The 43050-nt window shown below is 65.4% G+C and carries 42 protein-coding genes (1 of these 42 running past the window's edge); 27 read left to right on the top strand and 15 right to left on the bottom strand.

Annotated elements, in window-relative coordinates:
- Positions 1 to 258, top strand: a 258-nt coding sequence (locus tag VRZ08_RS10025) for a (2Fe-2S) ferredoxin domain-containing protein (protein WP_414532446.1), incomplete at its 5' end; no start/stop codon positions are given.
- Between the two features lie 107 nt (positions 259 to 365).
- Here the strand turns inward: VRZ08_RS10025 and VRZ08_RS10020 are convergent.
- Genes VRZ08_RS10020 through uvrB form a run of 3 tightly spaced genes read right to left on the bottom strand, consistent with a single transcriptional unit; the run spans position 366 to position 4085 of the window.
- On the bottom strand, positions 366 to 671 hold the full coding sequence (locus tag VRZ08_RS10020) for a HigA family addiction module antitoxin (RefSeq protein ID WP_012497553.1): 306 nt from the start codon (positions 669 to 671) through the stop codon (positions 366 to 368).
- Between the two features lie 11 nt (positions 672 to 682).
- On the bottom strand, positions 683 to 961 hold the full coding sequence (locus VRZ08_RS10015) for a type II toxin-antitoxin system RelE/ParE family toxin (RefSeq protein WP_414532445.1): 279 nt from the start codon (positions 959 to 961) through the stop codon (positions 683 to 685).
- 58 nt (positions 962 to 1019) lie between these two features.
- Complete coding sequence (gene uvrB, locus VRZ08_RS10010) at positions 1020 to 4085, bottom strand: excinuclease ABC subunit UvrB (RefSeq protein WP_414532444.1); 3066 nt, start codon at positions 4083 to 4085, stop codon at positions 1020 to 1022.
- A 117-nt stretch (positions 4086 to 4202) separates the two neighbouring features.
- Between uvrB and VRZ08_RS10005 the strand changes: the two genes are divergently transcribed.
- Together VRZ08_RS10005 and VRZ08_RS10000 are read left to right on the top strand one after the other, a co-directional pair.
- Positions 4203 to 4559: a hypothetical protein gene (locus tag VRZ08_RS10005; RefSeq protein ID WP_414532443.1), complete on the top strand. Its 357-nt coding sequence runs from the start codon at positions 4203 to 4205 to the stop codon at positions 4557 to 4559.
- 62 nt (positions 4560 to 4621) lie between these two features.
- On the top strand, positions 4622 to 6178 hold the full coding sequence (locus VRZ08_RS10000; RefSeq protein WP_414532442.1) for a hypothetical protein: 1557 nt from the start codon (positions 4622 to 4624) through the stop codon (positions 6176 to 6178).
- A gap of 98 nt (positions 6179 to 6276) precedes the next feature.
- Here the strand turns inward: VRZ08_RS10000 and VRZ08_RS09995 are convergent, their stop codons facing one another.
- Entirely contained in the window at positions 6277 to 7329 is a 1053-nt protein-coding gene (locus tag VRZ08_RS09995) for a hypothetical protein (protein ID WP_414532441.1), read from the bottom strand.
- Positions 7330 to 7558: 229 nt separating this feature from the next.
- Between VRZ08_RS09995 and VRZ08_RS09990 the strand changes: the two genes are divergently transcribed.
- Positions 7559 to 9544, top strand: coding sequence for an alkyl/aryl-sulfatase (locus VRZ08_RS09990; RefSeq protein ID WP_414532440.1), 1986 nt, complete (start codon positions 7559 to 7561; stop codon positions 9542 to 9544).
- Positions 9545 to 9858: 314 nt separating this feature from the next.
- Positions 9859 to 10554, top strand: a complete 696-nt coding sequence (locus VRZ08_RS09985; protein WP_414532439.1) for a glutathione S-transferase family protein — start codon at positions 9859 to 9861, stop codon at positions 10552 to 10554.
- On the opposite strand, the gene VRZ08_RS09980 is transcribed toward VRZ08_RS09985, so the two are convergent.
- Positions 10542 to 11333, bottom strand: a complete 792-nt coding sequence (locus VRZ08_RS09980; protein WP_414532438.1) for a crotonase/enoyl-CoA hydratase family protein — start codon at positions 11331 to 11333, stop codon at positions 10542 to 10544. The genes VRZ08_RS09985 and VRZ08_RS09980 overlap by 13 nt on opposite strands.
- Before the next feature lie 93 nt (positions 11334 to 11426).
- On the opposite strand from VRZ08_RS09980, the gene VRZ08_RS09975 reads away from it, so the two are divergent.
- The 3 genes from VRZ08_RS09975 to VRZ08_RS09965 all read left to right on the top strand — a co-directional run bounded on the left by VRZ08_RS09975 (position 11427) and on the right by VRZ08_RS09965 (position 13766).
- A complete protein-coding gene (locus VRZ08_RS09975; protein ID WP_414532437.1) occupies positions 11427 to 12077 on the top strand; it encodes a TetR/AcrR family transcriptional regulator in 651 nt (216 codons plus the stop codon).
- Between the two features lie 66 nt (positions 12078 to 12143).
- Complete coding sequence (locus VRZ08_RS09970; RefSeq protein ID WP_414532436.1) at positions 12144 to 12701, top strand: DUF4142 domain-containing protein; 558 nt, start codon at positions 12144 to 12146, stop codon at positions 12699 to 12701.
- Between the two features lie 66 nt (positions 12702 to 12767).
- Complete coding sequence (locus VRZ08_RS09965; protein WP_414532435.1) at positions 12768 to 13766, top strand: SDR family oxidoreductase; 999 nt, start codon at positions 12768 to 12770, stop codon at positions 13764 to 13766.
- Between the two features lie 170 nt (positions 13767 to 13936).
- On the opposite strand, the gene VRZ08_RS09960 is transcribed toward VRZ08_RS09965, so the two are convergent.
- The 7 genes from VRZ08_RS09960 to VRZ08_RS09930 form a co-directional block, all read right to left on the bottom strand.
- Positions 13937 to 14629, bottom strand: coding sequence for an HAD family hydrolase (locus VRZ08_RS09960; RefSeq protein WP_414532434.1), 693 nt, complete (start codon positions 14627 to 14629; stop codon positions 13937 to 13939).
- The gene (locus tag VRZ08_RS09955; protein ID WP_107356877.1) at positions 14626 to 14835 is read right to left on the bottom strand and encodes a cysteine-rich CWC family protein; all 210 of its coding nucleotides are present in this window, start codon (positions 14833 to 14835) and stop codon (positions 14626 to 14628) included. Before VRZ08_RS09955 ends, VRZ08_RS09960 begins: the two co-directional genes overlap by 4 nt.
- A 281-nt stretch (positions 14836 to 15116) precedes the next feature.
- Positions 15117 to 16058 carry an aldo/keto reductase gene (locus VRZ08_RS09950; protein WP_414532433.1) on the bottom strand — a complete coding sequence of 314 codons (942 nt, stop codon included), beginning with the start codon at positions 16056 to 16058 and terminating at the stop codon, positions 15117 to 15119.
- A 369-nt stretch (positions 16059 to 16427) separates the two neighbouring features.
- Positions 16428 to 17264 carry a lysophospholipid acyltransferase family protein gene (locus VRZ08_RS09945; protein ID WP_414532432.1) on the bottom strand — a complete coding sequence of 279 codons (837 nt, stop codon included), beginning with the start codon at positions 17262 to 17264 and terminating at the stop codon, positions 16428 to 16430.
- A 213-nt stretch (positions 17265 to 17477) separates the two neighbouring features.
- Positions 17478 to 18641, bottom strand: a complete 1164-nt coding sequence (locus VRZ08_RS09940) for a PQQ-dependent sugar dehydrogenase (protein WP_414532431.1) — start codon at positions 18639 to 18641, stop codon at positions 17478 to 17480.
- 90 nt (positions 18642 to 18731) lie between these two features.
- Positions 18732 to 18923, bottom strand: coding sequence for an HtrA2 peptidase (locus tag VRZ08_RS09935; RefSeq protein ID WP_263989624.1), 192 nt, complete (start codon positions 18921 to 18923; stop codon positions 18732 to 18734).
- Positions 18924 to 19059: 136 nt separating this feature from the next.
- Positions 19060 to 19713: a glutathione S-transferase family protein gene (locus tag VRZ08_RS09930; protein ID WP_011159866.1), complete on the bottom strand. Its 654-nt coding sequence runs from the start codon at positions 19711 to 19713 to the stop codon at positions 19060 to 19062.
- A 413-nt stretch (positions 19714 to 20126) separates the two neighbouring features.
- Between VRZ08_RS09930 and VRZ08_RS09925 the strand changes: the two genes are divergently transcribed.
- The 7 genes from VRZ08_RS09925 (at position 20127) to VRZ08_RS09895 (ending at position 28116) form a co-directional block, all read left to right on the top strand.
- Complete coding sequence (locus VRZ08_RS09925; protein ID WP_012497537.1) at positions 20127 to 21329, top strand: pyridoxal phosphate-dependent aminotransferase; 1203 nt, start codon at positions 20127 to 20129, stop codon at positions 21327 to 21329.
- A gap of 124 nt (positions 21330 to 21453) precedes the next feature.
- Positions 21454 to 21969: a DUF992 domain-containing protein gene (locus VRZ08_RS09920; protein WP_012497536.1), complete on the top strand. Its 516-nt coding sequence runs from the start codon at positions 21454 to 21456 to the stop codon at positions 21967 to 21969.
- Between the two features lie 239 nt (positions 21970 to 22208).
- Positions 22209 to 22682 (top strand): DUF992 domain-containing protein, encoded by a 474-nt coding sequence (locus VRZ08_RS09915; protein WP_414532430.1) that lies wholly within the window; start codon positions 22209 to 22211, stop codon positions 22680 to 22682.
- A gap of 211 nt (positions 22683 to 22893) precedes the next feature.
- Positions 22894 to 24945 (top strand): elongation factor G, encoded by a 2052-nt coding sequence (locus VRZ08_RS09910; protein ID WP_414532429.1) that lies wholly within the window; start codon positions 22894 to 22896, stop codon positions 24943 to 24945.
- A gap of 170 nt (positions 24946 to 25115) precedes the next feature.
- Positions 25116 to 25385, top strand: a complete 270-nt coding sequence (locus VRZ08_RS09905; protein WP_011159861.1) for a helix-turn-helix domain-containing protein — start codon at positions 25116 to 25118, stop codon at positions 25383 to 25385.
- Between the two features lie 41 nt (positions 25386 to 25426).
- Positions 25427 to 27178 carry a SulP family inorganic anion transporter gene (locus VRZ08_RS09900; protein WP_414532428.1) on the top strand — a complete coding sequence of 584 codons (1752 nt, stop codon included), beginning with the start codon at positions 25427 to 25429 and terminating at the stop codon, positions 27176 to 27178.
- Positions 27179 to 27279: 101 nt separating this feature from the next.
- Positions 27280 to 28116 (top strand): shikimate dehydrogenase, encoded by an 837-nt coding sequence (locus tag VRZ08_RS09895; RefSeq protein ID WP_414532427.1) that lies wholly within the window; start codon positions 27280 to 27282, stop codon positions 28114 to 28116.
- An 11-nt stretch (positions 28117 to 28127) separates the two neighbouring features.
- Here the strand turns inward: VRZ08_RS09895 and VRZ08_RS09890 are convergent, their stop codons facing one another.
- The 3 genes from VRZ08_RS09890 to VRZ08_RS09880 form a co-directional block, all read right to left on the bottom strand.
- On the bottom strand, positions 28128 to 28580 hold the full coding sequence (locus tag VRZ08_RS09890) for a response regulator (RefSeq protein WP_107356871.1): 453 nt from the start codon (positions 28578 to 28580) through the stop codon (positions 28128 to 28130).
- A 165-nt stretch (positions 28581 to 28745) separates the two neighbouring features.
- Positions 28746 to 29561 (bottom strand): enoyl-CoA hydratase/isomerase family protein, encoded by an 816-nt coding sequence (locus VRZ08_RS09885; protein ID WP_414532426.1) that lies wholly within the window; start codon positions 29559 to 29561, stop codon positions 28746 to 28748.
- A gap of 143 nt (positions 29562 to 29704) precedes the next feature.
- Positions 29705 to 30844, bottom strand: coding sequence for an L-lactate dehydrogenase (locus VRZ08_RS09880; RefSeq protein WP_414532425.1), 1140 nt, complete (start codon positions 30842 to 30844; stop codon positions 29705 to 29707).
- Positions 30845 to 31007: 163 nt separating this feature from the next.
- Here VRZ08_RS09880 and VRZ08_RS09875 point away from each other — a divergent pair, with 163 nt between their 5' ends.
- The 12 genes from VRZ08_RS09875 to serA form a co-directional block, all read left to right on the top strand.
- Positions 31008 to 31169 (top strand): hypothetical protein, encoded by a 162-nt coding sequence (locus VRZ08_RS09875; protein WP_205523335.1) that lies wholly within the window; start codon positions 31008 to 31010, stop codon positions 31167 to 31169.
- Between the two features lie 201 nt (positions 31170 to 31370).
- Positions 31371 to 32723 carry a phosphoglucosamine mutase gene (gene glmM / locus VRZ08_RS09870; RefSeq protein ID WP_414532424.1) on the top strand — a complete coding sequence of 451 codons (1353 nt, stop codon included), beginning with the start codon at positions 31371 to 31373 and terminating at the stop codon, positions 32721 to 32723.
- Positions 32724 to 32894: 171 nt separating this feature from the next.
- On the top strand, positions 32895 to 34160 hold the full coding sequence (locus VRZ08_RS09865; RefSeq protein WP_263989617.1) for an MFS transporter: 1266 nt from the start codon (positions 32895 to 32897) through the stop codon (positions 34158 to 34160).
- 309 nt (positions 34161 to 34469) lie between these two features.
- Complete coding sequence (locus VRZ08_RS09860) at positions 34470 to 35345, top strand: outer membrane protein (RefSeq protein ID WP_264074573.1); 876 nt, start codon at positions 34470 to 34472, stop codon at positions 35343 to 35345.
- Between the two features lie 145 nt (positions 35346 to 35490).
- Positions 35491 to 36282, top strand: coding sequence for an outer membrane protein (locus VRZ08_RS09855; RefSeq protein ID WP_414532452.1), 792 nt, complete (start codon positions 35491 to 35493; stop codon positions 36280 to 36282).
- Positions 36283 to 36345: 63 nt separating this feature from the next.
- Positions 36346 to 36939, top strand: coding sequence for a glutathione S-transferase family protein (locus tag VRZ08_RS09850; protein WP_414532423.1), 594 nt, complete (start codon positions 36346 to 36348; stop codon positions 36937 to 36939).
- Between the two features lie 11 nt (positions 36940 to 36950).
- Positions 36951 to 37421, top strand: coding sequence for a GNAT family N-acetyltransferase (locus VRZ08_RS09845; protein ID WP_414532422.1), 471 nt, complete (start codon positions 36951 to 36953; stop codon positions 37419 to 37421).
- A 173-nt stretch (positions 37422 to 37594) separates the two neighbouring features.
- The gene (locus tag VRZ08_RS09840; protein WP_264074569.1) at positions 37595 to 38119 is read left to right on the top strand and encodes a PAS domain-containing protein; all 525 of its coding nucleotides are present in this window, start codon (positions 37595 to 37597) and stop codon (positions 38117 to 38119) included.
- Positions 38094 to 39398, top strand: coding sequence for a methyl-accepting chemotaxis protein (locus VRZ08_RS09835; protein ID WP_414532421.1), 1305 nt, complete (start codon positions 38094 to 38096; stop codon positions 39396 to 39398). The genes VRZ08_RS09840 and VRZ08_RS09835 overlap by 26 nt, the downstream gene beginning before the upstream one ends.
- 103 nt (positions 39399 to 39501) lie before the next feature.
- Positions 39502 to 39903: a hypothetical protein gene (locus VRZ08_RS09830; RefSeq protein WP_414532420.1), complete on the top strand. Its 402-nt coding sequence runs from the start codon at positions 39502 to 39504 to the stop codon at positions 39901 to 39903.
- A gap of 234 nt (positions 39904 to 40137) precedes the next feature.
- Positions 40138 to 41310: a phosphoserine transaminase gene (locus VRZ08_RS09825; RefSeq protein ID WP_107345892.1), complete on the top strand. Its 1173-nt coding sequence runs from the start codon at positions 40138 to 40140 to the stop codon at positions 41308 to 41310.
- 169 nt (positions 41311 to 41479) lie between these two features.
- A protein-coding gene (gene serA, locus VRZ08_RS09820; protein ID WP_107345891.1) for a phosphoglycerate dehydrogenase crosses the window boundary here: on the top strand, positions 41480 to 43050 show its 5' portion. Its footprint extends 19 nt past the window's final position; 1571 of the gene's 1590 nt are visible here — the first part of the coding sequence; its start codon is at positions 41480 to 41482; the stop codon falls past the right edge of the window.

The raw sequence follows: 43050 nt of genomic DNA, 5'->3' as shown, positions 1-43050 counted from the left end.
GTGCTGATCTGCGGCAAATGCCTGTCGAAGATCGACGGCGGCAAGAGGCTCAAGCAGGCGCTGAAGGCCGAACTGAAGCACGCCGCCGCCGCGCAGGGTGGCAAGCGGCCGAAGCTCGTCACCACCAGCTGTCTCGGGATCTGCCCGAAGCGCGCGGTGGTTACGGCAAGCGCGGCGACGTTGGGGCGCGGGGAGTATGTGCTGGTCGAGGACCGGGCCGAGGCAGCGGCGGCGGTCAGGGGGCTGATCGAAGAGTAAGAGTGCCGGGCTGCCGAGGCTTCCCGCTCGCGCCGGCGCAGGTGGGCGGTCGGCTGCTTGCAACCGCTCCTACGACCCACGGGCGCACGGCGAAAAAGCCGTAGCGTCTACTCCGCGGCGAGCACGCGGACGCGCGGCTCAATCGCGGGCCAGTCTGCGGCGCGGGCACGGCGCAGGTCGTAGGACGCCTGCAGGTTCATCCAGAGTTCGGGCGTCGTGCCGAAGTACTTCGCCAGCCGCAGGGCCACGGCGGCGGTGATCGCAGAGCGGCCGTGCACGATGTCGTTGACCCGGGCCGGATTGATATCGATATCGCGCGCCAGCCGGTTCTGACTGATCCCGTTCGGGCGCATGAATTCCTCGATCAGAATCTCGCCGGGAGGGATCGGGGGGAGCTGCTTTGGTTTGGCCATGCCGCCAGCCTCTAATGATAGTCCACGATTTCGACCATTTCTGCGCCGTCCTCACGCCACTCGAAACAAATCCGCCATTGATCGTTGATGCGGATCGAGTATTGGCCGCGGCGATCGCCCTTCAAGGCCTCGAGCCTGTTGCCCGGAGGTTGCCGCATATCGTCGAGTTTAGCAGCGCCGTCCAGGAGCAGCAGCTTTCGACGAGCTTGCCGTTCGATCGCGCGAAACCGCGGCACGTCCTCATCAGCAAACAGCCGCGCGGTCGCCGGATCTCGGAACGAGCGGATCATCCGAACAAGCTATTCCCCATCGGGGAATAGCGCAACCGGAATGCTTGCCGGCGGAATGCTACCTCTTCTTCCACCCACCCCGCTTTCCCGGCGCGCCGCCGGTACTACGCGGGGAGGGGCCGAATTCGGGGCCGGCTTCGCGGCTGGAGGTCGGCTGATAGATCTTGCTCTCGGTCCCCGGGCCCATTTCGTCGAGTGTCGGTTTGCGCGGCTTGGGGCGCTGGACTTTTTTGAACTCGTGAAAGCCGGCGATGCCCATTTCGTCGAGGTCGGGTTTGTGGACCTTTGACGTCGTGCTCGGGGTACCCCCACCCCGGCCTTCGGCCGACCCTCCCCGCAAGGGGGAGGGTGAAGCGGCATCGCCGCCGCGTGATCCTGACTTGCCGCGGCCGCCTTTGCCTGCCTCCGCAGGCAAATTCGCTGCCGCGCCGTAGCGCTTATTGCCGGCGTAGCTGCCGGCCTTCGCCGCGACGCCGCGCTGCTTCACCGTCGGATCGTCGATCACCGCGAGCTCAGTGGCGCGCAGGCGTTTGACTTCGTCGCGCAGCCTTGCGGCTTCCTCGAAGTTCAGATCGGCGGCGGCCTCGCGCATCCGGGTTTCGAGATCGGCCAGCACCGCCTCGAAATTGTGGCCGATCACCGCGGCGTCGTCGGTGAAGCCGGCGCCCTTGCCGTCGCCGATCTCGACCAGCACGTGGTCGCGCTCGTAAACGCTGTTCAGAATATCGCCGATCGACTTCTTGACGCTCTCCGGCGTGATGCCGTGCGCGGTGTTGTATTCGATCTGCTTCTCGCGGCGGCGATTGGTCTCGTCGATCGAGCGCTGCATCGAGCCGGTCATTTGATCGGCATAGAGGATCACCTTGCCGTCGACGTTACGCGCAGCGCGGCCGATGGTCTGAATCAGCGACGTTTCGCTGCGCAAAAAGCCTTCCTTGTCGGCATCGAGGATCGCCACCAGCGCGCATTCCGGAATGTCGAGACCTTCGCGCAGCAGGTTGATGCCGACCAGCGCGTCGAATGCCCCGAGACGCAGGTCGCGGATGATCTCGATGCGCTCGATGGTGTCGATGTCCGAATGCATGTAGCGGACGCGGATGCCCTGTTCGTGCAGGAACTCGGTGAGATCCTCGGCCATCCGCTTGGTCAGCACGGTGATCAGCGTGCGATAACCGCGCGCCGCGGTGGCGCGGACTTCGCCGACGAGATCGTCGACCTGGGTGCGGGCGGGGCGGATGTCGACCGGCGGATCGATCAGGCCGGTCGGGCGAATGACCTGCTCGACGAACACGCCGCCGCTCTCGTTCAGCTCCCACGCCGCCGGGGTCGCCGACACCGCGACGGTCTGCGGCCGCATCATGTCCCATTCTTCGAAGCGCAGCGGCCTATTGTCCATGCAGGACGGCAGCCGGAAGCCGTATTCGGCAAGCGTCGCCTTGCGGCGGAAGTCGCCTTTGAACATCGCGCCGATCTGCGGGATCGAGACGTGGCTTTCGTCGGCGAACACCAGCGCGTTGTCGGGCACGTATTCGAACAGTGTCGGCGGCGGCTCGCCGGGCCGGCGGCCGGTCAGATAGCGTGAGTAGTTCTCGATGCCGGCGCAACTGCCGGTGGCTTCCATCATCTCGATGTCAAACGTGGTGCGCTGCTCCAGACGCTGCGCTTCGAGCAGGCGGCCCTGCGCGTGCAACTGATCGAGCCGCCATTTCAGCTCGGTCTTGATCGAGGAGATCGCCTGGATCAGCGTCGGCCGCGGCGTCACATAGTGCGAATTGGCGTAGATCTTGACGAATTCCAGCTCGTCCTGCTTGTGGCCGGTGAGCGGGTCGAATTCCTCGATGCCCTCGATCTCGTCGCCGAACATCTTCACCCGCCAGGCGCGATCCTCATAGTGCGCCGGGAAGATGTCGATGACGTCGCCCCGCACCCGGAAGGTGCCGCGGGTGAAGTCGGCCTGGGTGCGCTTGTATTGCAGCGCGACCAGATCGGCGATCAGCTGGCGCTGATCGATCCGTTCGCCGCGCTTCAGCGCGAAGGTCATCGCCGTGTAGGTCTCGACCGAGCCGATACCGTAAATGCACGACACCGAGGCGACGATGATGACGTCGTCGCGTTCCAGCAGCGCGCGGGTGGCGGCGTGGCGCATCCGGTCGATCTGCTCGTTGATCGACGAATCCTTCTCGATATAGGTGTCGGTGCGCGGAACGTAGGCTTCCGGCTGGTAGTAATCGTAATACGAGACGAAGTACTCGACCGCGTTGTCGGGGAAGAAGTTCTTGAACTCGCCGTAGAGCTGCGCCGCCAGCGTCTTGTTCGGCGCCAGGATGATGGCCGGGCGCTGCGTCGCCTCGATCACCTTGGCCATGGTGTAGGTCTTGCCCGAGCCGGTGACGCCGAGCAGCACCTGGGTGCGATCGCTGCGGTCGATGCCTTCGACCAGCTCCTTGATCGCCTGCGGCTGGTCACCGCGCGGCTGATAGTCGGATTTCAGCACGAAGCGCACGCCGCCTTCGGACTTCTCCGGGCGCGGCGGCCGGTGCGGCACCCACAGCTTGACGCCGCCGTCCTCGCCCTTGAATTCGGGGCGGCCCTCGCGGATCAGGCTCTCCAGAGCGTCGGCGGTGGCCTTGACGCCGAGCGCCTCCATCTTGCTGCGCGGCGGCCTTGCCAGCGCTTCGGCGTCGTCCTCCTCGGTCGGCAGGCCGAGCTGCCGCGCCAGCTCCGGATCGAGCGTCGGGATGGTGGCGGCGGTTCCGTAATTGGCCTGCGGCGCTTCGTTGAGGCCGCCCCGACTCGCGCCGGGCGGCTGCGGATAGGGCTGCAGCGCCGTCGGACGCGGCGTGGCGCCGTCGCCGACCTTCGGCGTCGAAGCCCGGCCACGATGCACGGCGGCCTCGCCGCCGGTGCGGCGGTCGTGCGAATTGTCCGGCGGCGGCTGCAAGCCGGTGCCGGAGCCGAGCCCCGCATCGCCGCGATTGAGCGCCGGATTCAGAAGTTCGGCCAGCGCCGGGCCGATCGGCTTCACGTCGGGCCGGTGGGCCTTCGATTTTGGGGCTTTCGGCGCGGCGGATTTGGCCTTTGCGGCTTTCGGGGAGGTGTCGAAAGAGTCGGGAGATTTCGCCATGGCGGGAATATGGGGCCCGTCGCCAGTTCTGGGAAGCGATCGTCCCGATCATTTTAGGGTTGATTGCCGAAAGGTTCCGTTTCTATCATTGCGCGAGATTGCGAACGGAGTTCTGCCATGCTCGGACCCGCGCTTTCCCACCTTCACGAGTTACTTGCCAGGCGCCGCGAGAAGCATGAGGAGCTCACGCCTTTCGAGCGTGCGCTGCTCGACGAGCTTACGGCAGCAAAGAAGTTCGCCCCGCCATTGACGAAAGTGCTGCAATTGTCGCGCGACGACAGGCTGCGCAGCACATTGCGAGACATGCCGGTCGGCGGGCTGAGCGATACGCTGGATGAGTTCCATCGCACCTTCCTGGACCTCGACAAGTCTTTGCGGACCGAGATCGAACTCGGGAGTGGCGGCTACACGGGCGACGATCGCATGCAGACCGCGTGCGACGAGCCCAACTGCCCCAACAAAAAAAGGACGTAGTGGCGGTCTGTTCCGGGTCGCGCCGCCGCCGATCGTCGGTGCGAACCAAGGGGAGACGATCGATGAAGTATCAAGTCTCTGATCACGTTCCCTCCCGGTTCGACCACGATTTCGACCTTGTGCCAGCGGCTGGCGTCGTTCCGACCGCCGCAGAGCGCGATCTGCTTGGGCAGATCGAGACAGCCGTAGAGGTCATTTCGGCCGGACGAAAGGCCGATGACGCCGCTCGCCTTTGTCCTGCGCTTGCTGAAGCACGCAGGCGGTGGTGGTTTGCCACGGCGGCGCAGTTGCGCGAGGCGGCAGAGCACTTCGCGAGCACCCAAAATGTTGACCTAACGCTTGAGCGGGTCGCCACGATCGATACCGAGCGGCGTCGCTCCGAGCCCGATATCGTCATCGAGAGCATTCCGGTGGCGGAGGCGAGATTCGCCAAGGAGTTCAGGGTCGACCCTCGACAATGCCCGCTCGGTCAGCCGGATCAGGACTATTTGACGGCCCTGAAAGAGGTGCTCGACGTGCTGGCGGCCGATGTGAAGAAAGAAAAGAAGTCGGACGGTTCGCCTCGTTACTCGGACGCGGTGCTGCGGGAGCGCGCCGTCTATCGCGAAGCTGCAGCGGACGAGCTGCGCGAGGACGCGATCAATTTCCGCAAGGGGACTGCCCCGGCGGTGCTCGCAAGCAACGCGCGGTTCATCAACGGCAAGTATCGCGGCCTGGTCGATCGTCTCGGCGGACGCCTGTTTGCGGTCAACATCAAGTACGAAAAGCGAGATGGAAAGGATGTGGCGGTCGATCTCAAGATCGGCGTCAACGAAGGTCTGCCGCCGCCGAACGACACGCCTTCGGTCGAGAAACAGGATCTCTATGTCCAGATCGACAACGCGATGACGGTGATCGGCACAGTGTGCCGCCAGCTCGAGGAGAGAACACCCGTTCCGTATCGGGTGGACGCCATCGCGGCGGCGAAGCAACGCGCGCGAAGTTTGCTCGATGAATATGTCCGGAAGCTCGCCGGCATTGCCGGTCTCGGGTTGGAAGGCCCGCACGTCGATCTCGCCAAAAAGGCGCTGATCGGCCTGAAGCTGGAGTTCGCCGGGCGCGAAGCAGGACGTATCAAGAACGATTATGTGCGCCGCCTCGGAGCGTGGGCGGCGTTGTTCTTCATCGGCTTCCTCGTTGCCTATGCGGCTATCCGAAGCGGCACCTGCAGCGTGACCATGATGAAAGAGCATGCCGCTCAGTGTCCGTCGCCATGGTGGAACGAACACAAAACGTTCTTGCTGGCTGCAGCAGGTGCATCGCTCGGCACCTGGCTGTCGTTCGCCATCCGCCGGCTCGATCTGCCGTTCGACGACCTGGCGCTTCTCGACGAGCATTCGCTCGACCCGCCGTTCCGGATTGCATTCGTCGTGGCGTTGACCCTGATGGCCTGTCTGTTGTTCTGGACCGGGGCTTTGAATATCGAGATCGGAAATCTCAAGACCGGCTCCGAGAGCTTCAAGGCCACCGGCTCGATCGCCCTTGTCGTCGGCTTGTTTTGCGGTCTTTCGGAGCGCGCGCTAGCGACCGCGATGTCGAATCGCGGGGCGGCGTTTATCGCGGGGCTGGCGGGTCGTTAGTTGGTGAGGTGCACGCCGCCGCCTGTCCCGAGAGTGCCCGATGGCCGGTCGCAGCTGGCGCATGACCTTATCTCGCCTGACGTAGAGTTCGGATGGGTTCAGCTCGGCGCCATCCGCAGCCGCTTCATCCCGTGGGGGAGCCTTGCGTCACACCATGCTTCGATCGCCGGCTGGCGGCGATGCAGGAACAGCCCGAGCGCGATGATGGCGATGCCGATCAGCGACAGCGCGAACGGGAACAGCAGCGAGTCGCGGAACAGTTTTTCGGCGAGATCGCCGAGATAGATCGCGATCCCGAACGCGCCGAACACCGCGAACACCCGCCGGCCCAGCACCACCGCGATGCCGAGGAACACGACGTTCATGGCGCAGTACAGCGCCTTGTCCAGGTTGGTCCCGTTCGAGGTCGCGGTGATGCCGCCCCAGAACGTCATCACGCCGAACAGGTACAGCCAGAAGGCGAAGTCGCCGCTGCGCTGGCGCAGATGCACCAGCACCGCGGCGATCACCATGCCGGCGCCGAAGCCGATCGAGACCTTGCGGGCGGTTTCGAAATCGCCGTGCGGCGTGCCGGTGATCCACGGCACCAGGTCCATCGACAGGAACCACAGCGCCACCGCCATTAGAAATACGATGAACGGAAAGCGATAGAACGCCAGCGCTATCAGCGCGGCCACGATGGTGGCGAGCTCCATGAAGATGAAGCTGCCTTTGACCCAGATGTAGAAGCTGCGAACGGTGTCGGGCTTGCCGAATTCCGACCACAGCCCGAACGCCTCCTGGACGCCATACACCGCCAGCGGCATCATCCCGACCGCCACGGCGATACACAGCCCGCCCGGCGTGCGCAGATTCTTCACGTGCCACAGGTAGTGCCCGGTCCACCAGAACGCGACGGCGTAGATCAGCGCCGTGGCGGTCAGCGCCGCGCCGCCAAGGCCGGCGAACGCCATGGTCGAGAACAACCCCATGGCGCTGATCACGATCAGCGCGCCCGCGTACCAGAGCAGATGCACGATATCGAAGCGCGGGTCGTCGCTCGCGGCCGCCGGGTGACGTGCATCCAGAAAGGTGCGGAGCGCCGCTTCCTGCGCCGGCGTGATCACGCCAGCCTGGGTCGCCGCCTGCAGGTCTTCGGCCGAATAGCGCATCGTCGCTCTCCCTCCCGCCCAGCCGCCCGGCCTGCGGGCTGCCGCCGTTGGTGGTGTCAGTGAAGCGCGATCATGTTCAATTCGCGTTACGGAATACTTTGCAGTGCGGGAAAAACAGGAGCTGTGGAGAGCCGATATTGCGGCAGGAAATTTCGGTTTCGCGGGCGGGATTGCAATGGTCATTGCGGCGGGAACCGGGTGATGATCCGTGCCTTTCCGGAGATTGAGCATGGCACGAATTATACCGTCGATGATATTAGCGACCGCCGCGGCGCTATCGCTGCTGGCTACGCCGCTCGCCGCGCAACCGAACGACGCCGAGCCGGCGACCCGAGCCGCCAACGAGGCGATCACCAAGACCCTGCCGCTCGCCGACCGCGCCGACTTCGAGGACGCGCAACGCGGCCTGATCGCGTCATTGCCGGACGGCGTCGTCCCCGGTCCGCCGGGTGCGCCGGCGGCGTGGGATTTGAAGCCGTATGACTTCCTCAAGGGCGATCAGCCCTCCGCCACGGTCAATCCCAGCCTGTGGCGGCAGGCGCAGCTCAATCTCGCCAGCGGACTGTTTCAGGTGGCTGAGCGGGTCTATCAGGTCCGCGGGCTCGACATCGCCAATGTCACCATCGTCGAGGGCGACACCGGGCTGATCATCACCGACACCACGCTGACGGTGCAGACCGCTAAGGCGGCGCTCGATCTGTACTACCAGCACCGGCCGAAGAAGCCGGTGGTGGCGCTGATCTACACCCACAGCCATATCGACCATTTTGGCGGGGCGCGTGGCCTGATCGACGAGGCCGATGCGGCCAGCGGCACGGTCAAGGTGATCGCGCCGACCGGCTTCATCGAGCATGCGGTCGCCGAGAACGTCATCGCCGGCAACGCGATGAGCCGCCGCGCGCAATTCCAGTTCGGCACCCAACTGCCGGTCGGCGACCGCGGCCAGGTCGACGCCGGCCTCGGCAAGGCGCTGGCCAAGGGTACGGTGTCGCTGATCGCGCCGAACGACCTGATCAAGCAGCCTTATGAGACCCGCAGCATCGACGGCGTCGAGATCGAATTCCATCTGGTGCCGGAATCCGAAGCACCGTCCGAAATGATCTCTTACTATCCGCAGTTCAAGGTGCTGAACATGGCGGAGGACACCACCCACACGCTGCACAACCTCTACACCCTGCGCGGCGCCGCGATCCGCGACGGCCGGCTGTGGTCGAAATATATCGGCGAGGCGATCGAGCGCTACGGCGACAAGACCGATGTGGTGATCGCCCAGCACAATTGGCCGGTGTGGGGCCGCTACCGCGTCGTCGGCTATCTGAAGAAGCAGCGCGACGTCTACAAGTTCATCCACGACCAGAGCGTGCGGCTGCTCAATCACGGTCTGACGCCGACCGAGATCGCCGAACGGCTGACGTTGCCGCCGTCGCTGACCAACGAATTCGCCGCGCGCGGCTATTACGGCTCGGTCAGCCACAACGCCAAGGCGGTGTATCAGTTCTATCTCGGCTGGTACGACGCCAACCCGGCCGATCTCAATCCGCTGCCGCGGGCCGAGCAGGCCAAGAAGGAGGTCGACTATATGGGCGGCGCCGCCGCGGTGCTGGCGCGCGCCCGGGACGACTACAAGGCCGGGCAGTATCGCTGGGTGGCGACGGTGGCCAGCAAGCTGGTGTTCGCCGATCCGTCCAACGCCGAAGCCCGCGCGCTCGGCGCCGACGCGCTGGAGCAGCTCGGCTATCAGGCCGAAGCGTCGACCTGGCGCAACGCCTATCTGCTCGGCGCGCAGGAGCTGCGCAACGGCCTGATCAAGACCGACTCCGTGACGTCCAATCCCGATCTGCTCAAGGGCGTGTCGATCGATCTGGCGTTCGACTTCCTCGCGGTGCGGCTGAATGCGGCGAAGGCCGAAGGCAAGCACATCGTGGTGAACTGGACCTTCACCGACCTGAAGGAGACCTACACCATGAACCTGGAGAACTCGGCGCTGACCCACGTCTCCGGCAAGCTGTCCGACAACGCCGATGTCAGCGTCACCCTGAACCGCGCCACCTTCGATGCGATCTCGCTGAAGCAGCGCGGCTTCCTCGGCGCCGTGCTGAGCGGCGACCTCTGGGTCAGTGGCAACCCGCTGAAGCTGCGCGAACTGTTCGGCCTGTTCGAAGACTTCTCGCCGAATTTCGAGGTGATCGAGCCGGTCAAGGCGAAGGTGGAGTAGGGGCGGCGCACACTGCCACAACAGTGTCATTCCGGGGCGCTCGCTTCAGCGAGCGAACCCGGAATCCCGAGCTTGTGAAGCACCTCTTTGTCCTTGCACGTCGAGATTCCGGGTTCGCCGCTGCGCGGCGCCCCCGAATGACGGTCGACACATCACCAATCCCGTCATGCGCGGGCTTGACCCGCGCATCCATCATCTTGAAGAGATGGATCGCCGGACCTCGTCTGGCGATGACGTGACGTGTGTGGCGAGCGCCCGACGCCGGAATGTTCGGCGACCGCCCACGACCAACGCGAGACCCGAGGACGCGCGACATGACTCTCAAACTGTTCGAACTGGTCGGGGCCGATGTGGGCCGGCCGTTTTCGCCGTTCGTGTGGCGGACGCGGATGGCGCTGGCGCACAAGGGACTGCAGGCGGAGACGATTCCGTGGCGCTTCACCGATAAGGCGGCGATCGCGCCGTACGGCTCCGAGAAAGTGCCGGTGCTGATCGACGGTGACAAGACGGTCGCCGACTCCTGGGCGATCGCCAACTATCTCGAAGACGCCTATCCCGATCGGCCGTCGCTGTTCGGCGGCGAGGGCGGCCGGGCGATGGCGCGGATGCTGAACTGGTGGGGCGATCTTGCGATCGTCGGCGGCCTGTTTCCGCTGATCGTCGCCGACATCGCCCAACGGCTCGATCCGGACGACGCGGCGTATTTCCGGCAGTCGCGTGAGGCGCGGCTGAAAAAGTCGCTGGAAGAGACCGCGGCGACCCGTGATCGCGCGGTCGAGGGCTTCCGCAAGTCGCTCGACCCGCTACGGTTGACGCTGAAGACGCAGGCCTTCATCGGCGGCGCCGCGCCGAACTACGCCGACTACATCGTGTTCGGCGGCTTCCAATGGGCCCGGGTCGTTAGCGACTTCTCGCTGCTGCCGAGCGACGACCCGGTCTATGCTTGGCGCGAGCGGCTGCTGGACGCCTTCGGCGGTCTGGCCCGGGCCACGCCCGGCTATCCGGTCTGAGCTGCGGCGCGCGGCCGATTCTGCCAGTCGGCGAGGCCGCGCACCAGCTCCTCGCGGCCGACCAGCGCGGCAAACTGGGCGCGTTCGACCAACAGGCCTTCGTCGATCGACAGGTTCAGCCCGCGGGTCGCCGCATTGATCACTGCCGCGACTGCGCCGGGTGGATGCCGGATGATTTGCCGGGCCAGCGCATCCGCCGCGTTCAGCAGCTCGCCATGCGGCACCACGCGATTGACCAGGCCGATCGCCAGCGCATGCGCGGGTGAAAACGGCTCGCCGGTCAGCAGCAATTCCAGCGCCCGCTTGCGGCCGGCGAGGCGCGGCAGCCGCTGGGTGCCGCCGAAGGTCGGCGGCATCGCCAGCCTGATCTCCGGCTTGGCGAAGCGGGCGCATTCGCTCGCCACCGCCAGATGCACCGCCTCGGTGATCTCGCAGCCGCCGCCATAGGCGATGCCATTCACCGCCGCAATCACCGGCTTGAGGAAGCTCTCCAGCCGCGCCGTCATGGTCTGGCCGCGGCGGACGAAGTCGCGCACCGCGTGGTCGGCGCCGCGCGCGACGCTGCCGGAGAACTCGGTGATGTCGGCGCCGGCCGAGAATGCCTGTTCGCCTGCGCCGGTGACGATCACGGCGCGGATCGCGTCATCGACTTCGATCGCGTCCAGCCGCTGCATCAGCCGGTCGATCAGCGCGTAGTTCAGCGCGTTCAGCTTGTCGGGACGGTTCAGCGTTAAGAGCGCGATGCCGTCGCGCAGCTCGATCGGGATCAGCTCGGTCATGTGAAAGCCTCCATCGGGTCACCCGATGGCTACCGCGGGCATCGCATTGTGTATATTCACTGGTCGGTATACATGGGCGAGATGACGGCTCGAATGTCAGCAGCAGCTCCGAAGACCCGCGAGGGCAATACCACGCGAGACCGCATCGTCGCCGCAGCCGCCAAACTGTTCTATGCCGAAGGCATCCGTGCCGTCGGCGTCGACGCGGTGGCGGAGAAGGCCGGCGTCACCAAGCGGACGCTATATTATCACTTCCGCAGCAAGGATGATCTCGTCGCGGCGTATCTCGAAGGCCGCGATCAGCCGAACCTGGCGCTGTTCCGGCAATGGTTCGAGGAGACGCCGGGCGCACTGCCCGCCAAGGTCGAAGGCATCTTCCGCAATCTCGCGCGGGCCGCGCGGCATCCGAAATGGAAGGGCTGCGGCTTCCTGCGGACCTCGGCCGAGCTCGCCAATCTGCCCGGCCATCCGGCGATCAAGATCGGCGCCGCGCACAAGAAGAAGTTCGAGCGCTGGCTGTGCGAGACCTTCGCCGAGGCCGGCATCGCCACGCCTGAGGAACTCGCCCGGCAGATGCTGCTTCTGCTCGATGGCTCATTCGCGGTGGTGCTGCTGCATCGGGATGCGAGCTACATGGAGACCGCGGGCGCGGCAGCAGCCAAGCTGGTGGCGGCAGCCTTGCCGGCGCGTGCGAGCGGGCCGCGGCGCGCGGCGAAAGTCAGCGCATCTCGCACCCAGAGCTGAGGAACGGGGCGTCGGGTCGGCGGTTGAGGGGGCGGTTCGCCGCCCACCTCTCCACGGAGCTGCCCGATGAATTTCGTTCCGGTGTTCGCCGCGCTCGCGTTCCTCGCCGTCGCGGCATGGCCTGCCGCGGCCCAGCCGGCGAACCCGCCGCATCACGCGGCTTTACGGGCCGACCCGCAGCCGCTCAGCGACGCCGACAAGCAGTTCCTGGCGTTCGCGGCTGAAGACAATCAGGCCGAGATTCAGCTGTGTCTGTTGGCTGAGAAGCGCGCCGTCGACCCGGCTCTCAAGGCGTTCGCGCGGCTGATGGTGAATGATCACGTTGCGATCGAGAGCCGGCTGGCCGCGCTCGCCAACGACGTTCAGGCGCAGTTGCCGGACGGCGTGGGCGATGAGGGCGAGCGCACCCGCGCCGAACTGAAGGGCCTCGCCGGCGATCAGTTCGACCGCAAGTTCCTCGCGGCACAGATCGAGGATCACGGCAAGGACATCGAGAAGTTCTCGCAAGCCGCCGATCGCGGCAGCGAAGGTGCTAGCCGCTTTGCATCCGAGACGCTGCCGATCCTGCGCCAGCATCTTGCGCTCGCGCGCGCCGTGCAGACGCAGCTGAAGGCGGCCGAGTAACCGGCCTTCGGTCCGGAACGATCGCGTCAGGCGGCGGTTGCCGCTGACATCCACAGGATCACAGCCATGACCAACACGATCTCCCGCAGAGGTGTCGTCGGCGGAGCGGGTGCCGGCATGCTCGGCGTTGCGGCCGCCGCCGCGCCTGCATTTGCCAAGGACGCTCAGACCATGACCGACGCCGCTCCGCTGCAGGACCCGACCTCGAAGTATCCGAAGCCGCCGTTCGAGCGGCAATCGCAGCCGTGGCCGGGACTGGCGTCGAAGATGAATCCGCGACCTGACCACGGTGAGCAGAGCTACAAGGGCTCGGGCCGGCTCACCGGCCGTAAAGCGCTGATCACCGGCGGCGACAGCGGCATGGGCCGCGCCGCCGCGATCGCGTTCGCGCGTGAAGGCGCCGACATTGCGATCAACTATCTGCCGGCCGAAGAGGACGACGCGCAGGAAGTGATCAAACTGATCAAGGATGCCGGCCGCAACGGGGTGGCGATCCCCGGCGATCTGCGCGACGAGCAGTTCTGCAAGCGACTGGTCGAGCGCGCGGTGGAGAGCCTCGGCGGCCTCGATATTGTGGTCAACAATGCCGCCCGGCAGCAGACCCGCGCGTCGATCCTCGACGTCAGCTCCGAGGATTTCGACGCCACGATGAAGACCAACATCTACGCACCGTTCTGGATCATCAAGGCGGCGCTGCCGCACCTGAAGCCGGGCTCGTGCATCATCGGCACCTCGTCCGAGCAGGCGGCCGATCCGTCGCCGGATCTCTACGACTACGCCCAGACCAAGGCCGCGACCACCAACTACGTCCGCTCGCTCGCCAAGCAGCTCGCGCCCAAGGGCATCCGCGTCAACGCGGTGGCGCCAGGCCCGATCTGGACGCCGCTGCAGGTGTCGGGTGGTGCGACGATGGAGAAGCTGGAGAAGTTCGGCAGCATGGCGCCGATGGGGCGCCCGGGCCAGCCGGCCGAGCTCGGCTCGATCTACGTCCAGCTCGCCGCCAGCGATGCCAGCTACGCGACCGGCCAAGTGTATGGCGCGATGGGCGGCGGCGGACTGCCGTAACGACTACGCTCCGTCGAAGCGCCGAAAGCCTTTCGATGTGTCCCGTCATTGCGAGCGAAGCGAAGCAATCCAGCTCCGTGCACGAAGCTCCTGGATTGCTTCGTCGGCTATCGCCGCCTCGCAGTGACGCTGAGAGATCATGACGAGAGATCGTCCGCTCAGCCTGCTGATCAGGCTGGCACCGGCGCAAATCGTCCGCGGGTCTGCAGGACATCCAGCACGCCGTGCAGGTCCGGCAGCACCGCGGCGCATTTGCCGCGTGTGGTGGCGTCGGGCTGCAGCAGGTCCGGCACCATCAGCGTGATGGCACCGGCCGTGAAGGCCGAGGCGACCCCAACGCTGGAATCCTCCACCGCGACGCAATGCGCCGGCGGCACGCCGAGCCTGTCGGCGGCGAGCAGATACAGATCCGGTGCCGGTTTGCCGTGGGCGACGTCGTCCCGCGTGAGGATGGTGCCAAACCGCGCGCGGATGCCGGCGAGCGTCAGGTGCATGTCGGCCGTCTTGCGCGATGACGACGTCACCACAGCGACCGGACAGCGCGCATCGTCGAGCGCGTCGAGCAGCTCGCAGGTGCCGGGCTTCACCGGCAGGCCTTTGGCGAACCGGGCGTCGCGCTTGGCGACGAAGGCGCGGTTGATGTCGGACAGCGGCAGCGTCTTGCCGTAGCGCGCGACCAGCAGCGCCTGGCACTCCGGCCCCGGCAGCCCGACCATCGACTCGCAGGTCTTTGTCGCATCCGGCAGGCCGAATGCGTTGAGCACCTCGGTCAGGCTTTCCAGATACACGCGCTCGGTATCGACCAGCGTGCCGTCCATATCGAGCAGCACCGCTGCGATCAGCCAGTCATGCGCACCGGTCACGATTTGCGGCTCGCCTTCGCAGCCTCGCGCAGGCATTCCGGGCACAGGCAATCCACCGCGTCCGACGGCAGCGGCAGATGCGCCGGCTCGGCCGAGCACCAGCAGCCGCTGTCCATCGTGCACGAAAACTCGGCGCCGCAGCCGGCGCAGATCAACCGCCGCGGCGGCGGTGCAGGCGTGTCGGACGAGGTCGGGCGGAGCGGCATGAGCAACGATCGGTGAACGCTGGTTGAAACACGCTCGCAGCGTACTCCGCCTGGGCCGCGATGCAATACGCGGAAGGTCGCGGAGCGGAGGGGGCAGCATGCCGGCGGAGCTGAGTGACGCCGCGGACCTCTCCCCCGGTCATTCCGGGGCGCTCGCGTCAGCGAGCGAACCCGGAATCTGACGCGCGCACTAAACTCAATGCCCACTCACCTCGGGATTCCGGGTTCGCGCCCTTTCGGGCGCGCCCCGGAATGACGGTGTGAGGAGGCGTTGCCGCGAACTACCCCTTGGTGATCGCGTCCACCTCGGCCATCTCCTCGACCGTCAGCTTCCAGCTAACGGCCTTGACGTTCTGCTCGATCTGCTCCGGCGTGGTGGCGCCGGCGATCACGCTGGAGACTTGCGGGCGGCAGGCGAGCCAGGAGAATGCCAGTTCGAGCAGCGAGTGGCCGCGCGCTTCGGCGAAGGCTTTCAGCTTGTCGACGAGATCGAGATTGGCGTCGGTGAAGTAGCGGTCGCGGATCGCCGGCATCTTGGCGAAGCGGGTGTGAGCCGGCGCTTCCGTGCCGCGCTGATACTTGCCAGTCAGAAGGCCGCTCGCCAGCGGGAAGAACGGCAGCAGGCCGAGCTTGTAGTCCTGCGCGGCCGGCAGCAGGTCCTTTTCGATGTCGCGCACCACCAGGCTGTATTCGTCCTGGCACGACATGTAGCGGTGGGTGCCGAGCGCACGGGCGACGTACTCCGCCTCGGCGATCCGCCATGCCGGGAAATTCGAATTGCCGATGTAGCGCACTTTGCCGGCGCGGATCAGGTCGTCGAGAGCGCGCAGCGTCTCGTCGATCGGCGTCAGCGGATCGTAATCGTGCTGCTGATACAGGTCGATCCAGTCGGTCTTCAGCCGCCTCAGGCTGGCTTCGACCGCCTCGACGATGTAGCGCCGCGAGGCGCCCTGCTTGGTGCCGTCGGTCGCCATCGGCTTGCAGAATTTGGTCGCCAGCACGATGTCCTTGCGGCGATCGCCGAGCACGTTGCCGAGCACGGTCTCGGAGCCGCCCATGCCGGCATAGATGTCGGCGGTGTCGAACAGCGTGACGCCGAGGTCGATCGCCTTGTGGATCACCTTCTTCGAGGTTTCGGGGTCGGTGCGCTGGCCGAAATTGTTGCAGCCGAGGCCGACGACCGAGACCCGCAGGCCGCTGCCGCCGAGATTGCGAATGTCCATGAAGTGTCCTTGAGAGGTGCGTGGAGCCGCCCATTGTGGCGCGCACGCCGCACCGCCGCAACCCGAGTCGCCGATCACAGCCGCGTCAAGCGTCACCGCCGGCGAGTGGCGCGAAGGCCATTCTACTCGTGCGCGTTCGCCTGTTACTCCGCGTCCCCTCGCGCGAGACGCCAGAGGCGAGATCTACGTTCGTTGCGTCGCTCACGCCGCTCCAGGCAGTCATTCCGGGGCACGCGCGTCAGCGCGTGAGCCCGGAATCTCGCAGTTTGGGGCACGGCCGGCGGCCTGCATCTTCGGGATTCCGGGTTCGCTCGCTTGCGCGATCGCCCCGGAATGACCGTTTGTAGCAATGTGTGAGTGCAGCGCGCCCTACGCGGCTTCCGGCTGCCCATCGGGCACAGCGGCGGGGCGCGGGGCGATGGCGCCGCGCATGCCGGCTCGGCGGGCGGCTTCGCACATCCGGCGCACCGACTGCTCGGCATCGCGGGTGATCTGCTTGCGGTCGGCGTCGATCGAGGTCGCGACCGCATCGCCCCAGCTGACGGTGACGTCGATCGCGCCGGCCGACAGCAGCTCGACGAAATGCGGAATCAGCTCGGCGTCGCCGTACCATGCCACGCGCTGGCGCAGCTCGCGGCCGATCGGCAGGCCGCCGAAGCCGGTATACGTCACCGCCATCGGCTGCACCGCGACGCGGGCGCCGGCCTGTTCGCCGATCGCGTGGTGCACCGCGCCGACCAGCGCGGAGCGGAACGGCAGCACCCGGCTGCCGTCGGACGAGGTGCCCTCGGCGAACAGCACCATGGCGTCGCCGTCCTGCAGCCGCGCGCCGATCTCGCGCGTCGCCTCGCCGGTGCGATGCCGGGCCTGGCGATCGATGAACACGGTGCGCTGCCAGCGTGCCAGCGCGCCGAACACCGGCCAGCCGGCGACCTCGCTCTTGGCGATGAACGACACCGGCGCCACCGCGGAGATCACGCAGATGTCGAGCCAGGAGACGTGATTGGACAGGATCAGCACCGGGCCGTCGCAGCGGCGGCCGACCTGATGGATGCGGGCGCCGATCAGCGCGCAGACGATGCGATGATACAGCTGCGGAATCGTGCGCTGTGCGCGCCAGCCGAACCGGATTGCCAGCAGATGCACCGGCAGCAGGCACAACGTCAGCGGCACGACGGCGGCAATGACGAGGATGAATCGCAGCATGGCAATAACTTTGCGCCGCTCAAAAAGGTGCGGCCCCGGTCAGACGCGGCGACTGACGGGGACCGCTGGGGACGTTGATCGGCGACGGGGGGCCTCGATCAGACGCGAGCGGACCCTAACGGTAGTTTGTTACACGGCGGTGACGCGTCAACTACATCTTAACGTGTGAGGCGAGCCGCGGCTGCGGACGCACTTCTCCGCTGAAAATACCGCTTAGTTGCCTGCCGGTGCGACGCGCAGAAGCCGCCCGGTATCGCTGTCGGTCAACAGCCACAGCGCGCCGTCCGGCCCTTGGCGCACGTCGCGAATCCGCTCGTCCAGCGTCTGCAGCAACCGCTCTTCGCCGGTGATCTTGTCGCCGTCGAGCGACAGCCGCACCAGCATCTGTCCGGACAGCGCGCCGACGAACAGGCTGCCGGTCCAGGTCGGAAACAGCTTGCCGGTATAGAACGCCATGCCGCTCGGCGAGATCGACGGCACCCAGTACTTTGCCGGCTGCTGCATGCCCGGCTTGGCGGTCGCCTCGTGGATCTTGGCGCCGCTATAGTCGATGCCGTAGCCGATCACCGGCCAGCCGTAATTCTCACCCTTGCGGATGATGTTGACCTCGTCGCCGCCACGCGGGCCGTGCTCGACCTCCCACAGTTTGCCGTCGGCGGGGTTGAAGGCGAGGCCTTGCGGATTGCGGTGGCCGAGGCTCCAGATCTCCGGCTTGGCGCCGTCGCGGCCGGCGAACGGATTGCCGTCGGGCACGCTGCCGTCCGGCGCGATGCGGACGATCTTGCCGAGATGATTGGATAGGCTCTGCGCCTGATCGCGATACGCGTAGTGCTCGCCGAGCGTGACGAACAGATTGCCGCTGCCGTCCTGTGCGATCCGGCAGCCATAGTGATTGCCGGACGACAGCGGCCCCTGCTGGCGGAAGATCACCTTGATGTCGTTCAGCCGCGGTGCATCGCTGGCGTCGAGAGACGCACGCGCTACCGCGGTCCGGCCACCGTTGCCGTCGCGCTCGGCGTAGCACAGGTAGATCGTGTGGTTGCTGGCGATGTCCTTGTCGGCCGCGACGTCGAGCAGGCCGCCCTGGCCCGAGGCCCACACCTCGGGCACGCCCTGCAGCGGCTTCGAGACCTGGCCCTGCGGCGCCACAAGACGAAGGCGACCGGGACGTTCGGTCACCAGCATCCGGCCGTCGGGCAGAAACGCCAGCCCCCAGGGATGCACCAGCTTCTGCGCCACGGTCTGGACGGTCAGCGGGCCTGCGGAGGATTCGTAAGTGGTGATCTCACCGCGGCTCGCGGTCACGATCAGCAGCGAGGCGAGCAGCGCGGTGGCTGCGCTCAGCGTGCCGGAAACCCAGACGATCGGAGCCTTCATCGCACTGCCTCCTCGCAGGATGGCCGTCGCGGCTGCGGTGCGGCGCGCCAGTCAACGCGCCGTGATGGGAAAGGATCGTTGCCGAGCCGATCAGAGCGCGAAAGGCGTCCCCATGCCGCAGGCCGGCCCGCATTGGGTCGACAGCAGCGTCAGCGCGAGGATGGTGCCGAGCGAGGCGACCGCGATCACCAGCGAGGCGGCGACGGCTCGCACCAGACGGGGAGAGGTGGCGGGCGCGGCGGGGCGGATGAAGCCGGAGGCCGTGCCGGACGACGAAAGCATGACTCGAAATCCTCGAACCAAACGCCGGCGAATCACCGGCATTTGTGGATTGTCGTGCGATCACGGGCGTTTATGCGGCGCCGAAGGGCGCCAATCATGGTCAAATCGCGGCGGAATTCGAGCGCTGCGGCCGGACTTAGGCCTCGGCCGCGAAGCTTGTCGGATCGGCCGCAATGGTTTCCGGGGTCCAATCCATGGTGATGAAGCCCGGGGTCTGCTCGACCCGCCGCAGCCACGCATTCACCGCCGGAAACGTCGACAGGTCGAAATCGCACTGGTCGGCGACGTGGGTGTAGCCGTACAGCGCGATGTCGGCGATGGTGAGTTGGCCGGCCGCGAAGTAATCGTTGGTCTTCAGATGATTTTCCATCACCTGCAGCGCCGCATAGCCGCGCTCCAGCCAATCCTCCAGCGCGTGGGTCTGCAGGTCGCGGCCGCCTTTGACGAGGCACAACCAGAAATACGCTGAGCCGATATTCGGCTCGAGCGCATGCTGCTCGAAGAACATCCATTGCAGCGCTTCGGCGCGGTCCATCCGGGTGTCCGGCGCCAGCGAGGTGCCGACGGCGAGATACCACAGGATCGCGTTGGATTCGGCGAGGTAGCGGCCCGGCGCGGTTTCCAATAGCGGCACCTGGCCGCTCGGATTTTTGGCGAGGAAATCGGGCGTGCGGCTCTCGCCGCGCAGGATATCGACCTCGACCGCACGGTAGGGGGCATCGAGAAGCGCCAGCGCAAGGCGAACCTTGTAGCTGTTTCCCGATCGCTGCATCGAATAGAGCTTGTACATCCTGAAGGTCGCTTCGCTCTCCCTGCCGCCGGCATCTGCCGCGCCTAACGCGGCTAAACAATGATGTCCCCCGGCAGGCCTCGCAAGCCCCAAGCGCTGGAAAGGGTCGAAATCCCATGCCGCATTGCACAGGGGGCGGCGGCACCGCGAAAATCCCGCCGCAGCGACCGATTTTGTCTTTTCGCTATGCGAAATCGGGCGGGTGCGCGCAATGCCGCGCATGACTGGCAACTGCCGTTCTCGGCAAGGCGGCGCGCGGCCTCTCCTGAAGGTTGTGCCGACCACCACACAATGCCGCTATTCCAGCAAGCTTCTTGCGATGCAACGTGGCCGCGCTTAGTGTGGGGATATTCCCGTCAGAGATGGAAGAGTCGCGCCAAATGCCGACTCATGACGGCTGCAAGGAGAAGACGATGCCGTTCCTCGCCACCGCGCTCGATCGTGTGAAGCCGTCCGCGACCATCGCGGTCACGGACAAAGCGCGTGAGCTGAAAGCGGCCGGGCGCAACGTCATCGGCCTGGGCTCCGGCGAGCCGGACTTCGATACTCCCGCCAACATCAAGCTGGCGGCGATCCATGCGGTCGAGGCCGGCAAGACCAAGTACACCGCGGTCGACGGCATTCCGGAGCTGAAGCAGGCGATCATCGCCAAGTTTCAGCGCGAGAACGGCCTGACCTACAAGCCGAACCAGATCATCGTCGGCACCGGCGGCAAGCAGGTGCTGTACAACGCCCTGATGGCCACCATCAATCCGGGCGACGAGGTGATCATCCCGGCGCCGTATTGGGTCAGCTATCCGGAGATGGTGGCGCTCGCCGGCGGCGAAAGCGTGCCGGTGGTATGCACCGCCGAGTTCGGCTTCAAGCTGCAGCCGGCGGCCCTGGAAGCGGCGATCACGCCGAAGACCAAGTGGATCATCCTCAACTCGCCGTCGAACCCGACCGGCGCGGCCTACAGCCGTGCCGAGCTGAAGGCGCTCACCGACGTTCTGGTCAAGCACCCGCATGTCTGGGTGATGACGGACGACATGTACGAGCACCTCGTCTATGACGACTTCGAGTTCACCACCCCGGCGCAGATCGAGCCGAAGCTGTTCGATCGCACCCTGACGGTGAACGGCGTGTCGAAGTCGTATTGCATGACCGGCTGGCGGATTGGCTACGCCGGCGGCCCGGCCGAGCTGATCAAGGCGATGTCGACGATCCAGTCGCAGTCGACCTCGAACCCGTGCTCGATCGCCCAGTGGGCCGCCGTCGAGGCGCTCAACGGTCCGCAGGACTTCATCGACACGCACAACAAGGTGTTCAAGGAGCGCCGCGATCTGGTGGTGTCGATGCTGAACCAGGCGGCCGGCATCGACTGCCCGCGTCCGGAGGGGGCGTTCTACGTCTATCCGTCATGCGCCGGCACCATCGGCAAGACCGCGCCGTCGGGCAAAAAGATCGAAACCGATCAGGACTTCGTCACCGAGCTTCTGGAAGCGGAAGGCGTGGCGGTGGTGCAGGGCTCGGCGTTCGGCCTCGGCCCGGCGTTCCGCATCTCCTACGCCACCAAGACCTCGGATCTCGAGGATGCCTGCAAGCGCATTCAGCGGTTCTGCGGAAATTTGCGGTAAAGATTTCATTAACAATCCGCAAGGTTCACAGGATTCGTTCCAAAACTGCGAAAGCGCCTTGTTTTGGACAAGACGCTTCCTTTTTGTCGCCGTCGCAATCTCAATCCACATGTGGAGTGCTTATATGTTTACCCTGAGACAGTTCGGCATCGCTGCGGTCGCGTTGATCGCCTCGGTTGCGAGCGCGAGCGCGCAGCAGCGCGTGCAGGTCGGCGTGATCGAATGCGCCGGCGGTCCGAACGTCGGCTACGTGGTCGGCTCGACCACCCAGCTCGAGTGCCTGTTCCGGGCCGACGGCCGTCGTCCCGAGCCGTACATCGCGCATGTGCAGCGCATCGGCGTCGACCTCGGCTTCACCCAGAACACCGGCCTGGCCTGGGCCGTGTACGCTCCGACCCAGCGCGTCGGCCGCGGTGACCTCGGCGGCAGCTACGGCGGCGTCGGCGCCAACGCGTCGTTCGGCTTCGGCGTCGGCGGCAACCTGCTGATCGGCGGTTCGAACAACGCCTTCGCGCTGCAGCCGCTCAGCCTGCAGGGCCAGACCGGTCTCAACGCGACCGCGGGCATCGTCGACGTGCAGCTGCTGCCGGCCCCGATCGCCAAGAAGCACTATCGCAAGCATCGCCGTCATCATCACTAAGTGACAGCGTTTACGAAGCATTAGCGTCGTAACGAAAAGGGCCCGCCAGCGCGGGCCCTTTTTGCGTCTGGACGTCTCGGTACGCTCCAACGCCGACGCTCAAACACCGGTCGCAGCGCTGCGCGCCGGGTGTCATTGAAGATTTGCCGATGCTGTGACTAGATGGCGTGCACTCGTTTGCGCGTTTGCCCGAATCGGGTCGTCTTCCGCATCACCTTCCCACGTCGGAGATCTTCGCTATGCGCCGCCTCTCGCTTCTCGCCGGCCTCGCCGCCGCCGCGCTGATAACAACCGCCGCCGATGCTCAACAGGGCCGGGTGCGTGTCGGCATGCTCGAATGCCGCGGCGGTGCCAGCATGGGCTTCATCGTCGGTTCGGTGACCAATCTCGGCTGCGTGCTGCGCAGCGAAGGTCGGCCGGATACGCCCTATGTCGCCACCATCCGCAAGGTCGGTCTCGACATTGGTATCACCCCGGAAACCGCGCTCGGCTGGGCGGTGTTCGCGCCGGTCGAACGCTTCGGCCCCGGCGACCTCGCTGGTAACTACGCGGGCGCGCAGGGCTCGGCTTCTGTCGGCGTCGGCCTCGGTGCCAACGTGCTGATCGGCGGCTCGTCGAATTCGATCGCGCTGCAGCCGGTCAGCCTGCAGGGCCAGACCGGCGTCAACGTTGCGGTCGGCCTGCAGGAACTCGAACTGCGCCCGGGCCGCTAACTAACAGCGCGCTCGCCGTTCAATTCCTGTTTTGCAACATTGCGCTGCGATGCAAACGCGTCGCAGCGCAAATTTTTGGTGTCCTTGATCCTGCTCAACACCGACATCATCGCGTCGTAATTTTTCGCGCTTGCCAAGTGTCGTGTGTTGCGAAAGCATCACGTCTTGCCGACCCAATCACGGGCCGAGCTCCAGATAGAAGGAGGCGGCGATGGGACAAGACGTCAGAAGTCCCCGTGGTCCCCGGTGCATCGCACTGGTGGGCCCATTCCAAAGCGGAAAAACCACACTACTTGAAGCAATCCTGGCACGAACCGGTGCCATCCCGCGGGCCGGCTCGGTCGATGCGGGCACCTCGCACGGCGACTCCAGCCCCGAGGCGCGCCAACACAAAATGGGCCTCAGCCTGACGGCCGTCACCACCCAGTTCATGGGTGAGAGCTACACCTTCCTCGATTGTCCCGGCTCCGTCGAATTCGCGCACGACATGCGCGCGGCGCTTCCCGCCGTCGACGCCGCCGTGGTGGTGTGTGAAGCCGACGAGCGCAAGCTGCCGCAGTTGCAGCTGATCCTGCGCGAACTCGAAGATCTCGGAATTCCCAGATTTTTGTTCCTGAACAAGATCGATCGCGCCAACAAACGCATTCGCGAAGTGCTCGACAGTCTGCAGCCGGCCTCGCGTATCCCGCTGGTGCTGCGCCAGATTCCGATCTGGAACGGCGATTTGATCGCCGGTTACGTCGATCTCGCGCTGGAGCGCGCCTTCGTCTATCGGGAGCACAAGCCTTCTGAAGTGGTCGACCTCGAAGGCGGCAATCTCGACCGCGAGAAGGAAGCGCGGTTCTCGATGCTCGAGAAGCTCGCCGATCACGACGACGCGCTGATGGAGCAGTTGCTCGACGACATCCAGCCGCCGCGCGATGCGGTGTTCGATGATCTTGCACGCGAACTGCGTGAAGGTGTGATCTGTCCGGTGCTGCTCGGCTCCGCGCTCCGCGAGAACGGCGTGCTGCGTCTTCTCAAAGCGCTGCGTCACGAGGCGCCCGACGTCACCGAAACCGCGGCGCGCCTCGGCGTCACCGCCGGCAAGGATGCGGTCGGCTACGTCTTCAAGACTCAGCATCTGCAGCACGGCGGCAAGCTGTCGCTGGCCCGGCTGTTCGCCGGCACGCTCGCCGACGGCGACAATGTGCAGTCGTCGGCCGGTGAGGCGTCGCGCGTCTCCGGCATCCAGACGGTCGGCGGCGGTCACGACAGCAAACGCTCGTCGGCGACGGCCGGTGAGGTCGTCGCGCTCGGCAAGCTCGATGCGATCAAGACCGGCGATACTTTCGGCAACGGCAAGGCCGCGCCGGCCTCGCTGGTTGAAGTCACCGCCGCGCCGCCGGTGCTGGCGATGGCGCTCGCTGCCATCGATCGCAAGGACGACGTCAAACTCGGCCAGGCGCTGCAGCGGCTGAACGAGGAAGATCCCTCGCTCACCATCGTGCACGATCCGCAGAGCCACGAGATGGTGCTGTGGGGACAGGGCGAGATGCATCTGCGCGTGGCGCTGGAGCGACTGCACGACCGCTACGGCGTCACCGTGAAGTCGCATGCGCCGGGGATCGGCTATCGCGAGACCATCCGCAAGCCGGTGACTCAGCGCGGCCGCCACAAGAAGCAGTCGGGCGGCCATGGCCAGTTCGGCGACGTGGTGCTCGACATCAAGCCGCTGCCGCGTGGTGAGGGCTTCGCCTTCGCCGAGACTGTGGTCGGCGGCGCGGTGCCGCGCAACTACATGGGCGCGGTGGAGGAGGGCGTGATCGATGCCCTGCGTGCCGGACCGCTCGGCTTCCCGGTGGTCGACGTCCACGTCACCCTGACCGACGGCTCGTATCACAGCGTGGATTCGTCCGACATGGCGTTCCGCACCGCGGCGCGGATCGGCATCACCGAGGCGTTGCCGCAGTGCCAGCCGGTGCTGCTGGAGCCGATCCACACCGTCGAGATCGTCTGCCCGACCGAGGCGACCGCCAAGGTCAACGCCATCCTGTCCGGGCGGCGGGGCCAGATCCTCGGCTTCGACACCCGCGAGGGCTGGCCGGGTTGGGACATGGTGCGCGCCACCATGCCGGAGGCGGAGATCGGCGATCTGATCGTCGAACTGCGCTCGGCCACGGCCGGTGCCGGCAGCTTCACCCGCAGCTTCGACCATATGGCCGAAGTCAGCGGGCGGACCGCCGACCAGATCGTTGCTGCCCACCGTCAGGCAGCGGCCTGACCCCAGGAGAGCAAGGGGGCGGGACCTCTCCCGCCTCGCTCACTAAAATATGACTGCTCCGAAGCGGCTGGACTGATGTCTCAGACATCACTCCAGCCGCTTTTTATTTGCTTGATGCCATTCAAAGCATCATATTGACGTCTTCAGACATCAGAGTTCATGCTTCATCCATGATGACCGCAGCCCAATTGCGCGCCGCGCGCGCGCTGCTTGGCATCGACCAGCGCACGCTGGCCGAACTGTCGGGTGTGTCGCTGCCGACCATCCAGCGGATGGAGGCGAGCGAAGGCAACGTCCGTGGTGTGGTGGAATCCCTCACCAAGGTGATCGAGGCCCTCGACCGCTGCGGCGTGACCCTGATCGGAGACAATTCCCGCAGCGAAGGCGGCGGCCGCGGCGTCCGGTTCAAAGAGCCGGCGCCGCCCCGCAACGAGGCCTAACGGTTTCGGTGCAGCAGCGGGGCGGACCAGGAGCAAACAGCATGGACACCTCCCGGCGACTTGTGGCTGCCACCAAACCGAGCTTCCGCGAGCTGTTCACCCCGAAGCTGATCACGGCGCTGCGCGAGGGCTACGGCCTCGGCGACTTCCGCGCCGACCTGATCGCCGGCCTCACGGTCGCGATCGTGGCGCTGCCGCTGTCGACCGCGATCGCGATCGCCTCCGGCGTCACGCCGGATCGCGGCCTCTACGCTGCAGTGGTCGGCGGATTTCTGGTGTCGCTGCTCGGCGGCTCGCGGTTTCAGATCGGCGGTCCAGCCGGCGCCTTCATCGTGCTGGTGATGCTCAGCGTGCAGCGCCACGGCATCGACGGCGTGCTGCTCGCGACCTTCCTGGCCGGCATCATGCTGGTGATCGCCGGCTTCCTGCAGATCGGCACCTACGTCAAATTCATTCCGTATCCGGTCACGGTCGGCTTCACCGCCGGCATCGCGGTGATCATCTTCGCCAGTCAGCTCAAGGATCTGCTCGGCATCGAGCTGGCGCACGAGCCGGGGCCGTTCCTCCCCAAGCTCGAAGCGCTGGCGCAGGCGCTGCCGACCATGAATTTCTATGCGCTCGGCATCGCGCTGACCGCGATCGTGCTGATCGTCGGCCTGAAGAAGCTGCGGCCCAACTGGCCGGGGCTGCTGATCGCGGTCGCCGTCACTGCGGCGCTGGTGTGGGGCTTCTCGCTGCCGGTCGCCACCATCGGCACCCGGTTCGGCGGCATTCCCGAGAGCTTCCCGCTACCGTCCTGGCCGGTGTTCTCGGTCGCCAAGGTGATCGAAGTGCTGCCCGACGCGATGGCGTTCGCGCTGCTCGGCGCGATCGAGTCGCTCCTCTCCGCCGTGGTAGCCGACGGCATGACCGGGCGGCGGCATCGCTCGAACTGCGAACTGGTGGCGCAGGGCTTCGCCAATATGGGTTCGGCGCTGTTCGGCGGCATCTGCGTCACCGGTGCGATCGCCCGCACCGCGACTAACATCCGCACCGGTGCGCGCACGCCGATCGCCGGCATGCTGCACTCGGTGTTCCTGCTGGTGTTCATGCTGGTGGCGGCGCCGCTGGCGAGCTACATCCCGCCTGCGACGCTTGCCGCGGTGCTGGCGATCGTCGCCTGGAACATGGCGGAGAAGCACGAGTTCGCCACGCTGGTACGCTCGTCGCGCGGTGACGCGGTGGTGGTGCTGGCGACCTTCCTGCTCACCGTGTTCCGCGATCTGACCGAAGGCATTGTGGTCGGCTTTGCGCTCGGCGCGGTGCTGTTCATTCACCGCATGTCGGAAGTCACCGGGGTCGAGGCGTATTCCGGGCTGGCGCAGGAAGATCGTGCCGACGAGAGCGGCAAGCGCCGCGGCACCGCCGCCGACCTGTCGCTGGTCACCGATCCGGATGTGGTGGTGTATCGCATCACCGGGGCGTTCTTCTTCGGCGCCGCCGCGACGGTGTCGTCGGTGCTCAACAATATCGCCGATCGCCACAAGGTGTTCGTGGTCGATTTCGCCGCGGTACCGTTCCTGGACTCCACCGCCGCGAACGCGATCTACCGGGTGGCGCTGTCGGCGCAGCGCAAGCGCATCAAGCTGATCGTCACCGGGGCCTCGCCGACCGTCCGCCGCGCGCTGCTCACCCATGGCGTCAAGCCGCCGCTGGCGCACTACCGTGCCGACATCGCGAGCGCGGTCGACGAGGTCAAGGGCAAGACCCCAGCGCCCCAGGAGGCGACCGCGCCGCAGCCCGCCTCGGTCTGACGTCCCCGACTTCCGTCGCGGCGCCGCGTTTTGCGATTGACGCTGGCGCGGCGGCCTGATTTTCACAGGTTCCGGAGGTCTCGCGTCTGTTGGAGGGCGAAATGGCTGCGACCAAGCGCGCCGCGTGTCTGATCGGCTGGCCGGCGGCGCATTCGCGCTCGCCGCTGATCCACCACTACTGGCTGCGCCAGCTCGGCATCGAGGGCGGCTACTCGATCGAAGCGGTGCCGCCGGAAGGCTTTGCCGAATTCGTGCTGCACCTGAAGACGCACGGCTATATCGGCGCCAACGTCACCATCCCGCACAAGGAACGCGCGCTGCAGCTCACCGAGCCGGACGAGCGCGCCCGCGCGGTCGGCGCCGCCAACACGCTGTACTACGACGGCGATCTGTTGCGCTCCACCAACACCGACATCGAAGGCTTCATCGGCAATCTCGACGCCTCGGCGCCGGGCTGGGATCGCTCCCCGCATGCCGTGGTGCTCGGGGCCGGCGGCTCATCGCGGGCGGTGGTGTTTGGCCTGTTGGAGCGCGGCGTGCAGCGGATCGCGCTCGCCAACCGTTCGATCGAGCGGGCAGAGGCGCTGCGCGATCTGTTCGGCGACCGCGTGGTGCCGATCGCCTGGAGCGACATCCCCGCGGCGCTGCCGGGCGCGGGTCTGTTGGTCAACACGACCTCGCTCGGCATGAAGGGACAGCCGGCGCTGCAAATCGACCTGTCGGCGCTGCCGGCGGACGCGGTGGTGGCGGATCTGGTCTATGTGCCGCTGCAGACCGATCTGCTCGCCGCCGCCAAGGCGCGCGGGCTGCGCACTGCGGACGGTCTCGGCATGCTGCTGCACCAGGCGGTGCGGGGGTTCGATCTGTGGTTCGGGGCGCGGCCTCATGTCACCGCGGAGCTGCGGGCGCTGGTCGAGGCCGATCTGGTGCCGAAGTAATCGTGCGGGCGTTACGCGGCGTGGTGCATGATCCGCCACGTCCGCGCGATGATCGAAAGCTGCTCGCGCAGTTCGGTGAGATCGACCGGCTTCGACACCGCTTCCAGCATGGTGAGATCGAGCGACTCGCCGAAATCATGCGCCTTGCGCGCAATCTCGCTCTTGGCGCCGCTGAGGATGATGATCGGCGCCCGGAAGTCGCGATCGGCAAAGTGGCGCAGCACCTCGGTGCCGGCCTGCTCGCCGAGCGATAGATCCAGTGTGACGCCTTCGAAATCATTGTAGGTGGTCAGCTCGACGACTTCGTCGAGCGTGCCGGCTTCGACCGGTTCGAACCCGGCTCGCACCGCGATCTTGCAGATGATCGTGCGGTGGACCTGGTCGTCATCGATCACCAGGAGGCGCGGCTTCAACTCTGCTGAACCCGCCGCAGTCGCGGCGGAGCTCTCGGGATGGTCGGTCATGGCGCTCCGATCGAGCTGGCTGCGATAGCGAACACACGCGCAGCCATCTGCAGCAAGGCTGCAGGCGGCCTGCGCGGTGTCCCACAGTGTCGCCCGACCGGTGAATCAAACCGTAAGACGGCGCCGCGTAGGACTACGTGGCACAGGACTGAGGGGCGCGGGGGCTTACTTGCCCTGGAAGTTCGGCTCGCGTTTTTCCAGGAAGGCGCGGATGCCTTCGGCCATATCCTTGGATTTGAACAGCGGCAAGAGCTGCAAGTACACGTGATGAACGTGATCCGGGAAGGTCTCGTTGAGGCCCATCCGCATCATGCGCTTGGCCGCCTGAACCGCCAGCGGCGCGTTGCCGGCGATCTCCTTGGCGACCGCGCGGGCGCGTCCCATCAGCTCGGCGTCGGGCACGACTTCGTTGGCGAGGCCCCATTCCAGGCTCTCGCGCGCGCTCAGCGTCCGGCCGGTGAAGATCAGCTCGGATGCTTTGGCCCAGCCGATCATTCGCGGCAGAAACCAGGTGCCGCCGCTTTCCGGCACCACGCCGCGCTTGACGAACGCTGCGGCGAGCTTGGCGGATTCCGCCATGATGCGGATGTCGCAGCCGAGCGCGGTATCCATGCCGTAGCCGGCCGCGCCGCCGTTGACGGCGCAGATCGTCGGCTTGTCCATCGCCTGCAGCACGGTCGGCGGCGTGTTGCGCAGGTCGAGCGTGGTCGGCGCCGACGCCGCGCTGAGGCCTTCGTCGCCGCGCTCCTTGTTGAGATCGAGCCCGGCGCAGAACGCGCGGCCGTTGCCCGTGAGGATCACGCAGCGCACGTCGGGATCTTCGTTGGCCTTGGTGAGCAGGGCAGCGAGCGTATTCAGCATCGGCCCGGAGATGGTGTTCAGCCGCTCCGGCGCGTTCAGCGTGATCGTGGCGATGTGATCCTCGACCGCATAGAGCACTTCGCTGGAAGCGGTCTGCGGCACGCGTTGCGTATCAGTCATGGATTTCCTCCGGTTGTTGTTTTTGTTGTTCGTTCTCTCCCCGTCATTGCGAGGAGCGAAGCGACGAAGCAATCCAGCTCAGTGCACGGAGCTCCTGAATTGCTTCGCTGCGCTCGCAATGACGCGGAGAGGGCAGGGCGGAATTACTCCGCCAGCACCTTCTCGTCGATTTCGTGGATCGAATTGACGCCGCACAGGCCCATCGTGGTCGATAGCTCTTTGCCGATGATGTCGATCGCCTTGGCGACACCCGGGCCGCCATAGGCACCGAGGCCGTAGATGTAGGCGCGGCCGATCATGCAGCTCTTGGCGCCGAGCGCGAGCGCGCGCATCACGTCCTGGCCGGAGCGGACGCCGCCATCGAACATCACTTCGATGTGCGAGCCGACGGTGTGGACGATCTTCGGCAACACCTCGATCGACGACGGCGCGCCGTCGAGCTGGCGTCCGCCATGGTTCGACACCACCAGCGCCTCGGCGCCGACCTTCACCGCCTCGCGCGCGTCCTCGACGTCGAGAATGCCCTTGATGATCAGCTTGCCCGGCCAGATCGAGCGGATCCAGTCGATGTCGCGCCAGTTCAGCGAGGCGTCGAACTGCGATGCCACCCACGCCGACACCGACTCCAGATCCTTGGAGCCGGGCAGATGGCCGGCGATGTTGCCGAAGTTGCGCCGCGGCGTGCCGAGAATGCCCTTCACCCAGCGCGGCTTGGTGGCGATGTCGATGACGTTCTTCAGCTTGAACAGCTGCGGCGGCACCGTCATGCCGTTCTTGATGTCCTGATGGCGCTGGCCGATCACCTGCAAGTCGACGGTGAGTACCAGCGCGCTGCACTTGGCGGCGATCGCGCGCTCGATCAGCGCTTTGACGAAGCCGCGGTCGCGCATCACGTAGAGCTGAAACCAGAACGGCTTCTCGACATTGGCGGCGACGTCCTCGATCGAGCAGATCGACATCGTCGACAGCGTGTAGGGGATGCCGACGGCCTGGGCGGCGCGGCAGGCGTGGATCTCACCGTCGGCGTGCTGCATCCCGGTGGAGCCGACCGGCGCCAGGATCAGCGGCATCGCGTAGGTGTCGCCGAGGATGGTGGTGGCCAGATCGCGCTTGGAGATGTCGACCAGGATGCGTTGACGGAACTTGATCCGCTTCAGGTCTTCCACATTCGCCCGCAGCGTCTCCTCGGCATAGGAGCCGTGGTCGACGTAGTCGAAGAACATCTTCGGCACCCGGCGCTTGTGGATCTGGCGGAGGTCTTCGATGCAGGTGATTTCTTTCATGGAAATGCCGTCCGCCTCTTGCGGGTTGTTGCGAGCCGCTCGTCCTGTAGCACGCGGACGCCATGTGCAAAATCGTCGCGTCGGGCTTCGCCGATCCTTGGGAACCCGGTGCACCGCAGCGCGTTTTCCCCCGAATTCTCAAGGTTCGAGCAGGAGGACCGCGATGACCGACGCCAAGACCGCCGAAACCCCGACCAAGAACAAGAAGGAGCTGGAAGATCAGCTCAATGAAGGCTTGGAAGAGTCGTTTCCGGGCTCCGACCCGGTCAGCGTGACCCAGCCGGCGCCGTCGAAACCGGATGGGGATAAGCGCCGCAAGGATTAATCACCCGACGCTGCATACGGCTCGATAGATTATATTTCTCAGATAGTTACGCCGTCGGCCCCAGCCGGCGGCGTAATCTTTGATTACATTTTTTGAAGTCCCCGCAACTATTTTGGGCCTATAAGGCCGTTTCGCCGTACGGCAAGCCCCGGACGAATCGTGGGTTTTTGACCGTGACCGGCAAGGGCGGGGGATGATTGGATGAGCCGCAGATATTTCGGGACGGACGGAATCCGGGGCCGCGCCAACGGTTTGATCACGCCGGAGCTGGCCCTCAAGGTCGGCCAGGCCGCGGGCCTCGCGTTTCAGCGCGGCGAGCACCGTCACCGCGTGGTGATCGGCAAGGATACGCGCCTGTCCGGCTACATGATCGAGAATGCGCTGGTCGCAGGCTTCACCTCGGTCGGCATGGACGTGCTGCTGGTCGGCCCGATGCCGACCCCGGCGGTCGCGATGCTGACCAAGTCGATGCGCGCCGACCTCGGCGTGATGATTTCGGCCTCGCATAATCTGTTCGAGGACAACGGCATCAAGCTGTTCGGTCCGCTCGGCTACAAGCTCAGCGACGATGTCGAAAAGCAGATCGAGCTGATGCTCGACGAGTCGCTCGACAAGAAGCTGGCCCAGAGCGCCAGCCTCGGCCGTGCCCGCCGCATCGACGGCGTCCACGATCGCTATATCGAGTTCGCCAAACGCACGCTGCCGCGCGAGCTGAGCCTCGAAGGCCTGCGCGTGGTGATCGATTGCGCCAACGGCGCCGCCTACAAGGTGGTGCCGGAAGCGCTGTGGGAGCTCGGCGCCGACGTGATCTCGATCGGGGTCGAACCCGACGGCTTCAATATCAACAAGGAATGCGGCTCCACTGCGCCGCAGGCGCTGTGCGCCAAGGTCCGCGAGATGCGCGCCGATATCGGCATTGCGCTCGACGGCGACGCCGACCGCGTGATCCTGGTCGACGAGCGCGGCCACGTGGTCGACGGCGATCAGCTCTTGGCAGTGATCGGCCAGAGCTGGAAGGAGGACGGCCGCCTTGCCAAGCCCGGCGTGGTCGCCACCGTGATGTCCAATCTTGGGCTCGAGCGCTTCCTGGCAGGCGAAGGCATCGCGCTGCTGCGCACCCCGGTCGGTGATCGCTACGTGCTCGAGCAGATGCTGAAAGAGGGCTACAACGTCGGCGGCGAGTCGTCCGGCCACATCATCCTATCCGACTTCAACACCACCGGCGACGGTTTCGTCGCGGCGCTGCAGGTGCTGGCGATGGTGCAGAAGCTCGGCCGTCCGGTGTCCGAGGTTTGCCACCGGTTCGATCCGCTGCCGCAGATCCTGAAGAACGTGCGCTACCGCAACGGCAGGCCGCTCGATAACAGCGGCGTGATCTCGGCGATTGCGGACGGCGAGAAGCGGCTGAACGGTCACGGCCGGCTACTGATCCGCCCCTCGGGCACCGAGCCGGTGATCCGGGTGATGGCCGAAGGTGACGATCGCGACGTGGTCGAGGAAGTGGTCGACAGCATCGTCGACGCGCTCGGCAACGCGGCGGCTGCGGCCGCCTGAGGCCTGCTCCCGCCGCATCAGGCGGGGTGCAACGCTGCCATCGCAAATCCGCGCTACACACACGCAGCGCCTGGAACTACTTTATGAACGGTCGGCCAACGTGCCGGCCGTTCGTCGTTCTTGCGCCAGCGACGGTTGCGCCGGCGTCCCAAGCCCACTTCAGGAAACGCCGTGAACAAGCCTGTCACCGTCGATGCGGATATCGCTGCTCCGGTCAATCCGGCCGAGCTGCCGCTCCCCGAACTCACCAAGCCGGCGGCGCCTGCCGCGGCCGGGCCGGCCTATATCGTGCTTGGTGGCATCAGCTTCTCGCACTTCCTCAACGATACGATGCAGTCGCTGATTCCGTCGGTGTATCCGATCCTGAAGGCGAACTACGCGCTCGATTTCGGCCAGATCGGCATGATCACGCTGGCGTTCCAGTTCACCGCCTCGCTGCTGCAGCCGGTGGTCGGACACATCACCGACAAGAAGGCGCAGCCGTTCTCGCTGGCGATCGGCATGGGCTCGACCTTCCTGGGGCTGCTGCTGCTCAGCGTCGCGCATTCTTATGCGGTGATCCTGATCGCCGCGGCGATGATCGGGCTCGGCTCGGCGGTGTTTCATCCCGAGTCGGCGCGGATCGCGCGGCTCGCCTCGGGCGGTCGCCACGGCATGGCGCAATCGGTGTTTCAGGTCGGCGGCAATGCCGGCACCGCGCTCGGTCCGGTGCTGGCGGCGCTGATCGTGGTGCCGTTCGGCCAGCCGTCGATCGCCTGGTTCTCGTCGATCGCGTTCCTTGCCATCATCGTGCTGTGGCGGATCGGCGTCTGGTACAAGCCGCAGGTCGCCGGCAAAAAGAAGATGGTGGTGCAGCCGCATCCGCATGCGCCGAGCCGGCGTCGGGTGATGGTCGCGCTGGTGGTGCTGGTGGCGCTGCTGTTCTCCAAGCAGCTGTATCTGTCCAGCCTGTCGAGCTACTACACATTCTATCTGATCGAGAAGTTCCACGTCTCCACCCAGACCGCGCAGATCTTCCTGTTCATCTTCCTGGCCGCCACCGCCGCCGGGGTGTTCTTCGGTGGCCCGCTCGGCGACCGGTTCGGCCGCCGCTACGTGATCTGGTTCTCGATCCTCGGCATCCTGCCGTTCACCCTGGCGCTGCCCTATGCCGGGCTCACCGCCAGCGCAGTGCTGACGGTGTTCATCGGCTTCATCTTGGCGTCGGCGACGCCGGCGATCATCGTGTTCGCGCAGGAGCTGATGCCGCACCGCTTCGGCATGATCTCGGGGATCTTCTTCGGCTTCGCCTTCGGCATCGGCGGTCTCGGCGCGGCGGCGCTCGGCCAGGTCGCCGACATCCGCGGCATCGACTTCGTCTATCAGGTCTGCTCGTTCCTGCCGGCGCTCGGCCTGCTGGCGGTGCTGCTGCCGAAGATGCCCCGCCACGCCCACTAGCGCGGGTGGGGCAGGGCGCCGCCCTGATCCGCTCAAATCGCGGCTCCGGTTCCGATGGAACTGGAGCCGTTTTTTGTTGGTGTGCCGGCCAGTCAGGATCGCATTCGTCGGTAATGATTTGTTAGTAATTGCGGCGCCGGCGCGGCCTGCCGTTTGGAGTTGTTACCAGCGCAAAACGCTGCGACACCAAATATCAACCTTAAAAATTAGGGTTAAGTCGCGCTTAAGGAATTGATGGCATCGTTCGGTCTCATAGGTTTCCGGGTGTGGGGCCTTCGTAATTGATCATTGGACCAAAGGACGAAGCCAATGCGTAGCGTGAAGATGTTGATGGCCGCCGGAGCGGCTTCGCTGGTTGCCTCGGCCGCGATGGCGGCCGATATGCCGATTGCCCCGCCGCCCGCCTATGCGCCGCCCCCGGTTGAAGATTTTGGCGGTTGGTACCTGCGCGGCGACATCGGGTTCAGCAACCAAAGCGTCAAGGACGTGCGCCACTCCGATCCGACTCGCTACACACAGCTTACGTCATTCGATCAAACGAGCACCTTCGACACCGCCGGCATCTTCGGGTTGGGTGTCGGTTATCAATTCAACAATTGGTTCCGTGCCGATCTGACCGGCCAATACCGCGGCAAGTCGAATTTCAAAGGAACCGATACCTTCACCGCGACGAACACTGGATTTCCGTACAGCGGTGTGGACAACTACAGCGCAAGCAAGTCCGAGCTGCTGTTCTTGGCGAACGCCTATGTCGATCTAGGAACCTGGTGGTGCATCACGCCGTTCATTGGCGCCGGTGTTGGTGCTGCCCGGGTGACGATCTCGAACTTCACCGATGTTGGATCGAATAATCTCTTCGTTGGCGCTGGACCGACGGCAATCTACGGTACGTACCCAAGCTATGCCCTCGCGGGTTCAGGGTCGCAGTGGAATTTTGCCTGGGCTGCCCATGCCGGTCTTGCTTATAAGTTGAGTCCCAATATGACCATGGAACTTGCTTACAGCTACGTCGATCTTGGGAAGGGGACGACCGCCTCCGATCTGCGCGCCTATGACGCCGCGACTCGCGGCAACTCGTTCAAGTTCAACAATATCACCTCGCACGACCTGAAGCTCGGCGTGCGTTGGAATCTCGACGCGGGTCCGGTCTACGCCGCGCCGCCGCCCTTGATGCGCAAGGGCTGATCGTCGCCCTCCATCGTTTGCGAGTATTAACGGCGCGGGAGCTTTCCGCGCCGTTTTTCTGTGTCGGACACCTCGGGCGACAACGAAGAATTAAGGTTAACAGCCGATGATTTATATCGTGGAAAGTTCGTCGAGGAGTGTGGCGATGCGTAGAGTTGTGGTGGCTGCGGCAGTCGGCGTGATGGCTCAGACGGCGTATGCGGCCGACATGCCGGACTACGGTCCGCTCCGCGGCGCGCTGGTGGAAACACCCCGTGTGATCAATTGGGAAGGCTTCTACGTCGGCGGTCAGGGTGGTTACGGCACCTCCGATATGAATTTCACCAACGCAACGAATGACATCGCCTCGAACTTGCTGGCCAACACCGTTGTCGAAAGCCAGATGGCAGTGTCGTCTTGGCCCGTGCTGGGGAAGACGTCCTCACACGGTCAAGGTTGGGGCGCTTTCGTTGGCTACAATTCCCAATGGGACGATGTCGTGCTCGGCGTCGAAGCCAATTACATGCACGGCAGCTTCGGCGGTTCCGCCATCGGATCGATGGAGCGTCGGATCAACTACAACAATGTCGTCTATGATGCGACTTATACCAGTGCTGCGGCTATAACAGTGAATGACGTCGGCTCAGCCCGACTACGCGCTGGCTATGCGTTCGGCAGCTTCCTCCCCTATGCGTTTATCGGTGGCTCGCTTGGGCAAGCGGATATTGTCCGCACCGCGACCATTACGGGCTCTGAGGGTGGACGCACGGTTACGCCACTGTCGGCGACCCAAGTCCAGAACGGGCATTTTATCTACGGCTACGCTGGTGGCCTCGGCATGGACATGATGATCTATCGCGGTCTGTTCCTGCGCGCCGAGTGGGAGTATCTCAAGTTTGCCGCGCCGGTAGACACTAGCGTTTCGACGGTACGCGCCGGCCTTGGATACAAGTTCTAATTCTGCGATGGCTGACGCATTCAATGCGCTCGGTCCGTGCCTCAAGGTGCGGCGTATCCAGGGATGAAGATCTACGGCGACCTCAACTCTGGCAACTGCCTGAAGGTGAAGTGGACCTGTGATCGGCTGGGTCTGCCTTATGAGTGGATCGCGATCGACACGATGAAGGGCGAGACCCGGACGCCGGCGTTCCTGGCGTTGAAGCCGGCCGGGCAGGTGCCGGTGGTGGCATTCGACGATGGCCGCTCGCTGGCGCAATCCAATGCCATCATCCGCTATCTCGCTCGCGGTACTGACCTGATCCCTGCCGATCCGTGGCTCGAGGCCATGATGGACGAGTGGCTGTTCTGGGAGCAGTACAGCCACGAGCCGTATATCGCGGTATGCCGCTTCCAGATGGTCTATCTCGGCAAGCCGGCCAGTGAGCTCGATCCGGACAAGGTTCGCCGCGGCCACGCCGCGCTGGCGCGGATGGAGCTGCATCTGGCCGATAACGAGTTTCTTGCCGGCGAGAGGCTGTCGCTCGCCGATGTGGCCCTGCTCGCCTACACCCGGATGGCGGAGCAGGGCGGCTTTGCGCTGCAAGACTATCCGGCCATTCGAAGCTGGATTGGCCGCGCCGAAGCCGGGCTCGGCTTGCCGGCTTTTGGTTCGTGAGCCCGTCTCACATGAGTGCTGATTCCACCGTCAGAATCCGCCCCGCGCGCCGCGGCGATGTGTTTGCCATCGTGGCGATGCTGGCCGACGACCATCTCGGTGCCGGCCGCGAGAAGCTCGAAGAGCCGCTGCCGGAATCGTACTATGCGGCGTTCGACGCCCTGCAGCGTTCGCCGCATATTCAGATGGTGGTGGCGGAAGATCACGATGACCGGGTCGTCGGCTGCCTACAGCTTGCGGTGCTGCCGGGACTGAGTTCGCAGGGCGCGTCCCGGGCGATCATCGAGGACGTTCGTGTGGCCCGTGATTGCCGCAGCAGCGGCATCGGCGAAACGCTGGTGCGCTGGGCGATTGCACAGGCGCGCGACCAGGGTTGCAGGCTGGTCGAACTATTTACGCATCAGAGCCGTGTCGATGCGCAGCGGTTCTACGTCCGCCTTGGATTCCAGCCGTCGCATGTCGGCATGACGATGCGGTTTTGAATCGATTACTCCCCAGGCCCATCATAACCCGGTATTGCTACTGAGTGGCAGTTTAACGGCGGGGTAACGGGCTCAATAAGATTCTACTCCGTATAAGAAGCGCCGTTTCTCAGGGGAGGCAACCGGCCTGGGACCTGCCAATTCAGGTTTCAATTATCAGGAGTGCACGACCGATGGCTCGGCCGCAGGTGAAGCCGACGGGCATCGAATGCCCGTTCGACGAAGATGAATTGATCGTCTCCAAAACGGATCTCAAAGGGCACATTACCTACGCCAACGATGTCTTCGTTCGTCTGGCAAAATTCCCGCGCTCGGAAGTAATCGGCGCGCCGCATTCGCTGGTGCGACACCCGGACATGCCGCGGTCGATCTTCAAGCTGCTGTGGGACACCATCCAGGCCAAGAAAGAGATCTTCGCCTATGTGGTGAACATGGCGAGCGACGGCGATCATTACTGGGTGTTCGCCCATGTCACGCCGACGCTCGACGCCAACCGCAACGTCACCGGCTTCCACTCCAATCGGCGCAAGCCCGATCGCGATCAGGTCACCCGGATCGAGGCGCTGTATCGGCAATTGCGCGACGAGGAGAACCGGCATCGCAACGCCAAGGACGGGATGCTGGCGGGCTACGCGTTGCTGATGAGCATGATCAAGGATCGGGGCGTCGAGTATGATGAGTTTGTCTTCTCTGTCTAAGGCTATGATCGCCGTCGCCGGTGCCGCCGTGGTTATGCTCGGCTTGGCCGCGGCGCGCATCCTGATCGGGCCGCTCGGCTCGGCCGTGGAGATCGTCGGGTTGCTGCTCGGTCTCGGCTCGATCGGTGTCGCGGCGTGGCAGCTGCATGGGGCCGCAGGCGCGGTCGGCGAGGTTGCGGCAGTGGCCGAAAGTGCCGCGCATGGCAATCTCGAAGCGCGGGTGCAAGGCCGCCGGGATGGCGGTGACATCGGCAAGGCGCAGGCCGGTGTCAACAACATGCTCGACATCGTCGACGCCTTCGTCCGCGAGGCCTCGGCCTCGATGGACTACGTCAGCCAGGGCAAGACATTCCGCAAGGTGCTGACGCGCGGACTACCCGGATCGTTCAAGGTGGCGTCGACCACGATCAACAACGCCACCGGCGTGATGGATCGCCGCGTGCGCGACGTTGCCAAGGAGGCGCAGTGCTTCGCGGCCGGCATGGACAATGTTGCCAGCATGCTGGTGACCGCGTCGACCGGCCTGAAGGGCGATGCCGGCGCGATGGCCAATGCAGCCGAAGAGACCAGCCGCCAATCGGTGAGCGTTGCCTCCGGTGCCGAGCAGGCTTCCGCTAACGTCCAGACGGTTGCGAGCGCGGCCGAGGAGCTGACCGCTTCGATCGCCGAGATCTCCCGTCAGATTCAGCACTCCACCGCCAGCACGCATCAGGCAGTCGACGAGGCGGCGCAGACCACCGCGAAGATCCAGCAACTCGCAGACGCGGCGCAGCGGATCGGCGATGTCGTCAAGCTGATCAACGCGGTCGCAGCGCAGACCAATCTGCTGGCGCTCAACGCCACGATCGAAGCGGCGCGGGCTGGTGAGTCCGGCCGCGGCTTCGCCGTGGTGGCGGCCGAAGTGAAGGCGCTTGCCAGCCAGACCGCCAAGGCGACCGAGGAGATCACCGCGCGGATCGGCGAGATGCAGTCGATCACCGAGCAGTCGGTCGGCGCCGTCGAGGCGATCAGCCGCCGGATCAGCGAGATCAACGAGGTGAGTACGACGATCGCGTCGGCGGTCGAAGAGCAGGGCGCGGCGACGCGCGAAATCGCCAGCAATGTGCAGCAGGCTTCGGCCGGCACCGCGCTGGTGTCGTCGAACGTCGTTGGTATCAGCCATGCCGCCGACGATGCCGGCAAGATCGCGGTACGGGTCAACGGCGTCTCGGGCGAGATCGCCGGCCAGGTCGATCGGCTGCGGAGCGAAGTGCAGCGCTTCATCTCGCAGGTCGCGTGATCGCGTTTGGTTGTTCCTGTACCTTCGCCCTAACTCGTGTGTGATGGCGCGGAACGACATTGCGCCGGCCTCCGTTCTCCCCTCATAGCAAAGGGAGAACGTCATGCAATCCAAGAACGGTTTGACCAAGAGTGGTGTGATCATCGCGGCCATGCTGCTGGCGGCGTCAGGCGCATCGGCCCAAACCGGTGGCACCGGCGGCGGCAGCGGAGCCGGCGGCACCGCAGGCGGTGCGGCTTCGCCGGGCGGCATCAGCGCGCCGAGCTCAGTGCCGCAGAATTCCGGCAGTGGGGGGATTTCGTCGGCGCCGGGCGGATCAAGTACTTCAGCGACCGGAACCGGAATGTCGGGTACGACGACCGGATCGAACCTCAATTCGGGAACTAATCAACCGGGCGTTCCCAACACCTCGACGCCTGGCAGCATCGGCACCGGCGCGTCGCCGAGTGGTCTGCCAGGTGATTCCACCAGCAATCCCGGCCATCCCGGGCAGGTCGGCAAGTAGCAGGTCGCCTGAACTCACTGATTTCAGCGCGCGTCGGCCATCCAGCCGGCGCGCGTTGTGCGTTCTTGCTCGTCATGGTCTCGTCGTATTTCGTCCCCGGCACCGGCTTTCGAAAGTCTAAGCTGTCCGTGATCTCCCGGATGGCGAAGTTCCTTGACTTTCGAGGCCAAAGGACTATCCCCAGCAGCGGGAAACCTCTCCCCACCGAGAGGCAGCTATCTGGAAGGATAGACTATGACTGTAGCGAAGCCCGCTTCGCGGCCCAATGCGCCGCAATTCTCCTCCGGCCCCTGCGCGAAGCGCCCCGGCTGGTCCCCCGAAAATCTCAAGGACGCCCCGCTCGGCCGCTCGCATCGCGCGAAGGTCGGCAAGGCCAAGCTCAAGCTCGCGATCGACCTGACCCGCGACGTGCTTGAGGTCCCCGCCGACTACAAGATCGGCATCGTTCCGGCCTCCGACACCGGCGCCGTCGAAATGGCGCTGTGGTCGCTGCTCGGGCCGCGCCCGGTCACCACGCTGGCCTGGGAATCGTTCGGCGACGGCTGGGTCGGCGATATCACCAAGGAGCTGAAGCTCCCCAACGTTACCAAGCTCAAGGCTGGTTACGGCGAAATTCCCGACCTCACCAAGGTCGATTGCAACACCGACGTCGTCTTCACCTGGAACGGCACCACCTCCGGCGTCCGCGTTCCGAATGCCGACTGGATCAAGGCCGACCGTGAAGGCCTGACCATCTGCGACGCCACCTCGGCCGCGTTCGCGCAGCCGCTGGATTGGGCCAAGCTCGATGTCGTCACCTTCTCCTGGCAGAAGGCGCTCGGCGGTGAAGCCGCGCACGGCATGCTGATCCTCTCGCCGCGCGCTGTTGCTCGTCTCGAGAGCTACACGCCGACCTGGCCGATGCCGAAGATCTTCCGCCTCACCAAGGGTGGCAAGCTGATCGAGGGTATCTTCCAGGGTGAGACCATCAACACCCCGTCGATGCTGTGCGTCGAGGACTACATCGACGCGCTGCAGTGGGCGAAGTCGGTCGGCGGCCTCAAGGGCCTGATCGCCCGTGCCGACGCCAACACCAAGGTGCTGACCGACTGGCAGGCGAAGACCCCCTGGGTCGACTTCCTCGCCAAGGATCCTGCGATCCGCTCCAACACCTCGGTCTGCCTCAAGGTGGTCGATCCCGCCATCACCGCGCTGTCTCCGGAAGCCCAGGCCGACTTCGCCAAGAAGCTGGTCGCGGCGGTCGAGAAGGAAGGCGCAGGCTTCGACCTCGGCGCTTACCGCGATGCCCCTCCCGGCCTGCGGATCTGGTGCGGCGCGACGGTTGAGACTGCCGACGTGCAGGCCCTGACGCAGTGGCTGGACTGGGCGTTTGAGACCACCAAGGCCTCGCTGACTCAGGCGGCCTGATTAGTCACCCTCCCCTAGAGGGGGAGGGTCGACGCACCGTAGGTGCGGCGGGGTGGGGTGACAGACTCTCCCCGCCCTCGGACTCCAATTTCCATTCTCGACGCTTTCACCCCACCCCGGCGCTGCGCGCCGACCCTCCCCCTCAAGGGGAGGGTGTAGGAGAAATCCCATGACCGCTCCCAAAGTCCTCATTTCCGACGCGCTGTCGGAAGCCGCTGTGCAGATCTTCAAGGATCGCGGCATCGACGTCGATTTCCAGCCGAACCTCGGCAAGGACAAAGACAAGCTCGCCGAGATCATCGGCAATTACGACGGCCTCGCGATCCGCTCCGCCACCAAGGCGACTGCGAAGATCCTGGAGAAGGCCAACCGTCTCAAGGTGATCGGCCGCGCCGGCATCGGCGTCGACAACGTCGAGATTCCCGCGGCGACCGCCAAGGGCATCATCGTGATGAACACCCCGTTCGGCAATTCGATCACCACCGCCGAGCACGCCATCACCATGATGCTGTCGCTGGCCCGTGAGATCCCCGCCGCCGACGCCTCGACCCAGGCCGGCAAGTGGGAAAAGAACCGCTTCATGGGCGTCGAGATCACCGCCAAGACCCTCGGCGTGATCGGCTGCGGCAACATCGGCTCGATCGTCGCCGACCGCGCCCTCGGCCTGAAGATGAAGGTGATCGCGTTCGATCCGTTCCTGTCGCCGGAGCGCGCCAAGGATCTCGGCGTCGAGAAGGTCGAGCTCGAAGACATCTTCAAGCGCGCCGACTTCATCACCCTGCACACCCCGCTCACCGACAAGACCAAGAACATCATCGACGCGGCTGCGATCGCCAAGATGAAGAAGGGCGTCCGCATCATCAATTGCGCCCGCGGCGGTCTGGTCGACGAGAATGCCCTCGCCGAAGCCCTGAAGTCCGGTCACGTTGCCGGCGCGGCGTTCGACGTGTTCTCCGAAGAGCCGGCCACCAAGAATGTGCTGTTCGGCCTGCCGAACGTGATCTGCACCCCGCATCTTGGCGCCTCGACGACTGAAGCGCAGGAGAACGTCGCGCTGCAGGTCGCCGAGCAGATGAGCGACTACCTGCTGACCGGCGCGATCACCAACGCGATCAACTTCCCGTCGATCACCGCGGAAGAAGCCCCGAAGCTGAAGCCGTTCATCGAACTCGCCGAAAAGCTCGGCTCGTTCGCCGGCCAGCTTACCGACACCGGCATCACCAAGGTCACCATCACCTATGAGGGTGAAGTGGCCGAGATGAAGATCAAGGCGCTGACCTCGGCGGTTCTGTCGGGCCTGCTGCGTCCGATGCTGGGCGACATCAACGTCGTTTCGGCTCCGGTGATCGCCAAGGAGCGCGGCATGGTGGTGGACGAAGTCGTCCGCGCCGCCGAGAGCGACTATGAGAGCCTGATCACCCTGACGGTGACCACCGAGAAGCAGGAGCGTTCGGTGTCCGGCACGGTCTATGCCGACGGCAAGCCGCGCCTGGTCGACATCAAGGGCATCCGCGTCGACGCCGAATTCGGTGCCTCGATGATCTACGTCACCAACGAGGACAAGCCGGGCTTCATCGGCAAGTTCGCCAGCCTCCTCGGCGACGCCAAGGTCAACATCGCGACCTTCAATCTCGGCCGTCACACCGAAGGCGGCGACGCCATCGCGCTGGTGACGATCGACGGTCAGGCTCCGGCCGACGTGCTGGAGAAGGTCCAGGCGCTGCCGCAGGTCAAGCAGGT

This window comes from Rhodopseudomonas sp. G2_2311 (assembly GCF_047501505.1).
Classification (GTDB): Bacteria; Pseudomonadota; Alphaproteobacteria; order Rhizobiales; family Xanthobacteraceae; genus Rhodopseudomonas; species Rhodopseudomonas palustris_H.
Note: the sequence above shows the minus strand (reverse complement) of the source record. Positions and strands in the feature narration are given on the sequence as shown.

Coding starts and splice junctions, on each gene's coding strand:
- VRZ08_RS10020 (WP_012497553.1), bottom strand. CDS start 671: ATGGCCAAACCAAAGCAGCTCCCCCCGATCCCTCCCGGCGAGATTCTG.
- VRZ08_RS10015 (WP_414532445.1), bottom strand. CDS start 961: ATGATCCGCTCGTTCCGAGATCCGGCGACCGCGCGGCTGTTTGCTGAT.
- uvrB (WP_414532444.1), bottom strand. CDS start 4,085: ATGGCGAAATCTCCCGACTCTTTCGACACCTCCCCGAAAGCCGCAAAG.
- VRZ08_RS10005 (WP_414532443.1), top strand. CDS start 4,203: ATGCTCGGACCCGCGCTTTCCCACCTTCACGAGTTACTTGCCAGGCGC.
- VRZ08_RS10000 (WP_414532442.1), top strand. CDS start 4,622: ATGAAGTATCAAGTCTCTGATCACGTTCCCTCCCGGTTCGACCACGAT.
- VRZ08_RS09995 (WP_414532441.1), bottom strand. CDS start 7,329: ATGCGCTATTCGGCCGAAGACCTGCAGGCGGCGACCCAGGCTGGCGTG.
- VRZ08_RS09990 (WP_414532440.1), top strand. CDS start 7,559: ATGGCACGAATTATACCGTCGATGATATTAGCGACCGCCGCGGCGCTA.
- VRZ08_RS09985 (WP_414532439.1), top strand. CDS start 9,859: ATGACTCTCAAACTGTTCGAACTGGTCGGGGCCGATGTGGGCCGGCCG.
- VRZ08_RS09980 (WP_414532438.1), bottom strand. CDS start 11,333: ATGACCGAGCTGATCCCGATCGAGCTGCGCGACGGCATCGCGCTCTTA.
- VRZ08_RS09975 (WP_414532437.1), top strand. CDS start 11,427: ATGTCAGCAGCAGCTCCGAAGACCCGCGAGGGCAATACCACGCGAGAC.
- VRZ08_RS09970 (WP_414532436.1), top strand. CDS start 12,144: ATGAATTTCGTTCCGGTGTTCGCCGCGCTCGCGTTCCTCGCCGTCGCG.
- VRZ08_RS09965 (WP_414532435.1), top strand. CDS start 12,768: ATGACCAACACGATCTCCCGCAGAGGTGTCGTCGGCGGAGCGGGTGCC.
- VRZ08_RS09955 (WP_107356877.1), bottom strand. CDS start 14,835: ATGCCGCTCCGCCCGACCTCGTCCGACACGCCTGCACCGCCGCCGCGG.
- VRZ08_RS09950 (WP_414532433.1), bottom strand. CDS start 16,058: ATGGACATTCGCAATCTCGGCGGCAGCGGCCTGCGGGTCTCGGTCGTC.
- VRZ08_RS09945 (WP_414532432.1), bottom strand. CDS start 17,264: ATGCTGCGATTCATCCTCGTCATTGCCGCCGTCGTGCCGCTGACGTTG.
- VRZ08_RS09940 (WP_414532431.1), bottom strand. CDS start 18,641: ATGAAGGCTCCGATCGTCTGGGTTTCCGGCACGCTGAGCGCAGCCACC.
- VRZ08_RS09935 (WP_263989624.1), bottom strand. CDS start 18,923: ATGCTTTCGTCGTCCGGCACGGCCTCCGGCTTCATCCGCCCCGCCGCG.
- VRZ08_RS09930 (WP_011159866.1), bottom strand. CDS start 19,713: ATGTACAAGCTCTATTCGATGCAGCGATCGGGAAACAGCTACAAGGTT.
- VRZ08_RS09925 (WP_012497537.1), top strand. CDS start 20,127: ATGCCGTTCCTCGCCACCGCGCTCGATCGTGTGAAGCCGTCCGCGACC.
- VRZ08_RS09920 (WP_012497536.1), top strand. CDS start 21,454: ATGTTTACCCTGAGACAGTTCGGCATCGCTGCGGTCGCGTTGATCGCC.
- VRZ08_RS09915 (WP_414532430.1), top strand. CDS start 22,209: ATGCGCCGCCTCTCGCTTCTCGCCGGCCTCGCCGCCGCCGCGCTGATA.
- VRZ08_RS09910 (WP_414532429.1), top strand. CDS start 22,894: ATGGGACAAGACGTCAGAAGTCCCCGTGGTCCCCGGTGCATCGCACTG.
- VRZ08_RS09905 (WP_011159861.1), top strand. CDS start 25,116: ATGATGACCGCAGCCCAATTGCGCGCCGCGCGCGCGCTGCTTGGCATC.
- VRZ08_RS09900 (WP_414532428.1), top strand. CDS start 25,427: ATGGACACCTCCCGGCGACTTGTGGCTGCCACCAAACCGAGCTTCCGC.
- VRZ08_RS09895 (WP_414532427.1), top strand. CDS start 27,280: ATGGCTGCGACCAAGCGCGCCGCGTGTCTGATCGGCTGGCCGGCGGCG.
- VRZ08_RS09890 (WP_107356871.1), bottom strand. CDS start 28,580: ATGACCGACCATCCCGAGAGCTCCGCCGCGACTGCGGCGGGTTCAGCA.
- VRZ08_RS09885 (WP_414532426.1), bottom strand. CDS start 29,561: ATGACTGATACGCAACGCGTGCCGCAGACCGCTTCCAGCGAAGTGCTC.
- VRZ08_RS09880 (WP_414532425.1), bottom strand. CDS start 30,844: ATGAAAGAAATCACCTGCATCGAAGACCTCCGCCAGATCCACAAGCGC.
- VRZ08_RS09875 (WP_205523335.1), top strand. CDS start 31,008: ATGACCGACGCCAAGACCGCCGAAACCCCGACCAAGAACAAGAAGGAG.
- glmM (WP_414532424.1), top strand. CDS start 31,371: ATGAGCCGCAGATATTTCGGGACGGACGGAATCCGGGGCCGCGCCAAC.
- VRZ08_RS09860 (WP_264074573.1), top strand. CDS start 34,470: ATGCGTAGCGTGAAGATGTTGATGGCCGCCGGAGCGGCTTCGCTGGTT.
- VRZ08_RS09855 (WP_414532452.1), top strand. CDS start 35,491: ATGCGTAGAGTTGTGGTGGCTGCGGCAGTCGGCGTGATGGCTCAGACG.
- VRZ08_RS09850 (WP_414532423.1), top strand. CDS start 36,346: ATGAAGATCTACGGCGACCTCAACTCTGGCAACTGCCTGAAGGTGAAG.
- VRZ08_RS09845 (WP_414532422.1), top strand. CDS start 36,951: ATGAGTGCTGATTCCACCGTCAGAATCCGCCCCGCGCGCCGCGGCGAT.
- VRZ08_RS09840 (WP_264074569.1), top strand. CDS start 37,595: ATGGCTCGGCCGCAGGTGAAGCCGACGGGCATCGAATGCCCGTTCGAC.
- VRZ08_RS09835 (WP_414532421.1), top strand. CDS start 38,094: ATGATGAGTTTGTCTTCTCTGTCTAAGGCTATGATCGCCGTCGCCGGT.
- VRZ08_RS09830 (WP_414532420.1), top strand. CDS start 39,502: ATGCAATCCAAGAACGGTTTGACCAAGAGTGGTGTGATCATCGCGGCC.
- VRZ08_RS09825 (WP_107345892.1), top strand. CDS start 40,138: ATGACTGTAGCGAAGCCCGCTTCGCGGCCCAATGCGCCGCAATTCTCC.